Here is a 57671-nt window from a genome sequence, read left to right on the forward strand (position 1 = left end):
TGGTCCACGACGTCACCCGCGGCGAAGACGCCGGGGATCTTCGTACGGGTGCTGGCCGCGACCGCGCCCGGCTCCGGGCCCGGGTCGGCGATGCCCAACCGCCCCGGGCATCAGGCGTGTTCAGGCCGAGGCCTGCTCCGGACCGCGCTCGTAGGCCTGACGGGCCGTCCTCAGGAGCGTGCGCCAGGAGGTGACGGTGGGCCGGCGGCGCAGCAGGGCGCGGCGCTCGCGCTCGGTCATGCCGCCCCAGATCCCGAACTCGATGCGGTTGTCGAGGGCGTCGGCGAGGCATTCGGTGCGCACGGGGCACGCGCCGCAGACCGCCTTCACGCGCTTCTGGGCGGCGCCCGGCACGAACAGCACATCCGGGTCGTCCGTCCGGCAGATGGCTTGGGCTCCCCAGTTCTCGACCCAGACGAAGGACTCCCCGACGGCGCTCGTCGGCTCCGGCTCCTGCACCACGTCAAGCTGCATCCGCGTCTCTCCCTGCTCGACCGCCCCGCCGCGCGATCGCGCGGGGCCGCTCCTCTCGCCTGTTTCCTCAATACGGATCGATTGCGGAAACCGTTCAGCAGTCATGCGGACGAGTCGGCGGAGGCGACCGCGATGCCGGCGAACTCCTCGATCAGCGCGTCGTGTCGAGTGCTGTCCCACGCCAGGCAGACACGGTTGGGGCCGATGTCCTCGATCTCGAGGTGGGCGATGTCGGCACGGGTGTGGTACGTCGCGGTGAACAGCGGCAGGACCACGACCCCGCGCCCGGCCGCGACGCTCTCGAGCTTCTCCTCGACGGAGCGGAAGCGCGGGACGGCCGGCAGGTTCTGCGGATCGGCGAGTTCCGTGGCGATGTCGCGCCATTCGGGGACGGCGTCGGGGTTCTGGACGGCCGTCGAGGATCACCTCGGTCTGGTCGTCCCGGCTCGTCCTGACGACCTCGACGGACAGGTCCGGGTGACTGCCTGCGCGCGGTGCCGCGACGTGGCGCGGCCCGGGGTCTGCGCCGTCGTGACGGCGCAGACCCCGGGCCCTGCGGGAAGACCGCGGGCTCACCCGGTCACGAGGCGAAGTCGGTGGACAGGGCCAGGTCACGCCACGTCTCGATCTCGCGGGCCACACCGGCGAGCTTGTTCTCCACGTCGGCGAGGCTGGCCTTGCCCAGCGGGATCCGGGCGGGCATCTCGTCCGCCCGGGCGATGGTGATGATGGCGGTGGCCGCCTTCACCGGGTCGCCGTCCTGGGCGTGGTTGCTGTCGTCCGCCCAGTCCCGCATGCCGCCCGCGCTCTCCTGGTAGTCCTCGATGACCCGCTCGGTGCGGTGCAGGGAGGAGGAGTCCAGGAAGTCGGTGCGGAAGGGGCCCGGCTCGACGGCGGTCGCCTGGATGCCGAGCGGCGCCAACTCCAGGCGCAAGGCCTCGGTCACCGCCTCGACGGAGAACTTGGTCGCGCAGTACAGGCCCCAGCCGGCCCAGCCGACGAAACCGCCGACGGAACTGAGGTTGATGATCCGTCCCGAACGCCGGGACCGCATGACGGGCAGCACGGCCCGGGTCATGGTCAGCAGCCCGAAGACGTTCGTGTCGAAGACCGCGCGCGCCTCGGCGTCGCTGGTCTCCTCCACCGCGCCGAGCAGGCCCCGGCCCGCGTTGTTGACGAGGATGTCGATGGTGCCGAACCGCGCGACGGCGGCGTCGACGGCGGCCCGCGCCTGCCCCTCGTCGTTCACGTCGAGCGGCACTGCCAGCAGCCGGTCGGCGTGTGCCGCGAGGGAGTCCTCCACGGCACGGGGGTTGCGGGCGGTGGCCACGACATTGTCGCCCTGCTCCAGGGCCTGCCGGGCGATTTCGAGACCGAATCCGCGGGATGCGCCGGTGATGAACCACGTCGTCATGGTGATGGGCTCCTCATGATCACTGGGGGTCGTTCCGTCGACGTGTTTCCAGCGTGTGCGAGGGCCGCGGGGTGGGCCAGAGACGCCTCAACCGTAGGAGACGCCTGCCTGGGAACGGCAGTACCAGGCAGATCCGGTCACCTGGCCACCCGGTTCACCCGTTCACCGGCGCACGGCCGCGGGGCTCGCCGACCACGTGGCCAGGAAGCGCAGCGCGTCGTAGGCGGGTGTGCCGGGCTGCGCGGTGTAGACGAACACGGTCTGGTCCGGATCGTCGCCGACGACGAGGCTCTGGAAGTCCAGGGTCATCGTGCCGGCGACCGGGTGCCGGAAGGTCTTCTCGCCGGCGGCCCGGGTCCGTACCCGGTGGTCCGACCACCAGCGGCGGAAGTCGGCGTCATGGGCGGAGAGTTCGTCGACCAGGGCCCCGAGCCGCGCGTCGTGCGGGTCCCGCGCCGCGCCCATCCGCAGGTAGGCCACGCACTCACGGGCGACCGTGCGCCAGTCGGCGTAGAGATCGCGGAAGGCCGGTTCCAGGAACGCCAGGCGCACCAGATTGCGCTCGGTCTCCGGCAGGGCGGAGAAATCGGTGAGCAGGGCCGCGCCCAGCGGGTTCCAGCCCAGGACGTCCAGCCGGTGGTTCAGCAGGAGGGCCGGGAACTCCTGCAGCCCGTTCAGCAGGGTCTGCGTCTGCGGCCGGATGCGCGTCGGCGCTGAGGTCCGCGGCTCCGCGCCGGCCGCCGCGACCCGCAGCAGGTAGTCCCGCTCGTCGGGCCGCAGCCGCAGGGCCCGCGCCAGGGACTCCAGGACGGCCGTCGAGACGTGCACCGTACGGCCCTGCTCCAGGCGTACCACGTAGTCCACGCTCACGTTCGCGAGCTGTGCGAGCTCCTCCCGCCGGAGCCCCGGCACCCGGCGGTGCCGCCCGTCGTCCGGCAGGCCCACGTCCCCGGGGTTCACCCGGGAACGGCAGGCGCGCAGAAAGTCACCCAGCGTGGTGTTCGAAGCATTCCGCTGACTCATACGTCGATTATCGGCGCCTGCCGGACGGACCGGGTGCGGCCGGGTCCCGCGGGCCCCGGATTCCGTTGAGTCGTGACGTGCCCGGGTCACGAACGCCGTGCGTGCCGCGTGCGCGTGGCGCCGCGCCCGGCGGACCGGGCGCGGCGCTGTCCTAGCGATGGGGCAGGCGTCAGAAGGTCAGGCTCCAGCGGTCGAGGTAGCCGGGGTCGACCGTGAAGATGCCCGGAGTGTCGTCCTGGACGCGCAGCTTCCAGGTGCCGTTGGCGGGCACCGCCGAGGCGTCGACGGTGTATGTGACGTGGAGCTCGCCCTCCCCGGTGTCCCAGTACCAGGGCTTCACGGGGATCTCCGTGCCGTTCTCGCTGACCAGGGTGACGACCTGGCCGCCGATCCACGGGTGGACCAGGTCGATGGTCACCTTGAGGTCGCTGGGCGCGTTGCCCTTGCGGCCGGTCACGATCAGCGGGGACTCGACGGACTTCCAGTTGGGGATGTCGAAGCGGGCCGGGTTGACGAAGAACCGCCCGCCGGAGGCCAGCACGGGCCAGTCGAACCGCACCGTGCGCTTGGCCGTCGGGTCGGCAGTGTTCTTGACGGTGACGGCCGTCTTGAAGGTGCCTGCCTTCTTCGGTGTGCCGCTGATCAGGCCCGTGCGGGCGTCGATGGACAGGCCGTTGGGCAGGCCGTCCGCCGAGTAGGCCAGCCGGCCGGGACTCGAGCCCACCGCCTCGATCTGACGGGTCGTCGGCTGCCCGACGGCGACCGGGCGGGTGGAGGGTGCCACGACGGCGATGTGGTTCACGTAGCGGGCGCCGACGTTGACCGCCGCCCAGGCGTTGCCGACGGCCTCGTAGGTGGCGCTGCCCTGCCCGAACAGGTCGGCGGCCGCCTGGAGGGTGGCGACGCGGGCCCCCGCGTAGTCGGTGCTGCTGGTCATGTACGTGGTCAGGGCCCGGTACCAGACGTCGGCCGCGTTGGCCTGGCCGATGCCGGCGACCGGCAGGCCGTCGTAGGTGGGGCTGTCGTAGGCGACGCCGTTGATCGTCTTCTTCCCGCTGCCCTCGGAGAGGAGGTAGAAGAAGTGGTTCGCCACGCCGGAGCTGAAGTGCGGGTCGAGCTTCCGGGTCTCGGGTGTCCAGTAGTCCTGCGAGGTACCCTTCGCGGAGGCGTCCTTGGAGGGCTGGTCCATGTAGCGCAGGGGCTTGCCGGTGCCGCGGACGTCGGCGAGCTCGCCGATCGTGTAGTCGGGCACGTCGGCCGGGTTGTTCGCGAAGAACTCGACGGCCGTGCCCATGATGTCGCTGGTCGCCTCGTTGAGGCCGCCGGACTCCCCGGAGTAGGTGAGGTTGGCGGTGGCGTAGGTGACGCCGTGGCTCATCTCGTGTGCGGCGATGTCGAGTTCGGTGAGCGGGTGGGCGTTCTCGCGGCCGTCGCCGTACGTCATGCAGAAGCAGCCGTCGTTCCAGAAGGCGTTGGCGTAGCTGTCGCCGTAGTGGACCCGGGAGAAGGCCCCGGCACCGTTGTCGGCGATGCCGTTGCGGCCGAAGCGCTCCTTGTAGAAGTCCCAGGTCTCGCGCTGGCCGTAGGCGGCGTCCACAGCGGCGGTCTGGCGGTCGGCGATCGTCCCGTCGCCCCAGACGTCGTCGTCGTCCGTGACCAGGTTGCCGATGCCGCCGACGCCGGTCAGGTCGTAGGTCTTGTGCCCGCCGCGCTCGGGGTCGGTGAGCTCGTAGCCGCCGCCGTTGTTCACGGTGCCGATCTGCACCTGGCCGCTGTACTGACTGTTGCCGGTACCGGCCTTGATCTGCTCGACGCTCTGGAGCTGCCTGCCGGTCGCCGCGTCCGTCACGACGCTCAGCCGGCTCGGAGTGCCGTCCTCCTGCGTGCCGGTGACGAAGGACTGCCAGGCGAGCGTGGGCTTGCCGTTGCCGAGGAACACGACGAGACGGGGCGCGCCGTCCGCGGCGGGGTCCTGGGTCCGCTCGCTCCTCGCGGCGGAGAGGGCCGACTTCTTCGCCTTCGCGGCGGTGACGGCGGCCTTCGTGGTGGGCACCGTGACCCGCGCGGAGAAGGCCTTGCTGACGGTGCGGGTGCCGCCGCGCTCGTGGACCACGAGGTCACCGCCGACGACAGGGAGGCCGGCGTAGGTGCGCTCGTAGCGCGTGTGCACGGTGCCGTCGGCGTCCTTGATGACGTCCTTGGGTATCAGCGCCTCCTTGCCGCCCAGTTGGAGGGCGCGGGCGGTGGCGGCACGCCCGTCGGACGCGGCTTTGAGCAGCTGCTTGCGCTGCGCGGCGGAAAGGGCGACGGAACGCGCCCCGGGCCGGGACTCCGCCACGATCTTGCCGGGCGCCGAACCGTCCCCGCCGGGCGCGGCGGAGGCACCGGTGGCCGGGAGAACGGGGGCGATGAGGGCGGCCATGGCCACGGCGGCGGCCGCTGCGACGCGGCCGCGTGCGCTGCGCGCACGGCGGGTGGGAGAGGGATTCGGCGGTGAAGTGGCGCCCGTGACAGCGGGATGGTTCGTCACTCGTGGAGCTCCTTGTGCCCGGCCGTGTGAACGGCCGCTGGGGACGGGAACATTGGAGGCCTTTGACGCCTCCGCGAGGTGACGTGCGAGTGATGCTCGCGCGACGTGGTGGATCGTTTCAGCATGTTCGTCCGCTGTCATCACTGCGGAGATCATTGTCCGAAAGTCGGTCAGCCGGCAGCCGTGGGAGCGTTCCCACGCCATGCCGACCACGTGCGGATTTACGGTGCGGCAACAGTGAATTGACGATGCCGAGCGAAAAGATCCAGCCACGGCGGCGGACACGTCACCTCGCCCAGATGATGCGGATCTGAGCGCCTTTTCCCTGATCAGCACGGGGACGCAGGAACAGCCACCCACAACGGGCGACTCAACTCGGCCGCGGCGCCGAAAATTTCGAGCCAGCGCCCCACGGGCCGCCGGGGGGGGCTACGCGTCCTCGGCGGCCGGGACCGCGTAGCCCGGAACGGACGGCCAGCGGACGGTCAGCACCGTGGAGTCCTCCTCCGCCACCCACGAGTGGTCCACGCCCTTGCCCCACACGACGTAGTCCCCCTGCCGCGCGAGCACCACCGAACGGCCCGGGAACTCGAGCCGGAACCGCCCGCTGATGAGGACCTGAAGCGCCGTCCGCTCCTCGCCCCGCACCCACTCCCCGCGTTCGTCGCCGGCCGGATGGACACCCCACTTGATCTCCACAGCGTCACTGTGCCGGGGGTCGCCCGCCTCCTTGAAGTGCCCCAGCAGCCAACCCCGGTCGAGCGGCGCGTCCTCACCGGCATTGCCCACGTAAACGCTGTCGTCCATGGCCTGGACGCTAACACCGCAGCGCGGGCGGACCCGACCGACCACGCACGGCACCCCGTCGGCGGCCCCCGCGAGCGCGGGGCGCGCGACCACCCGAAGGGGCGACGGCCCGCGGCGGGCACGGCGCCCCCACCTCACTCCCCCGTGTCGCCGTCGGCCATCTCGGCGGTCACGGCCCAGCGTTCGTGCCCCCGCCAGGCGCCGTCCAGGAACTGGAATCGCGGCGAGTAGCCCTCGCGCTCGAAGCCCAGCCGCTCGACCAGCCGGATCGACGCGACGTTGGCGGGCTGGATGTTGGCCTCCAGCCGGTGCAGCCCGAGTTCCGTGAAGGCGTATCCCATGACGAGCCGCAGCCCCTCCGTCATGTAGCCGCGCCCGGTGGTCGACGCGTACGCGACGTAACCCAGGGCACCGCTCTGAATGGGGCCCCGGACGATGTTGTTGATGTTCACGCCGCCGACGATCGCGCCCGTCTCGCGCAGACAGATCACGAACCCCTCGTGCGTCGGGCGGTCGAACCTCGCGACGTACTCCCCGAACGCCTCGGTCGTGAACTCCCGGGAGGGCAGCCAAGGCCCGTGCAGCGAGGCGCTCTCCCGGGTGAGGGCGCCGATCTCGTCGTGGTCCTGGACGGCGATCCGCCGGATGGCCACCCGGGGGCCGTGGGCGAGGAAGGTCTGTTCAGCCATCGCGCGATCGTAGTGCGGTCCGGCACCCTCATCGCTCCCTACCGGACGAATGGGGTTCCCTCCTGCGTCACTTGCATGTCGTATTCGTCCCGCTCGGCCACGGCGGTGCCGGGCGGCCGTCGCGGCGGGGCCGCCTGCCGATCACCCGTTTGCCCCAGCAGGTCCGGGCCCTGCGGCCGCTCCGGCCGCAGGCTGGGAGGCATGACCGGAACCGACGGCGCGCGGCGGACCGTGCTCGGCGCGCTGGCTCTGGCTCTGAGCGCCACCGCCTGCACCGGCGACGGCACGCTCTCCGCTGCCGGCAGGTCCTCCGCTTCCCCGAGCGCCTCCGCACCGCGCAGCCGTCCGGCGCCCAAGCCGTTCGCCACGCTGCCCGGCGTCCAGGAGTGCGAGCGACGTCTCGGGGCGCCCTGCTACACGCTGGACATGATCCGCAAGGCGTACGGAATCGACAAGCTCAACGCCCGGGGGCTCAAGGGCAAGGGCCGCACCATCGCCGTCTTCACCGTGACGGCGCCCCCCACCCTCGAGGAGGACCTGGCGGAGTTCAGTGCGGCGATGAGACTCCCGAATCCCCAGCTCGTGATCAGACGTTTCACCAGCGAGAGCGAACGGGCCCCGTTCGACGCCGGCAATCCGCAGATGGTCGCCGGGGCCGTCGAGGCCACACTCGACGTGCAGGTCGCGCACATGATGGCACCCGACGCGAGAATCGTGGTCGCGGAGCTCGGTGTGCCCCGGCGACCGCCCTCGCCCGCACCGCCCGCGCTCGCACCGACCGTGTCGACGTCCCCCGGGCCCCGGCCCGGCGGCCCCTCCCCCGTGCCCCCGGACATCGGCGTGACCGCCGGCCGGGCGGCCGCCACGCTGTTCCCGGTGGTCTTCACGGCATTGCGGCAGGACGTGCCCGACGTCATCTCCGTCAGCTACGCGGCCCAGGAGTACCAGGCCGCGGGCAACACCCGTCAACCGGTCGCCGCGTTCAAGACGGCCGGCAAGACCTTCGCCGGCATCGTGCGGAGTGGAACCACGCTGGTCGCCGCGGCCGGTGACTGGGGCGCCGCGCCGCGGATCGGGAAGGACGACACGCGGGTCAGGTCCGTGAGCTGGCCGGGATCGGACCCCAGCGTCGTCTCGGTGGGCGGCTCCCGCCTGCATCTGGACGCCGACGGCGCGCGCACCGCGGCCGACACCGTCTGGAACGATGCCGGCAGCGGGCTGGGTGCCACGGGAGGCGGCCCCTCGCAGACATTCGAGCGCCCCGCCTACCAGGACGGCGTGCAGAGGACGGTCGGTCGGCGGCGTGGAACGCCGGATCTGTCCATGAGCGCTTCGACGACCGCGGGCGCGCTGATCCGTCAGAGCTTCCTGCCGGCCGGGAAGGGGTGGATCACCGTGGGCGGGAGCAGCGAAGCCGCCCCTTTGTTCGCCGCGGTCGTCGCGCTGGCCAACGAGAAGGCCGGCAGGAGGCTCGGCGACGTCCACGCCGCGCTCTACACGCTGGCCAGGCGGCCGGACGGCGGCATCGTCGACATCACCGAGGGTGACAACGGCCCGGACGGCTTCCGGGCCGCCAAGGGCTACGACCTCGCCTCGGGCCTCGGCACGATCGACGCCGCCGCATTCGTAACCGCGCTCGCCGCCACCGGCTGAGCAGCCTTCTCGCACCCATCCGCCGGGGCACGGCCGTGCGGTGCGTGCAGACCCCGCTACCGCATGGCGATCAGTCGGTGCGCCGCAGTGGATGCCCGTCGGTGCGCACCTCACCGGCCACCGCTCGCGCCCTTCCGCCACCGCGGGCTCGAGGGCGTGGCGGAGCGCCGCGGGCATTGCCGTGATCCACTGGCGCCGACAAGAATCCGTCGCATGACCTCCGCGATACACCACGTCACGATCGACTGCGCCGACGCCTACCGCCTGGGCAGCTTCTGGGCCCTCGTCCTGGACCGCCCCCTTCACGACGACGACAAGCCCGGTGACCCGGAGGCGCTGATCGAGATCGACGGTGGTCCCGGCCTTCTCTTCGTGACCGTTCCGGATCCCAAGAGCGTCAAGAACCGCGTGCACTTGGACGTCCAGCCGCAGGACCGCACCCGGGACGAGGAGGTCGAGCGCCTTCTCCTGCTCGGCGCGACGCAGGTCGACGACCAGCGACGTCCCGACGGCTCGGGCTGGGTGGTCCTCGCCGACCCGGAGGGCAACGAGTTCTGCGTGGAGCGCAGCGCGGCGGAGCGGGCGGGCTGAGGCCCCGGGCACCCCCCGCGCTCCGGAGGATCCCGTGACCGAGTCCCGTCTCGTCGCCACCGTCCCCGCACCGCTGGACCCCGCGGTCGCTGACGCTCCCGAGGTGCTGCACCGGCCCGGACGCCGGGCGCTCGTGCAGCGCGGTGACCGCGAACTGGTCGTTCTCGACCTGGACGCGGCGGTGGCGGGCGGGCGCTGCACGGAGGTGCGATTCCCGGCTCCCTGGACACGTCGCCTCGGTTCGGCGACCGTGTCGCCGTTGGGTGACATGGCGGTGTTCGCGGGTGTCCACGCCGTGCGTGCCGTGGAGGCGACCGGGGAGACACGGTGGGAGGTGCGGCACGCCTGCTGGAGCGCGGCATGCGGCCTGATGCACACGTCGTCCGCCGAGTACGCCGACGACGAGGAGCACCGTTACCCGGACGGCGGTTCGGCCGCGGTGTCCGGGGACGGCAGGCTGGTGTGGGCGCACGTCCGCGGACCGCTGGGCGGCGACGACGAGGTGGGGGCGGAAGACCTGGAGTGGTGGCTCGTCCTGGACGCCGACGACGGCGGCGTCCTGGGACGCGCCGGGACCGGGACGGTGGCCTCCGCCTCGTACCCCGCGCCGCACCCGGACCCGGCGCAGATGGGCCTGGGCATCGCCGAGGGCGAGGAGGGCTCGCCCGTGCTGTGGGGACGGTGGGACGGGCGGCGGCTCGCCGTCGAGCTGATCGGCGACGAGCTGATGCTGCTGTCGGTGAGCCCGTCCGGCCGGCGCCTGCTGACCGTCGGCCTCGGTCAGTGGTCCCTCTCCCTGCGCGCGGCGGAGGACGGCGCGGTCCTCCGGGAACTGGACGCCCAGGGCACTGTGCCGGCGCACCCGGACGCGACGGGCACGGACCGGGTGTACTGGGACGGCGAAGCGGCCTTCCTGGACGAGGACACCGTGGTCGTCGGCACCTCCGAGTGCGACGCCCGTCACGGCCCGGTCCGCCACTGGCTCGTCGGCATGGGCGGAATGACGCTGCGCGGCGAGGTCCGCTACCCCTTCCCCGTCTCCGGGCCGGTCCGCTCGGCGGGGGACGGCACCTGGTACACGGTCTCCGCAGACCGGACGTCCCTGCACCTGTGGCGACTGGCCGGCCGGGGCTGAACCGGCGTGCTCACGCCGTCGTCGCCCGCGCGAACCGGTCGTGGTCGTCGAGGACTTCGGCGATCACCCGCCGGTTGTCCGCGGCCCGGACGGGGTCCGTGGCCAGGGTGTCGGTGAGGACCAGCAGCGACTTCCACAGCGCCCAGCCGCGGGCGCGTGCCCAGGTGCCGTCGTCCTGGCCGGCCGTGCGACGGAACGTCTCACGGCTGTCGCCGGAGAACATGGTCCACGCGATGACCAGGTCGCAGGCGGGGTCGCCGACGCCGGAGGTGCCGAAGTCGATGACGGCGGTGAGTTCGCCGTCGGCGACGAGGAGGTTGCCCGAGGCGATGTCGCCGTGGAACCAGACGGGCGGGCCGTGCCACTCGGCGGCGAGGGCGGCGTCCCAGACGGCGCCGGCGCGGGCGGTGTCGACCTGACCGTCGAGGAAGGCCAGGCAGCGGCGGGTCTCGTCGTCGTAGTGGGCGGGCGACGCGCCCCGGTACCAGCTGTGCCGGCCGGCGGACGGGCCGCCGGTGGGATCGCAGCTCTGGAGAGCGAGGAGGAACTCGGCCACCGAGCCGGCGAATCGCGGGAGGTCCTCGATGCGGTCCAGGGCGGCCGTCTCACCGGGCAGCCAGCCGCGGACGGACCAGGGGAAGGGATAGCCCTCGCCCGGGGCGCCCATGCCGAGGATCGGCGGGACGGCGACGGGGAGCGAGGGCGCGAGGCGGGGCAGCCACTCGTTCTCCTTGGCCACCGCCGGGACGTAGCCCTCGGCTGTGGGCAGACGGACCGTCATGGCGTCGCCGAGGCGGTAGGTGCGGTTGTCCCAGCCGTCGACCTCCACCGGGGTGACGGGCAGCTCGCCCCACTGGGGGAACTGCGCCGCGAGCAGGCGCTTGACCAGGGAGGCGTCGATTCCGGCGCGGCCGTCGGGCGGGGTCGTGACCATCCCGCGATGCTCTCCCGGGGCGTCCACCGGGGGCAACGGATTATCGCGGGGGCCAAGAACGGGGCGGGGTGGGGCGCCGGCGGGCCGGGCCCCGGCGGCTCGCAGTGCGGGGACGACGCTGTCCGTGTGCGGGGGCGGGGCGGGCACAGCGTGACATCGGATGGAGCGAACGCCGGGACCCCGCGGGCCGTGGCCCGCGGGGTCCTCGTGCCGGAGGGGGTCAGGCGGCCGCGGTCGCGCCGGCCTGGGAGAGCTGCTGGATGACCTGGGTCAGGCCCTCGACGACCTCGGAGTCGTCGGCCGGGTGGGTCTCGGCGAAACGGGTCACGGAGCCGGGGATGGAGAGCTTGGCGTCCGCGAGGACCGCGGCACCGGCGATCCCGGCCGCCTTGCGGGCCTCGTCCTGGGCCCACACGCCGCCGTACTGGCCGAAGGCGGTGCCGACCACGGCGACCGGCTTGCCGGACAGCGCGCCGGCGCCGTACGGGCGGGACAGCCAGTCGATGGCGTTCTTCAGGACGGCCGGGATGGTGCCGTTGTACTCGGGCGAGAAGAGCAGGAAGGCGTCGGTGGCGGCGGCGGCGGTGGCGCGCAGGCGGGCGGCGGCCTCGGGCACGGTGCCCTCGACGTCGATGTCCTCGTTGTAGAAGGGGATCTCGGCCAGGCCCTCGTAGAGCGTGATCTCGACGCCCTCCGGAGCGTGCTTGACGGCGGCCTCGGCGAGCTGGCGGTTGTGCGAACCGGCGCGGAGGCTGCCGACGAGGGCGAGGATGCGGACGGACATGAGGGTTCTCCCTGGTAGCTGAAAGCGGACCATGGTCCGGTTACATGTCTACCAGCAAAACGGACCGCGGTCCACTTTCATTCCCGCAGCTACGCTGTGCCCATGACCGAGCCGCCCCGCGCCGTCTCACCCGCGCGCGACGCCTCCGCCGGACCGGCGGACCTCACCCTCACACCGGCGGGCGAGCCGCCGCGGCTGCGCGCCGACGCCGCACGCAACCGCCGGCGTCTTCTGGAAGTCGCGGCCGAACTCGCCGCCGAGCACGGGGCGGCGAACGTGACCATGGAGGCCGTCGCCGCCGCGGCCGAGGTCGGCAAAGGGACGGTCTTCCGGCGCTTCGGCGACCGCACGGGGCTGATGCTCTCGCTGCTCGACCACATCGAGCAGCAGATCCAGGCGGCCTTCCTCACCGGTCCGCCGCCGCTGGGGCCGGACGCCCCGCCCGTCGAACGGCTGCGCGCCTTCGGTCCCGCTGTGATACGCCACGAGCGCGTGCACCGCGACCTTTACATCGCCGCACGCCGGGAGCAGAACCGGCGCTTCAACCCGTCGTACCAGCTCAGGCTCACGCATCTGACACTGCTGCTCCGGCAGGCGGGCGCCCCCGGCGACGTCGAACTGGCCGGGCACACGCTGCTGGGCTACCTCGACACCGTTCTCGTCGACCACCTGCTCACGGCCCGGGGGATGTCCACCGAGCGACTGAACGCCGGCTGGCACGACCTGGTCGACCGCCTCGGCGCACCGCGGTAGGCCGTCACACGGGCGGCCGTGACGGACTTCCGCCCGGGGTCGAGGCGACGGGGAGCAGGGGGAAGGCGATGGCGCGGCCCGTCGACGGCGTGCGGACCGGCACGGCCGTGCCGCCCAGGACACGACCCCACGTCGCGGGGTACGGGCGAATCTCGCGATCGGTGTGCCCGCATCGCTCCCTCTCCACTGCGCGCGGTGGCTGCTGACGGAGTACACACCGATGGACTGCCGGAGCGTGGCACGGTCGTACGCGCCGGACTTCTCGACCTCGCGGCGCCCGTGCTCGCCGCGCGCCCTTCGCGGCCCTGACGGTGTTGGGCCCCGTCTTGTCGTGATCCCGACAACGGGCGGAAAGACGCCTTGGTCCGCCCTCTGTTTCCCGGCTTGTTGAATCGTTTAACTCGCTAGCATACGGCGGAACTTGGATGGATCTAACGCGAAGGATCCCTGTGAGACCGCTCCTTCCGGGCCGAACAGGCCTGCCGATCGTCGCGGGCGTCGCGGCGATGCTGATGGCGATCCCACCGGCATCGGCCGGTGACCACGCCACCGCCTCCACCTCGGCGGACAACGCCGTCGTGGCCAACGGGGCCTCCCCCGGCTCCATCTCACGCACCGTCACCCTCATCACCGGCGACCGGGTCACCGTCACCCCCGGCGGTGACGGCCGTGCCTCCATCACCGTGGAGGGCCCCGGCGGCCACCGCGCCGACGCCCGCATCACCACGCAGCAAGGCGACACCTACGTCTATCCGTTCGCGGCGGAACGTTACGTCGCGGCCGGGCTGCTCGACACCGACCTGTTCAACGTCACCCGGCTGATCGCAGACGGTTACGACGACGCCCGGTCCCACGGCCTGCCCGTCATCCTGACCTACTCCTCCGACGCCCGCCGCAAGCTCGCGGCGCCGTCCCTCCCCGACGGAGCCACCGGCGCACGGGCGCTGACCAGCATCGACAGCACCGCCGTCACACAGGACCACGACCAGGCTGCGGACTTCTGGGCCGGCCTCACCGAGCCGACGTCGGCATCGACGGCAAAGACCACCCAGGCGGCACCGTCACTGTCGGGCGGCATACGCAAGGTGTGGCTCGACGGCAAGGTCGAGGCCGACCTCGCGGACAGCGTCGCGCAGATCGGCGCCCCCAAGGTCTGGGCCGGGGGCGACACAGGCCAGGGCGTCGACGTCGCGGTCCTCGACACCGGGTACGACACCGGCCACCCCGACCTCGACGGCGTCGTCGCCGACTCCCGCAGCTTCGTCCCCGGCGAGGACGTGGCCGACCACCACGGCCACGGCACCCACGTGGCGTCCACCATCGCGGGCAACGGCGCCGCGTGCGCGGGCAAGGAGAAGGGGGTCGCCCCCGGCGTACGACTGCACGTGGGCAAGGTCCTCAGCAACGCGGGCAGCGGATCCGACTCCTGGATCATCAGCGGCATGGAGTGGGCCGCCCGCGACGCCAAGGCGCGCGTGATCAGCATGAGTCTCGGCAGCGACCAGCCCACCGACGGCACCGATCCGATGAGCCAGGCCGTCAACGAACTCAGCGCCGAGACGGGCGCGTTGTTCACCATCGCGGCCGGCAACGCCGGCCCGTACGAGGGCACCGTGGCCGCGCCCGGCGCCGCGGACGCCGCGCTCACCGTCGGCGCCGTCGACTCCTCCGACGCCGTCGCCGACTTCTCCAGCCGCGGCCCCCGCTTCCGGGACGACGCGGCCAAGCCGGAGATCACCGCTCCCGGCGTCGACATCCTGGCGGCCCGCTCGCAGTGGGCGGCCTTCGGAACGGGCTCGTACGCCACCCTCAGCGGCACCTCGATGGCCACCCCGCACGTCGCGGGCGTCGCCGCCCTGGTTGCGGCGAAGCACCCCGACTGGAACGGCGCCCGGATCAAGGACGCCCTGGTCTCCACCGCCGTCGCGACACCGGCGATCCCCGCGGACGCGGGCGGCAACGGCCGGGTGGACGCGGTGGCCGCCACCAGCAGCGCGCTCATGGCCACCGCCACCGCCGACGCCGGGATCCACCCCCCGGGCGGCGCGCCCGGCGGGACCGTGACCCGTACCGTGGAGTGGGCCAACTCCGGTGACACCGCCGTCACCGTCACCCCGCGGGTGGACGCGCCGGACGCGCCCGAGGGCCTGTTCTCCGTGGCGGACCGTCAGCTCACCGTCCCCGCCCACGGCACCGCCTCGACCACCGTGACCACCGCGCTCGACCGGGCCCCGGCCGGATCCCGCTTCACCGGGCACGTCGAGGGCGTCGTCGACGGCAAGGCCGTCACGCGCACCCTGCTCGCGGTCAGTACCCGTGACGAGTACCACCACCTGCGCGTCCACGTCACCGACCGCGCCGGGGACCCGATGGTCGGCCTGGTGATGTACCAGCGCAAGGGCGACGAGTACGCGCAGGCCCTCTACACCGACCTCGACGGCGTGCTCGACACCGTCGTCCCGCCGGGCACGTACACCGTCTGGACCTGGGGCGCCGTCCGCGGCGTCCACGGCGAGTCCTCCTTCGGCCGGGCATTGCTGGCCAGGACCGGCGTCGTGGTCGGCGCCACCGACACCGACACGACGCTGGACGGGACGAAGCTGCGCAGGACCCAGGTCGTCACGCCGAAGACGTCCACGGACAGCGACATCCGCGTGGACTTCTCCCAGTCCTTCAAGGACGGCTCGCCGGCGATCACGGACACCGCGACGGTCGGCGACGGCTTCGACAGCGTGTGGGCGCTGCCCATGCCGAAGGCGGCCGGGGGCGACCTGGCGTACTCGGTGCGCTGGCGCATGCAGCAGCCGCTGCTGGCGCTCTCCTCGGGCTCGCAGGTCTTCGACGACCTGTGGCTCCAGCCCGGTTCCGGCCGCCCGGCCGAAGGCACCAGGACCCTGCCCGCCGTGTTCGCGGGCAACGGCACCGCGGCGGAGTACGCGGCCGCCGGCGCCAAGGGCAAGGTGGCGGTCGTCCGCTTCGTGCCGGACGACGACGACCGGGTCGCCGCTGCGGCCGACGACCAGTTCACCGCTGCCCAGAAGGCGGGCGTCGCACTGCTGGTCGTGGTGAACGACCAGAACGGCCGGCTGCGGGAGCCCGTCCGCCGCACCGACCTGGTCGTCGCGGGCATCTCCCGGACCGAGGGCGAGACCCTGATCGGCCGCATCCGGGACAGCGGCAGCGGTTCGGTGCCGATGCGCGTCGTCGGCCACGCCGAGACGGACTACCTGTACGACCTGGTGCACACCTGGCACGGCACGATCCCGCTGACGCAGACCTACGCGCCCGCCGAGCGCCGCCTGGCCCGCGTCGACGTCGGATTCCGCAACGAACCCGGCACGGAGGTCGACGAGTTCCGCTACGACATCCAGCCCTACCTCGGGGTCAAGGTCGGCGGAACCCGGCTGTCGACGGCGGGCGCCGAGCGCACCGACTGGGTCACCCCGGCCGGTGAGGCGACCTGGATGGAGGAGGCCGCCAACGGCATCCGCTCCATCCAGTTCTCCGGGCTGGTCGGCTACCCGGCCGGGCGCACCACCGACGTCCAGTGGTTCGGGCCCGTCGAGCACCCGCGGATGAACGAGAGCCAGTGGCTGCCCCAGCGCAGAGGTGACGTCCTCGACGTGACCATCCCGGCATGGGGCGACGGCGGCCGCGACCACGCGGGTGTGGTCGGCCCGGGCACCACGTCCCAGGTGAACGAGCTCTACCGGGGCGGCGATCTGGTCACCCGCACCGAGGGCGGCTGGCTGGGCGGAGACGTCCCGGCGGCCCCGGGCCGGTACCGGCTGGTGACGTCGACCGAGCGGACGGAGGGGTACCCGTACTCCACCGCGACCCGCACCGAGTGGGGCTTCGCCTCCGGGACGCCGCGCACGGACGACGCGCAGGAGCTCCCGCTCCTGCAGCTCGACTACGGGATCCGCACCGACGCCGGCGGCGCGGCTCGACGTGACGCCGAACTCACTGTGGGAGCCTGTCAGTTGCCGGGGGCGTCGTCCGGGCCGGTCCGCACCGACGCGGTGGAGGTCTCGTACGACGACGGCCGGACGTGGCACAAGCTCGCGCTGCGCGGTGCGGACGACGGCGCCGCCCGGGTCCGCCTCGACGCGCCGCGGCGGGCCGAGTTCCTGTCGCTGCGCGTGCGCGCCTCGGACAAGCGGGGCAACACGGTGAGGCAGACGGTGATCCGGGCGACCGGCCTGGCCTGATCCGCGTCCGCACACAGCGCGGCCGGTCCCTCCTTACGGGGGGGGCCGGCCCGCGTTGCCGTGCCGGCACGGCGACGTGCCCCTCTCGTTGCTTCGACCCGGCAAGCCGGACGGGTCGTGCGCTGCCGGCAGTGGGCCTGGGCAGCCCTCGGCACGACATGATCGGATGGGCGTGCGGGGGTCGCACGGAGTGAGGAGACACAGTGGGATCGGCGGAGCGGAAGAGGGCACCGGCCGGGATATGGCTGCTGACCGCCGTCGTGGCGCTGGCCATCGGGGTGGCGATGGTCTTCCTGACGCGCAGTGCGCTGGAGCGGGAGCGGGAGTTCCGCGCGGCGCCGCCGTGCGTCTCCGTACCCGTCAAGGCGTCGGACTGCCGCTGGGAGCAGCGGTTCACCGTACGGTCGGCGCACACGCACAGCGGTCAGCGCGGCAAGTCACCCGAGGCGGAGTTGTCGCTGCCGTCCGGCGGAGAGCCGTGGCACGTGACCTTCCGGCAGACCGGTCCGGTGCTGTCGCAGATGGAGCCGGACGACAAGGTCGTCGGCCTGATCTGGCGGGGGCGGGTCGTCGACGTACGGGACGCCGCGGGACGGCGGCAGGAGACGAGCGACGGGCCCCTGGAGTGGCCCGAGGACCGCCTCGGCGGCGCGCTCGCCGGCCTCTCGTTCGGCCTGGTGGGCCTCGTCGGAGCGCTGTGGTCGCTCTTCGCGCCGGGTCCGCGTCATGCGAGCGCGGCGAGCGCGGTGCGGTGGCACGGCGTCGCCATGGGCGTCGCGGCCATCGTGATCCTCTGGGTGCAGGCGGCCAACGAGTGGCCGATGTGGTCGATCCCGGCGGTCTGGGGGCCGCTGGCGCTGCTCCTGCTGGCCTCCGCGGTGGCCTTCGCCCTGGCGGCGCTCCGCGGCGAACCGGACGACGACGCCCCGTCCGCCGCGCGGTCCCCCCGGGCGCCGTAAGACCTGCCGGGCGGGGCCTCCCGGCCGGGGGCCGCAGGTCCCTGATCCGGCCGGCGTCGAAGCCCCGCCCGGAACGGACCGGTGCCGGCCTCCTCGTAACGAAGGTGCCCGCCGCGTGATCCTCGACAAGCCGCCCTACCCCGACCGCGCGGACGGGCTCCCTCACACCGACGAGGCCGAGGAGACGTCGACCGCCGCCTGGCTGCGCCGCGGCGTCGACATCCGCTCGGTCCGCTGCCCGGAGTCCATGGAGCGGCCCGGCCGGCCCGGCCCGGGCCGAGCCGCTCGGCGCACCGGCGCGCGCGGCCGGCGGGGAGGGCTCCACCCCGAGGAGGTCGCGCTGCCGGCCATGCTCCGTTCCGGGCTCAAGGACCAGGCGACCGCCCGTCAGCTGGGGCTGAGCACGAGGACCGCGACACGTCGCATCGCCGCGCTCATGGCACGGCTCGACGCGACGACGCGCTTGCAGGCCGGGGTGGAGGCCGGCGCACGTGGCTGGATCCGATCCATCCTGACGGCACATCGCGCCGGAACCGATCACAAGCGGCCAAGTGCACACGGAGCGGGCCGAGACCGGCCACCATCGGTGCATGAACGCTTCCGCGACCGCCGCACTCACCCCGCTCCCCGACGGGGTCTGGTCCACCCTGTCCGCCGCCCGCGAGGCGTACCGGGCCGCCGTCCCGGCCGCGTACGACGAGGTGCTGACGGAGGTCGCGGAGCGCGCCCGGGACACCGGAAGCCTGGGCAAGACGGACATCGCCGCGCTGGTGGTGTGGAAGCGTCTGCAGGCGAGCACCGCCTGGGTCGTCGAGCTGATGAACCTGCGCGACACGGAGGTCCGGGCCGTCACGGCCGGCGCCGTGTGCGCGGTCCGCGACCCGGAGGCCCCGCGCGGCGCGGCCGCCCGCGAGGGCCGCAGGGCCCTGCTCTCCCTGCCCGGCTGCCGCAACGGCGACGCGCTGGCCTCGGCGCTGCTCACCGCCGCCGCACCGGACCGGATGGCCGTCTACGACCGCCGCGCGCAGTTCGGCCTGGAGCGGCTGGGCTACCAGCTGACGCCGGCGCCGGGCCGTTACGGCCGTTACATGGACCTCCTCGACGACCTCCTCGCCCGCTCCGGCCCCGACGCGGACGGCTGGACAGCCCGCGACGTCGACACGGCCCTGTACTGGCTCGGCCGCCAGGCCACGGCGGCGCCCGGGGACACCGAGGAGGAGTAGGGGGTCCGGTAGCGGGTCGCCGCCTCAGTCCGCCCCCTCGCGTGTTCACCCGGAGCGCCCGCGCCCAACAGCGCACCACCTGGGGAACGTCGATGGGGAACGGCGGGTGCCTCGGCGCCTGGGGTCACGCCGCGCGATGCTGCGCTCCGCTGTCGGTGCCCGGCCCTACGGTGTACCGGGTGATGACCACCTCGTCCATCCTCGGGCAGTTCGACCTGTGCGCGGATCAGTCCACGTTCCCCGACCTGTCGAACGACTGCTACTACCCGGTCGACACCCGGATCCACCTGTTCGGCGACTTCGACTCGCTGGGCGATGGTGGCCGAACTCCTGGGCTATTGCCCGCGCGCCGGCAATCTCATCGACGTCGTGCACCGGTTCGGCAACTGCCTGACCCATGGCGAGCCGGGGTTCGGCGAGTTCCTCGACCGGGTGGGCAACATGGAGGAGATCGTTCTCGGCGACGAGGAGGTCTACGCCGGAGGGGTTCCGGTGATGGTGCGCGGGCAGGCCCTTCCGGTCGCCGCCCCCGCCGGAACACCGCTGGAGGAGGTGTTCCGTCTGCTGGCGCCCGCGCACCGCGTGCTCTTCCTGGCCGACGGCGCCGAACTGCGCGCCGGTGTCCCCGACGACCTGCCGGTGCTGCTGCGGCTGGACGAATGGCACCAGCCGGAGGACCTGGGAGACGTCACGCCCGGAGGATGCGAAGCGTTCCGGATGATGGCCGAGGTCCTGGACTCCGGGGACCCGTCCCGGTACCGGCCGACGCTTCCCCCCAACACCCACTGGGCCCACTGGCCCGACGCCGGAACGCTGTAGTCCGGCCGACGGCGCCGGGCGGGCACGGCGGCCCGGGGCACGGGACGGGTCACCCGGCCTTCCGCACCTCGATCAGCAGGGCCTGCTCGGGGTTGAGCTGCGGCATCGGCACACCGGCCGAGGTCAGCACCGCGCCGGGGAGGGCGACCCAGCCGTCGATCGCCTCGGTGAGCCAGGCCGGGCCGCTCGTCTGGTGGAAGGACGGCAGGCCGATCTCGGTACGCACGCGCACCCGGTAGCGGAGTCCGGGGGCGAGACCGGGCAGTCGTACCCGGCCCGACTGGCCCTCGGGGGAGGTCGCCACGCGAGCCCAGCAGTAGAGCGCGGCCGTGCTGTCGTGGGCGACGACGCCGTGCAGCAGGGTCGCGTCGCCGGGGAGGTCGGCGCGTACGGTGCGGCCGCCGTGCAGCAACGGACGCAGTTCCCGGTACAGCGCCGTCCACGCGGTGAGCCGGGCCAGCTCTTCCGGTGTGCACCGGGTGATGTCCTGTTCGATGCCGGGATGGCCGAACAGCGCGGTGGCCAGGCGGAAGGTGTCGGAGCTGACGCGTGCGGTGGTGTGGCTGGGGGTGGGGCCCACATGGGCGCCGACGAGTTCCGGCGGGAGCAGTTGGCCCGTCCACCGCTGGATGGACTGCCGTTCCACCGGATCGTTGCAGTCGGAGGCCCACACCCGGTCCGTCCTGGCAAGGATGCCCAGGTCGACGCGGCCGCCGCCGCTGGCGCAGCTCTCGATCTCCAGTGCGGGATGGCGCTCCTTGAGGGTGTCCAGCAGCCGGTAGAGGGCCTGGATCTGGGCGTGCGCCACCGGGCTGTCGGCCGGGCCGCGGACGGCCTCGTGCACCTCCCGGTTGTGGTCCCACTTCAGGTAGGCGATGGCGTACTTCTCGATCAGGGCGTCCAGTGCCGTCAGCAGGTGGTCTCCGGCCTCGGGGTGGGAGATGTCCAGGACGTGCTGATGGCGGGCCGAGGGCCCGACACCGCGAGCCGGGGCGAGGATCCAGTCCGGGTGCTCGCGGGCCAGGTCCGAGTCGAGGTTGACCATCTCCGGTTCGACCCACAGGCCGAACTCCATGCCCAGGGACCGCACGTGGTCGGCGAGCGGGGTCAGTCCGGCCGGCCACACGAGCGGGTCGACCGTCCAGTCGCCGAGGCCCGCGTGGTCCGAGCGGCGGCCGCGGAACCAGCCGTCGTCCAGCACGAACCGCTCCACGCCGACCTCGGCGGCGCGGTCGGCGAGCCGCAGCAGGCGGTCCAGGTCGTGGTCGAAGTAGACCGCCTCCCAGCTGTTGAGGATGACCGGGCGGGGGCGGCGCGGGTGGCCGGGGCGGGCCCGCAGCAGGGTGTGGAAGCGGTCGGCGAGCCCGTCGAGCCCGGTGCCGGACCAGGCGTAGTGGCAGACGGGGGTGCGGTGGCTCTCGCCGGGGGCGAGCCGGATCTCGCCGGCGCGCAGCAGTGCCCCGCCGCCGAGCACTGCGGCGTGGGTGCCGGCGCCCTCGGGCAGCTGCTCGACCAGGTAGCGCTGGTCGCCGCTCCAGGCGACGTGCAGGCCCCACACCTCGCCCTCGCGGAATCCGAAGCCGGGTACGCCGACGGCGACGAGGTAGGGCGAGTCCAGGCCGGGCTTGCCGCGGCGGACCTCTCGGGCGTAGGTGCCGAAGCCGAGCGGGCGGCGCTGCGGGGAGCGTTCACGGCTCCACTTGCCGGTGAAGTCGAGGATCTCGCCGGCCCGCCGGGGCAGCGGCAACACCGCGGTGACCTGGGTGAGGTCGTACGGGGCCGGGTCCGCCGTCCGCTGCCGGGTGATCTCGCCGTGCACGGCGAGCACGCCGGACGGCTCCATCCGGTAGGTGACGGTGATGTCGAGGCCCGCGGCGGCCTCGGTGAGGGTGACGGCCAGTTCGCCGCCTTCGGCGTCCTCGCGGAAGGTGGCGCCCGTCGTGGTCAGGCGTGGGGCGGCGGCCCCGCCGTTCAGGTGGCCGTGGTGGGCTGGGGTGCCGGCCCAGCCGTCGGCCTCGGTCGGCCAGATGGTGAAGCGGCGGGGGACGTCGATGGAGTTGTTGAGCACCGCGGGCTCGGCGGTCAGGCTGAGCGCGGCGTGGTCCGCCGCGGACAGCTCGCCGAGGTCCGCTCCCCAGTGGAGGACTCTGGGCACCGGCTCGGAGAGTTCCACGACGAACGAGGTGCCGGCCGCGCGCAGGGCCACGACCCGGGCGGTGGTGTCTGCCATACGGAGTCCTGCCTTTCGGGGGTGCCCCGCCCGCCGGGGAGGGACCGGCCGGAAGGCCGGCGCCGTTCGGCGGGCGGGGTCACGGGTCGCTGTCGGTCGCTCAGTTCTTCGCGAGCAGGGTCTTGCTCTGCTGCTGCATGTCCGCGAAGACGGCGTCGTCCTTCTGTCCGGCGAAGTACGCCTCGAACAGCGGGCTCAGCGCGTCCTGGACGGCGGCGCCGTTGCCGTAGACCGGGGACGGGTAGAGGACCTTGTTCTTCATCATGTCGGTGAAGACCGACAGGTCGACACCCTCGGCGGACAGCGCCTTCGCCGAGGCCTCCATGGAGGCGGGGATGGAGGGGAAGAACGTTCCCGTGCGCGAGGCCTTGGACTGGCAGGCCTCGGATCCCATGTAGGAGACCCACTTCCAGGTCAGGTCGGGGTTCTTGGTGCCGGCCCAGATGTTGTTGCCGTTGGAGTTGCTCATGACGGCGCGGGTCTTGCCGTCGGGGCCGTACGGGGGCGCCGCGATGCCGGTCTTGACGCCGGGGATCTTGGCGAAGGTGGAGGCCGACCAGGACCCGCCCATCTCCATGGCCACCTTGTGGGAGGAGAGCAGGTCGACGTCGCTGACACTGGAGGTGAACTCGCCGATCTTCGGGGCGTATCCCTTCTCCGTCAGGGAGCGGGCCCAGTTCAGCGTCTTCACGAAGCGGGGGTCGTTGTAGTTGAACACCGTGGGCCAGCTGGCCTTGTCGCCCAGCCGCCATCCGGTGCTGGACGCGAACGGGCTCCAACTGGTCTGGCCGATGAAGTCCTTGGCCGCGATCTGGCCGAAGCCGAACGTCTTGACGTGGGCCTTGTCGAAGCCGGGCTGGTCGCCGCGGCGGCCCTTCTCGTCGATCGTGAGGTGGGCGATCATCTTGCCGAAGTCGCCGCCGTCGTCGGGGTTCCACGTCGCGGACTCGACGTCGCTCTTGCTGTAACCGGCCTTGGTCAGGGCGTCCTGGTCGTAGTAGATGCCCGCCGCGGCCCAGTCCAGCGGCAGCGCGTACTGCTTGCCGTCGGTGAACTTCCAGGCGTCCACGCCCACGGAGAAGCGGGACATGTCGAACTTGTCCTTGGCGATGAAGTCGTCCATCGGCATCAGCTGGTGCTGCGTGGCGTACGCCTGGAAGAACTGCACGCTGTTCTGGAAGGCGTCCGGCGCGTTGCCCGCGACGAATCCGGCGGTCAGCTTGGTGAAGTAGTCGTCGACGTTGTACTGCGAGATCTTCACGGTCGTGCCGGGGTTGGCCTTCTCGAAGTCCGCGGCGCAGGTCTTGTACGCGGCGGCCTGCTTGTCGTCCCAGGTCCACCAGTTGACGGTCTTCGAGCCCCCGGCGGAGGAGGCTCCGGAGGAGCAGGCGGACAGCACGGCCGCGAGGGTGAGCGTGGCCCCCAACGCGACGACCTTGCGTATTCTCATGATTCCTTCTTTCGGGACGGTGCCTGGTGTGCGTGGGACGACGTCTTGAGGAGCGCCCGGAAGGCGCTCAGGGCGATGGTCAGGTCCTCGGGGCCGCCGGCGTCATGGCCGTTGAACTCCCACAGCCGCAGCTGCTTGGGCCCGCCGTAGGCGTGGTACGCGGCGATGGTGGTGGCCGGCGGGCAGACCTCGTCGCGCAGCCCGGCGGAGAACCAGGCGGGCGCGGTGGCGCGGCGGGCGAAGGCGAGCCCGTCGAAGTAGCCCAGGGTCGCGAAGGTCTGCTCGACCAGGTCGCGGCGGGCGCCCAGATAGCCGATGAGCTCCGCGTACGGCTGCTCGCCGGTGAGCCGGGTGGCCTGCCGGATGTCGCACAGGAACGGCGCCTGGACGTGCGCGGCCCGCAGGCCCGGTACGAGTCCGGCGACCGCCAGCGCGATTCCGCCGCCCTGGCTGGGCCCGGTGACGGCGACCCGGTCGGGGTCGACGTGCGCCGAGCCGCGCAGGGCCTCGACGGCGCGGACGCCGTCGGTGAAGACGCGGCGGTAGACGTAGGTGTCCTTGTCCTCGATGCCGCGGGTGAGGAAGCCGGGGTGGGAGGGGCCGCTGCCGACCGGGTCGGCGGTGGCGCCGCCGCCCGCCCAGGCGCCGCCTTGGCCGCGCGTGTCGACCAGCAGGTGGGCGTAGCCGGCGGAGGCCCACAGCAGGTCCTCGATGGGGGCGCCGCGCCCGCTGCCGTAGCCGTGGAACTGCACCACCGCGGGCAGGGGCCCGGTACGGTGCCGGGGCAGGCGCAGCCAGCCGTGCACCGGGTGGCCGCCGAATCCCGGGAAGACGGCGTCGAAGACGTCCACGGTCTCCAGGCCGGTGTCGACCGGGGTGAGGTCGAGCCGTGCCTCGTGGCCGCGGGCGCCGTCGAGGGTGTCCTTCCAGAAGGCGTCGAAGTCGCCGGGTTCCCGGTAGGAGCTGCGGTACGCCCACAGCTCGGGCACGTCGTTCTCGGTCAGCACGGCTGTGCCTCCCCCCGCGGTACGAGGTCGGCGCCGAGCGTGACGGCCGTACCGGCGGGGACCCGCAGCTCCGCGGTGCGGTCGCCGTGGCGGATCCGCACCGGTGCGGCGCCGTCCCCGGCGTGCCGGCGCAGCGTCACCGCCGTCAGGGCGCCGTCGCGCCAGGTGAAGTCGGCCGCGAGGCCGCCGCGGCAGCGCAGGTCCGTGGCCTCGCCGTCGGGCCATTGCCCGGGCAGGGCGGGCAGCAGGTGGATCGTGCCGGTGTGGCTCTGCAGCACCATCTCGGTGAGCGCGGCCATGAGGCCGTAGTTGCCGTCGATCTGGAACGGCGGGTGGGTGGAGAAGAGGTTGGGCAGGAGTCCGCCCCATTCCGAGCCGTCGACGGGCGCGTCGGTGTCCGGGTCGCCGGCGAGCGGCCGGGTCGCCTCGCGGAAGAGCGAGCGGGCGGTCGCGGCGTCGTGCAACCGGGCGCGCAGGGCCGTCTTCCAGGCCCAGGACCAGCCCATCGCGCCGGGTCCGCGCCGGTCCAGCAGGGCGGTGGCGGCCGCGGCGAGTTCCGGGGTGGCATCGGGGTCGATCTGGCCGAGCGGGTGGACGGTGACCATCTGGGACAGGTGGCGGTGGTGCGGGTCCTGCTCGGGGAGGTCCTCCGCCCACTCCTGGAGCCATCCGCCCGCGGCGATCCGCGGCGGGTGCAGCTTCGGCAGCGCCTCGGCGATGCGGCCGGTCAGCGGCGTGTCGAGGCCGAGCAGGCCCGCGGCGCCGAGGGTCCGTTCGAGAACGGCCCGGGTCAGCGCCATGTCCATCGCGGAGGAGCGGGTGAGGGAGGCCATGGAGCCGTCGGGGGTGAGGAAGTGGTTCTCCGGCGAGGTGGAGGGGACGGTCTCCAGCCGACCGGCGCCGTCGTCGACCAGCCAGTCGAGCAGGAACTCGGCGCAGCCGCTCAGCAGCGGCCAGGCCCGTTCGCGCAGGAAGCCGATGTCCTGGGTGAACTCCCAGTGGTCCCACAGGTGCTGGGCCAGCCAGGCGCCGCCCATCTGCCAGATCGCCCAGGACGCGGCGCCGTGGCCCATGCCGACGGGCAGGGCCCAGCCCCACATGTCGGTGTTGTGGTGGGCGACCCAGCCGCGGGCGCCGTACAGCCCCGCGGCCACGTCCCTGCCGTGCGCGGCGACGCGGTCCAGGAGGTCGAACAGCGGTTCATGGCAGGGACCGAGACCGGCGGCCTCGGCGCCCCAGTAGTTCATCTGGGTGTTGATGTTGACGGTGTAATTGGACGACCAGGGCGGACGCAGCTCGGCGTTCCAGATGCCCTGGAGGTTGGCCGGCGGCCCGGCGTGCGGACGGGAGGCGGAGGCGAGCAGGTAGCGGCCGAGCTGGAACAGGACGGTGGCGGCGAGGAGTTCGTCGTCGCCGGAGAGGATGTCGCGGGCCACGTCGCAAGTGCCCGAGCGGCGCGGTCCGATGCGCAGGGAGGTGCCGCCGAGCAGTCCGCGCAGGTCGGTCTCGTGGGCCTTGAGCAGGTCCTCGGCGCCGCGTTCCGCGGCCCGGGCCGCGGTGCCGGCGGCGGCTTCGAGGTGCGCGGCGCGGTCGGTCCCGGCGAGCCCCTGCCAGTGGCGCCGCGCGCCGGTGGAGCTCGCGACGACCGCGAGGACGTGGGTCGCGCCGGTGACCAGCACGCCGCCCGCGTCGGCGGTCACCTCCCCGTCGGTGGCGATCCGCAGGGCGAGGGCGCCGAAGGGGTCGTAGCCGTCGACGGGGCCTTCGGCGTACCGCAGCGGCTCCTCGACGTCCGGTTCGTGTGCGGGCGCCCCGTCCACGGGGATCTCCACGCCGAGCACGATGCCGCTGTGATCGGCGGTCCGGTGGACCTCCCTGAGGGGGCTGGTCAGTTCGAGCCGCAGGTCGAGGACCCCGCCGGGCGCGGTGAGGTCGGTGCACAGGGTTCCGGTGGTGGAGTCGGCCCAGGTCCGGCGGCGGACGACGGTCCCGGGGGCCGGCTCGAAGGCGTCCTCGGCGACCCCGTTGTCGAGGTTGAGGGTCCGCCCCCGGTACGTGGCCCGCTCTCCCCCGGGCACGGTCAGCCACAGGTCGGCGTAGGGCAGGTACTCCTGGCTGTACGGGCCCTCGAAGGCCATCAGCAGGTCCTCGGCGCGGTGCGGGTCCCCGGCGCGGAGCGCGGCCCGTACCTCGGCCAGCCGCTGCGGGCCGGCGCCGGCCGCGAGGACGTCGGCGAGGGCCTTCGCCGGTCCGCCGGGGGTTCCGGACCATACGGTGGAGTCGTTGATCTGGATCCGGGCGCGGTGGGTGCCGCCGAAGACCATGGCGCCGAGCCGGCCGTTGCCGACCGGGGCGGCCTCGTTCCAGTCCGCCGCGGGCGCGGGCCAGCCGAGCAGCAGGTCAGTGGAGTTCATGGGAGTGCCGTTCAGGTGTGCGGGCGCGGTCACTTGAGCCCGGAGAAGCCGATGGAGTTGACGATCCGCTTGCCGAAGGCGAGGAACAGCAGCAGCATCGGCAGAGCCGCGATGAGGGAGGCGGCCATCAGCCCGGCCCAGTCGGGGGCCGCTTGCGGTGAGGACTGTTTGAACACGCCCAGCGCGAGCGTCAGCGGCTGCACGTTCTGGTCGTTGGTGACCAGTAGCGGCCACATGTAGTCGTTCCAGGCGTTGACGAACATCAGCAGCGACACGGTGGCTATCGGCGCCGCCGACATGGGCAGGATGATCCGGAGGAAGATCCGCACCGGTCCCGCGCCGTCGATGATCGCGGCCTCCTCGATCTCGCTGCTCAGGCCGAGCATGAACTGCCGCAGGAAGAAGAGCGTGAACGCCTGGAACAGCCCGCCGGGGAGGATGAGGCCCGCGAAGGTGTTGGTCAGGCCGACGTCCTTGATGAAGACGAAGTTCGGCAGCAGCGTGAAGACGCTCGGCACCATCAGCGCGCTGATCAGTACGGAGAACACCACGTTCCGGCCGCGCCAGTGCAGCCGTGCGAAGGCGTAGGCGGCGCAGGCGGAGAACAGCACGATGAGCGCGGTCTGCACCGACGCGTAGATCACCGAGTTGCGCAGGTAGAGCGCGATGTCGAGGGAGGCGCCGGAGCCGCCCTGGGCCTGGGCCTCGGCGATGGAGGCAAGGCCCAGCGCCCGCTTGAAGGCGCCGAAGGTGAAGCCGACGGGCAGCGGCGAGGAGGGGTCGGTGGCCAGCTGGTAGTTGTTGGACAGCGCGGTCCGCAGGATCCAGTAGAAGGGGAAGACGGTGACCACGGAGAAGAGGCCGAGGTAGGTCCAGGCCACGATCCGGCCGGGCGTGGTCTTGCGGGTGCGGCGCCGCCGTACGGTCGTGGTGGTGGGCGCGAGGGTGACCGCCATCGGGGCCTCCTTCAGTTCAGGTCGGATTCGTCGGCCCGGGCGAGCCGCAGCTGGGTGAAGGTGACCGTGATGAGCAGGACGAACAGGGCCAGCGACATGGTCGCCGCGTAACCGAAGTCGAACTGGCGGAAGGCCTTGTCGTAGATGTACATCTGCAGCACGTTCGAGGCGTTCGCCGGTCCGCCTCTGGTGGTCACCGCCACGATGTCGAAGACCTGGAAGGCGTTGATCACCGTCAGGACGACCACCATCACCAGGATCGGCCGCAGCAGCGGCACGGTGAGGCGGCGGAACATCTGGAACTCGCTCGCGCCGTCGACCCGTCCGGCCTCGTAGATGGTGGACGGGATGGTCTGCAGTCCGGCGAAGATCAGCAGGGCGTAGTAGCCCATCCACTTCCAGACGCTGATCGCGGCGAGCGAGGGGATGGCCCACGGGCCGCTGCCGAAGAACAGGACGGAGTGCCCGAAGAGGTGGTCGAGCACGATGTTGATGACGCCGAGGTGCGGGTCGAGCATCCACTGCCAGACCAGCGCGGCGATCACGTTGGAGATCAGGAAGGGCATCAGCATCACGCCGCGCAGCACCGAGGAGGTGGTGACGCGGTGCAGGACCACGGCCGTCACCAGGGAGATCAAGGTGCCGAAGACGACCGAGAGGACCACGAAGTACAAGGTGACGAGCAGGGAGTGCCAGAAGACCCCGTCGCCGGCCATCTCGCGGAAGTTGGCCGGTCCCACCCAGTGCGGCGGGGTGAGGACGTGGAAGTCGGTGAAGGCGAGGTAGATGCCGCGGAAGGTCGGATAGGCGTAGAAGATCGCGAACCCGACCACGGCGGGCAGGATGAGCAGCAGTGCGATCGGCAGGTCCTTGCGCCGGGCCGCCTGCGATCTGGTGGCGGCCACGCGCTTGGTCCTGTTGGTCCCGCCGGTCTTGCTGGTCCTGCTGGTCCTGCTGGACTTGCCGGGCCTTCCGGCGGCCTTGACGAGGCCGCGGATCCCGCTGGATGAGGCGGCCGTGGTGGCCCCCGCGCCGGCTGCGCCGGACGGTGGTGTCACCGGCGTCGTGTGGTTGCCCTGCGATGTGACCACCACGGCACTCTCCTTTGCGCGCTTCGGTTCGGACGGGTGGGACGGACGGTGGTGCGGTCGTCCGCCCGCGTCAGACGGTGATCCGGTCGACGTCGGACACGTAGTCGGACGGGTTGCCGAAGCTGATCGTGTTCTCGCCGGCCTTCAGCTCGACGGGCACCGTGATCGACCGCGGCCGGCCCCAGTTGTTGTCGTTGCCGCCGGGCAGCGGGAGCTGGAACGACGTCCCGTTCGCCGTGACGATCACCGTGCGGCCGGAGGAACCGTCGGTGTAGTCCAGCTTCATCAGGTAGGTGCCGTCCCTCGGTGCCGTGACCTTGTTGATCGCCACCGATGCGTTGCCTCCGAGGTTGCCGACCTTCTTGCCGCCGGAGCAGGCCGAGCAGTCGTTGACGCTGGCGTTGCCGGTGCGGGTGTTGCCGGACGCCTCGGCCTCGTAGGCCACGGGTCCGTCGGCGGCCGGGGTGGTGACCGGGACGGCCTTGCTCGCCGCGGACCGGCCGCCGCGGGAGTCGTGGGCGACCACGGTGAACGAGTAACCGGTACCGGCCTGCAGCCCGGTGACGGTGGTGGAGGTGCCGCTCGCCGTGGCGACCTTGGTGCCGTTCGCGTACACGTCGTAGCCGGTGGTGGCCGTGCCGGTGTTCACGGGCTGCCAGGCCAGCGAGACGCTGGTCGCGGTGGAGGCGGTGCCGTGCACGCCCAGCGGGACGCCCGGCTCGCCGGTGACGGCCGCCGGCGTGACGCGCAGCAGGCGCGAGCCGTGCGGCGGCAGGTTGTCGGTGAAGCCGCCGGCGGTCCTGCCGAGGTTCTTGTGGCTCCACAGGTCGCGGACCGCGGCCTTCCCGCTGATGCCGAGGTCGCTCCAGTCGGCGGTGACGTCGGCGTAGCCCTTGCCGAGGTTGAACAGCGCCACGGTGTAGCTGCCGTCGGTGTTGCGGGCGTACCAGACCTGCTCGGGGTTGCCCTGGCTGACCGGCCTGGCGGGGTTGCCGGCCTGGTCGACCGCGATGACCTCGTCGTTGGTGAGCAGCGACAGGCCGTACGGGTCGAGATGGGTGAGGTCGTCGCCGATGTACAGCGGGGCGCTCTCGATGGCCCAGAGCGTCATGTGGCTCTGCCGCTCGACCTCGTTGAGGCCGTCCAGGGGTCCGGCGCCGACGTCGAGGGAGTCCAGGTTGTTCCAGTGGCCCGGTCCGGCGTCGTCGATCCACGGGACGACGTCGTTCCACCGCTGCTTGACGGAGTTGTTCCAGGTGACCAGGGTGTCGCAGTAGCACTCGACGTCGGTGTCGATGCGCCAGCCGTTGGAGTTCTGCTTCCAGACGTCGGCCTTGTCGTGGCTGAGCGACCAGGACAGGATGAACTGGATGGGGCGGCCGGTCCGCTCCAGCGCGCTGTGCCAGGCCTGGATGTCGGGGACGTTGTCGTGCGCCTCGTCGCCCTGGTTGGAGCCCGGGCCGACACCGTCGATCTTGAGGAAGTCCACGCCCCAGTCGGCCAGTTCCTGCGCGACCGAGTCGATGTACTTCGTGGTGCACGGGCTGGAGAAGTTCAGCTGGTAGGAGACGTTGTCCCAGCCGCTGGTCTTGCGCAGGTCGGGATAGACGATGTCCTTGGTGGTGCAGCCCGGCGCGTCCAGGATGGGGCTCTTGCCGTCGTTGTACGCGTCGATGTAGAGGCCGACCGCCATGTAGATGCCGAACTTCAGGCCCTTGGCGTGCAGTTTGTCGCCGAGGTACTTCATGCCGTGCGGGAACTTGACGGGGTCCGCGGCCGGGCGGGCGTACTCGTCGACGACGTTCTTCTGCGTGTTCGGGTTGACGTTCCAGCCCGCGTCCACGTTGACGTACTCGTAGCCGTGCGACTTCAGCTTCGAGGCCAGGATGTCCGCCTGCTGGAGGACGTGCGACTCGGTGAGCCAGGGACCGCCGTAGCCGGGGAAGTTGGTGGACTCCAGGCTCCAGCTGCTCCAGCCCATGTAGGGCTTGGCGGCCACCACGGGGGCGGCGCTGGTGCCGGTGACGTCCGCGGGCGCCGCAGGCGCCGCGGCGGCGGGTACGGCGAGGGCCGTCGCGAGCGCGGCGACGACGAGGGCGGGCAGGGCGGCCCTGCGCATGCCGCCGCGCGTTCGTGACACGGGCCATTCCAGACGTGCGGGTACAGCTGAACGAGCCATGGGGGCACTCCATCTCGGCGCGACGGCGTCCGGCGGGGACCTGTGGCACGGCCGGGCCGGTGCTCGGTCGTCCGCTTCGAGTCGACGGGGGTGTTCGAGAGGCAGGGGTGTCCCTCGGTGGCGGTCGTCCCGGAACACCACCGAGGGCGGACTTGCTGCGACCGGGGGGAGGCTCCGGTCGCGCTCCTCGGTCGGGAACGGTTCGTCCGCTCCGGCGAGGAGTGCGGCGAATGTAGCTAGGCTTTCCTTCCAGCGTCAACATAATCGGCGGCAAAAATCCGATGTCTGCCCGCCATGACTACGGGGATCAGCGAAAAAGCGCGGCGGGTCAGCCACCCCGTACGCCGAAAGATGGGATCAGTTGGCCCCTTCCTTACTTTCCATTGGAAAGGTATGGTCCCGGGCATGAGCCTCGCCGACCAGCCCCCCGCCGCCGTCCTGGTCTTCCAGACCCTGCTCGTCCACGGTCCCCTCACCCGGGCCGAGATCGGGCGGCGCACCGGGCTGTCACCGGGCGCGGTGACCAAGGCCGCCACTCCCCTGCTGGCGGACGGCTGGATCACCGAACTCGGCAGGCCGGCCGGTGAGCGGGTCAGCGGCCGTCCGGCGACGCCGATCGCCGTCCGTGCCGGGCGCGCGCGGTTCGTCGGCGTGAAGGTGACCGGCGACGAGCTGATCGGGGTCCTGACCGACCTGACGGCCCGGCCGCTGGCCTCCCGGCGCGCCGCCCTGGACTCCCGCGACGTCGGGACCGTGGTGCTGGCGATCGCCCGGCTCATCGGCCAACTGCGCGCCGCGGCGGGAGCGGAGGAGGACAACGCCGTCCACAGCGTCGGCGTCACGATCTCCGGCGACGTGGACGGGCAGACCGGCACCGTGCAGTACTCGCCGTTCCTCAACTGGCGCCGGGTGCCGCTCGCCCAGCTGGTCGAGTCGGCCACCGCCATCCCGACCGTGATCGAGAACGACGTGCGCGCGCTGACCGTCGCCGAACAGTGGTTCGGCGCCGGAGTGGGGCTGTCCTCCTTCGCCCTGGTCACGGTCGGCGCCGGCATCGGCTGCGGGCTGTCCATCGGCGGCCGGGTGGTGTCGGGAGCCCACGGTGTGTCCGGCGAGGTCGGGCACCTCCCGGTGGGCGGCACCGACCGCACCTGCACCTGCGGCAACACCGGGTGCGTGGAGACCGTGGCCTCCACCCACGCCATCACCGAGCAGGCGCGGCAGGCCACGGGCGATCCCGGGTTGACCATGGAGGAGGCGGTACGGCTGGCCCACGCCGACAACGCCGCCGTCCGCGCGGTCTTCTCACGCGCCGGGCACGTCATGGGACTGGCCATGGCCTCGGTCGCCAATCTCATCGGCCCGGAACGCATCATCATCTCCGGCGAGGGCGTCGCCTCCTACGACCTGTTCGCCGACCAGATCCGGCAGACCTTCGCCGACCACGCCTTCGGAGCCGCGGCCGACTGCGACCTCGTCGTCCGTCCGCTGCCGTTCGAGGAGTGGGCGCGCGGCGGTGCGGCGGTCGCCGCGCAGCGGGTCTTCGCCCCCGCGAAGTGACCGCGCGGGGCCGCGGGCACGCCCGGCCCCCGCGTACTGCCGTCCCGCATCGCCGTCACCGCATCGCCGTCACCGCATCGCCCCGCCGCGAGAACTCCCCCGGAAGGCAGTCCGTCCGCATGAGCGGGATCACAGCCCGGCGCGGCGCGCGGACCCGGTCGGAGGGTTCCTGCGGGGGCTCCTGACCGGGGACGGGGTTCTCGCACCCGGTGGGCTCCGGGTCACCGACACCGCCGGCGGCGTCACGTTGCTGCCCGGCTGCTGCAACGGGCTGGAGACGTGGCGCGACGTCGTCGACGGCGCCGGTCGGGCGGACTTCGGGCACAATCCCTCACCGTTCGCCGAACGTCACGGCGACGTCGCCCGGTTGACCGTCGACGCGGAATCGGACGACAGCCCCGTGTTCGAGGCCGGGGTCGCCGAACTGCGGCGCGGGCTCGCCGACGCGGAGCGTGATCTGGCCGGCTTCCTCCGTGCGGCCGCCGACTGGGCCGCGCGGTGCCTGCCCGATCACGCCTCCGCGGTCGTCGCCGCTCTCGCCCTCGGCGTCGGCATGCCGCCGCCCGGGTCGTAGACGAAGTCCGCGCCACCGCGTCAGGCCGACGCCGGCGAGGACGACCAGCATGCCGGCCACGACCCGCGCGCCGACCGTCTCGCCGAGGGCGAGCGCGCCGAGCCCCACCGAGACGACGGGGAGGAGATAGCCCACGGTGGCCGCGTCGGTCGGGCCCTCGGCGGCGATGATGCGGACCGTCAGAAGGAAGGTCACACCCGTGCAGAGCAACCCCAGCGCGGCCACGGCGACGAGGGACCGCACGCTCGGGTGGATCCCCTCTGAACCCGTGACCAGCAGGCCGGGCGCGCTGAGCGCGGTCGCCGCCGTGAGCTGCGCGGCCGCAAGGGGCAGCGTCCCCGTCCCCGTACCGATGAGCCTGCGCCCCATGTGGGCGAAGGCCAGCGCGTAGCTCGCGGCCGCCCCCAGCAGCGCCAGGGCGCCCCAGCCGGCCAGGCCGGAGCGGTGCCACGGGGCGTAGATCAGCAGGACGCTGGCGAAGCCGACGAGGAGGCCGCCCAGCCGGGGGCCGCGGATGCCGCGTTCCGTGCCCGGAGCGAGACCGATGAGCAGTGACCACAGCGGCGTGGTGGCGTTGAGGACGCCCGCCACACCCGAGTCCACGCTCTGCTCTCCGACGCTGAAGAGCAGGAACGGCAGGGCGTTGCACAGCAGGGCGGCCACCGTGATGCGCGCCCAGACCGCGCGCCCCCGCGGCAGGCGCTCGCCCGAGCGGAGGCAGAGGGCGAGCAGCAGGGCCGCACCGGACGCGCAGCGTACGAAGGTGACCCAGGCCGGCGGCAGTCCCTCCAGTGCGATCTTGATCCACAGGAAGGTCGACCCCCACAACAGGGCCAGGACGCCCATCCGTCCCAGCGCCCGCACACCCCCGCCTCCGCCACTCAACACCGCCGGACTCCCTCGGTCGCGTCCCGTCGTGCCTGCGATCGACGCTCCCGCAGCCGTCCTGGTCGCACAAGCGATGATTCATGCAGCCACCGTTAAGCTGAGCTACATGCTCGACGTCCGGCGCATGCAGATCCTCCGGTCGGTGGTCACCAGCGGGTCGGTCACCGCGGCCGCCGCCCACCTCGGTTACACGCCCTCGGCCGTCAGCCAGCAGATCGGGGTGCTGGAGAAGCAGGCCGGCATCCCGCTGCTCGAACGGGTCGGGCGCGGTGTCCGGCCGACGCCCGCGGGTCTGCTGCTCACCGAGTACGCCGCCCGCATCGGCAAGGAGCTCGCGGAGGTCGAGACGGCGCTGGGCGATCTGCGCGAAGGCCGCACGGGCCGGCTCACCGTGCGCTACTTCCCCACGGCGGGGGCCGGCCTGGTGGCCCCGGCGGTCGCGCGGCTGCGCCGCGAGCACCCGGGGGTGCGGATCGACCTGGGCCTGGTCGATCCCGGTGATCCGCTGCCGGAGGTGGAGAAGGGCCACGCGGACCTGGCGATCGTGGTGCGGCCGCACGGGCGCGGCCGGGAGGGCCTGCGGCTGGTCCACCTTCGGGACGACCCGTACCGGGCGGTCCTTCCCAAGGGCCACCGCCTCGCCGCGAAGCGGGTGCTCGACCTGACCGACCTGGCGGGCGAACCGTGGGTGGGCAGCGAGTCGCCGGACGGCTCGTGCCTGGAGCTGGTCCTGGAGGCGTGCGCCGCGGCCGGGTTCAGCCCGGACGTCGTGGTGCAGAGCGAGGACTACGCCACCGCGCAGGGGTTCGTGGCCGCCGGGCTCGGCGTGAGCCTGCTGCCCTCGGCCGCCCTGGCGCACCATCACCCCGGGGTCGTCGTACGCAAGGTGCGCGGACCCGAGCCGGTCCGGGCGATCCACGCCGCCGTGCGGGAGACGTCCCTGCCGCAGCCGGCCCTGCGGGGGCTGCTCGACGCCCTCCGCGAGGTGGCGCGCGGCTGAGGCGGCCCGGCGTCAACGCCGGGCCAACACGGTCCGCCCCGACCTCCCTTGAGCCATCGTCAGGCAACGCCCTGCGGATAGCCGATGCCCGCGATGTCCTCGGCCAGGTCCTCGAGCGAGACCTCCGCGTTCAGTGCCGACACGAGTTCCGGGGTGAGCGGACGCAGCGCGTACACATGGCGGACGGCGTCCAGGTCGACCGGGACCTCGTAGTAGTCCTCGGCGAAACTCCGGAAGGCCTCCGGGGAACGGTCGGTCAGCAGGCGGAACAGGTACGTAGCGCCGTCGGCGTCACGACGGTCCGGGGGAAGGTCGACCTTGCCGTGCCGCCACGCGTCGTCACCGGCGTCGCGCCACAGGCAGGCGGTCACCACCGGCACGCCGTTCTCGTCGCAGAACGCCGGCTCCCCCACGTACGGCAGGAAGGCCTCGGGGACCTCGTCCACCACGCCGGGCCACGGCTCGTCGTCCCCCGAGCCGTAGGGGCTCACGGGCGACTCGTGGTCAAAACCCCGTACGTAGGCTCCGGCTGCGCAGAACACGATCGCGTACTCGTCGCCCGAGCCGTTGCGCATGGAGGCCATCTCCTCGCCCTCGTCCCACGCGGCGTCGAAGGAGTGGTGGCGGAACTCCCACTCCGGGCTGAGGATCGCGTCGAGCATCGCCAGGGCGCGGCAGTGGTCGCGCAGTTCGGCGATGGAGGGAAGGCGGGGGGCCACGTCATGAACGGTCACGCGCACATCCAAGCCCATGCCTCCGGCAGACCCCGACCCGGGGGCCGGCGGAGCACGCGGAAAATCGCTGCGCCGCGCACCGCCCTGACTGCTATGCATGGTCGCCGACACCACTCCGAAAGGCGGACATGCGCACACGCACCCTGCATCCCGACGAGTCCGAGATCGACGCAGCGCTGGTACGCCGGCTGCTCCGCGCGCAGTTCCCGCGCTGGGCCGATCTCCCGCTCACCGCCACGGAATCGGCCGGCACCTCCAACCTCATGTACCGCCTCGGCGCGGACATGGTCGTACGGCTGCCCCGGGCAGCGGGTGCCGCGCGCGACGTGGAGAAGGAGCACCGGTGGCTGCCGCGGCTCGCCCCGCTCCTCCCCGCGTCCGTCCCCCTGCCCCTCGGCATGGGCGCTCCCGCCGACGGCTTCCCCTGGCCGTGGTCGGTGTACCGATGGCTGGAGGGCGAGAACCCGTCCGCGGGCCGCGTCGCCGAACCCGGGCGGCTCGCCCTCGACATGGCGGAGTTCGTCTCCGCCCTGCACCGGATCGACCCCGCGGACGCGCCGCCCGCGTACCGCAGCGAGCCCCTCGCGGCGCGCGACTCCGCGACGCGCTCCGCGATCGACGCGCTGCGCGCGGAGGTGGACGCGGCGGCCGCCACGGCGGTGTGGGAGGCCGCGCTGCTGGCTCCGGAGTGGCACGGGGCGCCGGTGTGGGTGCACGCGGATCTGCAACCCGGCAATGTGCTCGTCGCGGGGGGACGGCTCGGCGCGGTCATCGACTTCGGGTGCATGGGCCTGGGCGATCCCGCCGTCGACACGATCGCCGCGTGGTACGTACTGCCCGCCGGGGCGCGCGATGACTTCCGCAACGCCCTGGGGGCCGACGAGGCGACCTGGGCGCGCGGGCGCGGCTGGGCGCTGTCGATCGCGCTCATGGAGTTGCGCCACTACCGGGACACCCACGAGCGGATGGCGGCGATCGCGCGGCACGTGCTGGGCGAGCTCCTCGCCGACCCGGACCGGTGACCCCGGGAGGGTGCGCATCCTAGCGGGGCCGGCCGGCCCGTTCCCGCGCATCGCCAATCAGCCCATCGGACCTGTCACGTTCAGTAGCTTCTCCGTCACCAACCGGGTCGGCGCGCGGACGCGCGGGCGCCGACGAGTGAGCAGTGACGGCAAGGAGCGATCGCCGATGGCGAATGTGGAGACCTCCCTCAAGGAGACGATGACATCGATCGAGGGCAGCGTGGGGGCCGCCCTCGTCGACTACACCAGCGGCATGGCGCTGGGCACGATCGGCGGGGGCAAGGACCTCGACCTGAACGTGGCGGCCGCGGGCAACACCGACGTGGTCCGCGCCAAGACCCGCACCATGAAGGAGCTGGGTCTCAAGGAGGAGATCGAGGACGTCCTGATCACCATGGACACGCAGTACCACCTCATCCGGCTGCTCAAGAGCCGTGACGGCAACGGCCTGTTCCTCTACCTCATCCTCGACCGGCGCAACGCCAATCTCGCGATGGCCCGCCATCGGCTCAGGCGCATCGAGGCCGATCTGGAGCTGTAGCCGCCGAACCGCCGTTCCGGGCCCCGTGCGCCCACGAATTGAAGAATCCTTCAATTCGGCACATCCTGATCAGGGCAAGCACCGAGGTGCACGGGCCCCGGAAGGGGAAGGATTGGACCACAGCATCGCGCCGGCGGCAGCGGCCCGCGGCCGCCGGCGCCGCGAAGGGCCGTCGAATCCGGGCAGGAGCGATCACACGATGCAGGTACCCCTGTACCAGGCCAAGGCGGAGTTCTTCCGCATGCTCGGGCACCCCGTGCGCATCAGGGTCCTGGAGCTACTGCAGAACGGCCCGGTACCGGTGCGGGACCTGCTCAACGAGATCGAGATCGAGCCCTCCAACCTGTCCCAGCAGCTGGCGGTGCTGCGCCGTTCCGGCATCGTGGTGTCGATCCGCGAGGGCTCCACGGTCAGCTACGCGCTCGCCGGCGGTGACGTCGCCGAACTGCTGCGGGCGGCCCGCCGTATCCTCACCGAACTCCTCGCGGGCCAGACCGAACTGCTCGCCGAACTCCGCCAGGCCGACACCCCGCCCGCCCACGCGGAGGACCCCGTCTCCCACCCGGCCGGCTGAGCGGACCGCCGTCACCTGGGCCAGAATGGTCGGGAGGTGACCGCGATGACGCCTTGGCGGGTTCGTGACCTGGAGGAAGGCGACCTGGACCAGGTGGTGCGCATCTGGGAGGAGTCGCGCGACACGACCGCGGATCCCGCGGTGAGCCTCGCGGAGGTGGTCAGCGCACTCCGGGTGCGGACCCCTGCTGTCGTGGCCACGGTGGGCGACCGGGTCGTGGGCGCCGCCGTGTCCTTGATGGCCCAGGAACGGGCCTGGGTGCTGCGGCTGGCCATCGCCCGGCAATGGAGACACCACGGCATCGGCTCGGCGCTGCTGGCCGCCCTGGAGGACAGCCTGAGCCAGGCGGGGGTACGCCGGATCGGAGCGCTGCTGCCGGCGGGCGAGGTCGGCGAGCAGGCCTTCAAGAACTCCGGGTACTCGTACCGCCCGGGGCTGAGCTACTTCGAGAAGCTGCTGTCCGCCGACTCGGCGGAGGCGACGCTGCTCGACCAGCTCGGCGGCGCGGTGCCAGGGGACGGGCTGTGGGACGGCATCGCGGGCATGACCGCGGAGAAGGCGCTGATCGAGCGGCGCCTGGTGCTCCCGCTGGAGAACCCGGAGGTGGCGGAGCGCTATCACCTGGTGCCACCGCGTGCGGTGGTCCTCTTCGGTCCGCCGGGCACGGGCAAGACCACGTTCGCCAAGGCCGTGGCCTCCCGGCTGCGCTGGCCGTTCATCGAGGTGATCCCCTACCAGCTGGCCGAGGACGCGCACGGGGTGGCGGACGGGCTGCGGCGGCTCTTCGCCCGGGTCGAGCACCTGGAGCAGGTGGTGCTCTTCTTCGACGAGGCGGAGGAGATCGCGTCGGAGCGGCAGGACCCGTCCACCCAGGCCCACCGGGTGACCAATGAGCTGCTCAAGCTCATCCCGCAGTTCCGGCGCGGCGAGCGCCGGCTGCTGATCTGCGCGACCAATGCGGTGCGCTCGCTGGATCCGGCCTTTCTGCGGCCGGGCCGCTTCGACTTCCTGATCCCGGTGGGCCCACCGGAACCCGAGGCCCGCCGGGCGATCTGGATCCGGTACATCGGGCCGGACCGGCTGGCGGGCATCGACCTGGACGCGCTGGTCGAGGCCAGTGACCGCTTCACACCCGCGGACATCGAGTACGCGGCGCAGGCCGCCGCGCAGACCGCCTTCGAGCGGCATCTGGCGGCGGACCCGCGCACCACGGGGGACCTGACGCACCGGACCGACGACTATCTGGGGGCGATCGCCGGCACCCGCACCACGCTCACCACCGAGGACATCCGCGCCTTCGACCACGATCTGCGGGCCGCCGCCCGCGTGTGAGGGGCGGCGGAGGGCCGGGGTGCGACGGGCGGCCGCTCCGCGTCACGTTCGTGGCCGAAACCGGCGGACATCCCCGATGCGCGGGCGGCGGCCCCCGTTCGGGCCCTATGGTGATCGTGGGTCGGCAGATACGCGCTCCCCCGTCCGTGTCTGCCGGCCCGCCTTGCCTTCCTCCCCTCCTCCCCGAGTCTCGCCCGCGCCCCAGGTGATCACGTCGTGCTGCGACGCGGGAACACCGCCCTCACCGCCCGAGGCCGAGGAAGGTGACGGAACGACCCGGCGCGAGGCTCACCTTCCGGGTCGTCCCGGCGTACGAGACGGGGGTGGCGCCTCCGGTAGTCGCCCATCCAGTCGGGGTCGTCGCCGTCCTGCCACAGGCCCTGGAGGTTCAGCGGGAGGCTGCCGCGGGAGTGCGAGACCATCGGATAGCGTCCGAACTGGAGTCGGGCGGCCTCCAATCAGCAGACGGACGACAGGTCGTGGTCCGGGATCTCGACCGTCAGCCGGCCGAGGAGGGTGAACGAGCCGAAGTTCTCCCGCGCGTAGGGGAACCGGCCGTCCTGGAGGAATCCGCGCCGGCTGGTGGGACGGTGCGGCGGTTCGGCGGGCCGGAGGTCCGCAGTGGGCTCCCTTTCCGCTGGGGCGGGGGATGGCCTGTGCTGAGGGACTCTGGGGCTGCGGAGCTGTGGAGTTGTGGGGGGAAGGGGCGCGGGGCCCGGTGGGTGTGCCGGGCCCCGCGCCGTGTCAGGACACCTTGGGCACGTCGATCCGGTCGATGTCCGGGGCGTACCAGGAACCGCTGTCGAAGGTGATCGTGTTGGCGCCCGCCTTGAGCGTGACGGGGACGCTGACCGTCTCGACGGTGCCCCAGTCGCCCGTGGAGGGGAACTTGTGGCTGGTGGCGCCGTTGCCGTTGGCGGAGACCTCCGCCGTACGGGCGTCGCCGCTGACGTAGGCCACCTTGATCATGTAGGTGCCCGCCTTGTCCACCACGACGTCGTTGAAGCCGAGCGAGCCGCCGAGGTAGAGGTTGCCGACCTTGCGGCCGCCGGAGCAGGCACCGCAGTCGGCGAGGGAGGCGTTGCCCGCGAGGGTGTTGCCCGTGGCCTCCGCCTCGTAGGCGGTCATCGGCAGGACGGGACCGTGCGGGGTGACGGTGAACAGGCGCGAGCCGTGCGCGGGCAGGGCCTGGGTGACCTTGTCCTTGTACGAGCCGAGGTTCTCGTGGTTCCACAGGTCGCGGACGGCGGCGCGGCCGGAGAAGCCGAGCGACGTCCAGTCGGCGGTGACGGCGGCGGGGGCGTCGCCGAGGTTGAACAGCGCCACGGTGTAGCCGCCGTCGGCGTTCTTCGCGGCCCACACCTGCTGGTCGTCCGCGGGGGTGACCGGGCGGGCGGGCGGGGCGCTGGACTGGTTGAGCGCGATGACCTCGCGGTTGGTCAGCAGCGACAGGCCGTAGTCGTCCAGCCGGGTGAGGTCGTCACCGGTGTACAGCGGGGACTTGGCGATGGCCCACAGCGTCATGTAGCTCTGCCGCTCGGCCTTGGTGAGGCCGTCCATCCCGCCGTTGCCGACGTCGAGGGAGTCCAGGTCGTTCCATCCGCCGGGGCCGCCGTGGCGGCTCCAGGCCGCGGCGTCGTCGAAGCGGTCGTCGACGGAGTTCTCCCAGCTGACGAGCGTGTTGCAGTAGCACTCGACGTCGGTGTCGATCCGCCAGCCGTTGGAGTGCTTCTTCCAGTCGGCGATGTGGCCGATGTCGAGGGACCAGGAGAGCTCGAGGTGGATGGGGCGCCCGGTGGCGGCGATCGCCTTCTGCCAGGCCGCGATGTCGGCGACGTTGTCGTAGTTGTCGCCGCTCTTGAAGGAGCCGGGGCCGACACCGTCGATCTTGAGGAAGTCGTAGCCCCAGTCGGCGAGCATCGCGGCCTGCGAGTCGACGTACTTCTGCGCGCAGGGGCGCGAGAAGTCGATCTTGTACGAGCTGTCCCAGCCGTTGGTGGTGCGCAGGTCCGGGTAGACGATGTCGGCGGTGGTGCAGTCGGTGGTGTTCCAGATCGGCAGCCTGCCGTCGCCGTAGCCCTCCTTCTCCAGGCCGACGGGCAGGTAGATCCCGGCCTTCAGGCCCTTGGCGTGGATGTGGTCGGCGACCGCCTTCATGCCGTGCGGGAAGCGCTCGGGGTCGGGGGTCTGCCGGCCGTACGCGTCGAACTCGGGCTTCCAGGACTGGTCGCGCCACCAGCCGGCGTCCAGGTTGACGTAGCTGTAGCCGTACTTCTTGAGCTTGGCGGCCATGGCGTCGGCCTGCTTGAGGACGTTCTTCTCGGTGAGGTAGCTGTAGTCGCCGGTGGGGTTGAGCCCCGGGTACTTCGAGGACTGCATGCTCCAGCTGGACCAGCCCATGTAGGGCTTGGCGGCGACCGGCTGCGCGGTTGCGGCGGCGGTCGCGAGGGGGGACGGGCCGGCCGCCTGCGCGGCCGGGACGGCGATCGGCACACCGGCGGTGAGGGCGAGGACGAGCAGCGTCCTGGCGGCGGTTCCGGGCAGGGCGGAGCGCGAGGGTGACCGCATGAGTCGGGCCTCCTGGAGGTGGGGGGTACGGCGGACGCGGTGCGGGTGCGGGTGCGGTGACGGGATCTCCCGGGCGCCGGGCGTCAGCCCTTGCCCGAGCCGATCGTCAGACCGCTGATGAACTGCCGTTGGAGCGCGAAGTACACCAGCAGCGTGGGGATCGCGGTCATCAGGGCGCCGGCGGCGATGAGGTTGGGGTTGGTGAAGTACTGGCCCTGGAGGTTGGCCAGGGCGGAGGTGATCGGGCGCTTGTCACCCGTCTCGATCAGGGCGAGCGGCCAGAAGAAGTCGTTGTAGATCCAGATCGACTCCAGGGTGGCCAGCGCGGCGAAGGCCGGCCGGCACAGCGGCAGGATGATCTGGAAGAACTGCCGCCACACGGGGGCCCCGTCGACGAGGGCGGCCTCGGAGATCTCCTTCGGGATCGTCTTCATGTAGTTGCTGAGCACGAAGGTGCAGAAGCCGCACTGGTAGGCGATGTGGATTGCGATGATGCCCCAGGTCGAGTTGTAGAGCAGCAGCGAGTCGCTCATCCACGCGGGCAGCGGGATCAGCAGGTAGAGCCGGTACAGCGGCGTGATGAGGACCTGGGCGGGCAGCAGGTTGCCTGCGGTGAAGAGCATCAGCAGCGCGATGTTCCACCGGAAGTCGAAGCGGGAGACGAAGAAGGCGACCGCCGCGGAGAACAGCAGCGTGCCCAGGACGGAGGGGACGGTGATGAGGACCGAGTTCCAGAAGAAGTGCGGCATGCCGGACTGGTTCCAGGCGGCGGTGTAGTTCTGCAGGCTGATGCCGCGCGGCCAGGACAGGTAGCCGTGCTTGCTGGTGTCGGCGTAGGGGCGCAGTGAGGTGTAGACGGCCCACAGCAGCGGCAGCAGCCACAGCAGCGCGACCGTGGCGAGCAGCAGGTGGCGGCCGGTCTGCCGCGGGGGCCGGGAGACGGCGGTGCCGCGCGGCGGCTCACGGCGGGGGCGGGCAGCCGGCGTGACGGGCGGGGTGGCGGTCGTGGTCACCGGTCCTCCTTGCGGAAGTTCTGTACGAGGAAGGTCCCGATGGCGGCCAGGGAGACGACGAGCAGGACGACCGCGAGGGCGGAGCCGTAACCGATGTGGCTGGACTCGCCGATGATGTTGTCGGTGATCAGCAGCGACAGCAGTTCCATGCCGGGTTTGCTGCCGACGCCGCCGCCGAGGACGTAGACGACGTCGAAGGCCCGCAGGGACTCCATCACGGTGACGACCAGGATGATGACGTTGACCGGTTTGAGGGCGGGGAAGACCACCTTCAGGAAGGTCTGTCGGCCGTTGGCCCCGTCGAGCGCCGCGGCCTCCTTCAGGGCCGGGTCGAAGCTCTTCAGCCCGGCCAGGTAGAGGATCATGATGTAGCCGGTGTGCCGCCACGCGGAGGCGACGAGAACGGCCCACAGGTTGAGGTCGGGATCGCCCAGCCAGTCGATGTGGTGGCCGGGCGCCGCCGCGTTGAGAATCCCGTCCAGCAGCCCGGTGTCCGGGTTGTAGATGATCTCCCAGATGAGTCCGACCACGGCCAGGGACAGCACCATGGGGAGGAAGATCGCCGTCTGGTAGATCCGGGTGAAGCGGAGCTTCCGGTCGAGCTGGTAGGCGAGGAAGATCCCGAACGGGGTGGGCAGCAGCGCCGTGAACAGCAGCCAGATGACGTTGTGCCGGACCGCCGGCCAGAACGGCGGGTAGTTGGTGAGGATCTGGCGGTAGTTGTCGAGCCCGACCCAGTGGATGTCGGACAGGCGGATGCCGTCCCAGCTGGTGAAGGACAGGCCCATGGAGGCCAGGGCGGGCAGCCAGACGAAGACGAGGAGGGCCAGCAGCGGCACGCCGATGACGGCCGCCAGGAAGACCCGGTCGCCCGGGCCGAGCCGGCGGGGGCGCCGCGGCGCCCCGGCGGGTGCGGCGCCGGGAGCGTTGCCGGGAGCGGGGACGGGGGGTGCGGAGGGGGACGCGGAGGGCACGGTGAACCTTCCCGGTCCGGGTCAGGCGGTGAAGAAGCGCGAGCGCTGGGACTCGATCCGCTTCAGCAGGTCCGAGCCGTCGTCCGGGTGGCCGAGCCACTGGGTGAGGCCGGGCAGCACGACCGTGGAGATGAAGCCGGGGTCGCTGTCGCGGTCGGCGAACTGGGTGATGTGCTTGGCGGAGGCGATGAGCTCGGCGGACTTCTTCTGGAGCGGGTTGTAGGAGCCCGTGTCGGCCTTCGCGTGGACGGCCACGTTGCTGGGGTCGACGCCCATGTAGAGGTTCTCGGCCTGGGCGCTGCCGAGGAACTCCAGGAGCTTCTTGGCGCCCTTCTCGTTCTTGGGGCGGCGGCTGAGCATGAAGCCGTCCGTGGGCGCCTCGACGGCGTCCTGGCCGTTGGCCGGGTCGATCTCGGGGAAGGGGAAGAAGTCGATGTCGCCGCGTAGCGCCTCGTCGGAGACCTGCTGCCCCAGGAAGAGGCCGATGACGGCCATGCCGGACTTCTTGTCCAGCAGCGACTGCGCGGCGTCCTGCCACGAGCGGCCGGCCGCGCCCTGCTGGTAGTACGGGCTGATCTCACGCCACAGGTCCAGAGCGGTGGCGGCGCGCTTGTCGGTCCAGGAGACCTCGCCGCGCATGAGGGACATGTGGAACTCGTAGCCGTTGGCCCGCAGGTTGAGGTAGTCGAAGGCGCCCAGGATGCTCCAGGCGTCGCCGCCGCCGTAGCCGGAGGCGATCGGCGAGAGGCCGTCCCTCTTCATCCGCTTGGCGAGGGCGGTGAACTCCGACCAGGTGCGGGGGACGCTGTAACCGCGCTCCTGGAAGAGGCTTTTGCGGTAGAAGACGCCCCAGGGGTAGTTGTACAGCGGGACGAAGTAGAACTTGCCGTCCTGGCCGCGGGAGAGCTGCTTGGTGGCCTCGCTGAAGCCGCCGCCTATCTTCTCCCACACGTCGTCGACAGGGGTGGCCAGGCCCTTCTTGGCGAAGTACTGCATGCGGTAGCCGGCGAACCAGGTGAACACGTCGTCCGGAGTGCCCTGCAGGTAGCTGGAGATGCTCTTCTGGAAGCTGTCGTGGTCGACGGTGTTGGTCTTGACCGTCAGTCCGCTGTCCTTGGTGAAGGCCTTCGTCACCGCCGCGTAGGCGGACTTGGGGGTGGCGTCGGCTCCGTTGGATCCGAAGGACACCGTCTTCGGGTCGGCCGCCGCTCCCCCGCCGCAGGCGGTGAGGACGGGTGCGGCCAGCGCCGCGGCTCCGAGCCCGAACAGCCCGTTCACCACGGTACGGCGGCTGGGCCGCTGGAAGGTCGGCACGGTGCGGCTCTGCAGCGTCATCGCTACTCCTAGAACGTGTCTGATCTGATGAAGGACTGGATCGCGGTGGCCGCGGCCCCGCGCGCCCACTCCTCGAAGGGCAGCGGACGCGTCCGCAGGTCGCACTGCCCGGCGGTGCCGAAGGCGGAGGCGGCGAAGGCCTCGCAGATCTGGTCGGCGAACAGGTCGTAGGCCACCAGGCCCTCGCCCGAGATGATCACGCGCTCCGGGCCGAAGAGGTTGGCCACCGAGCCGATGGCCCGGCCGATCGCCTCGCCCGCCCGTGCGTACACCTCCCTGGCCCCCGGGTCGCCCCGGTGGGCCAGGCGCAGCGCCTCCGCGGCGTCGGCGACGGGGATCCCGGTCGTCTCGCGGACCGCGCGGACGATCGCGGGATCGGCGGCGATCGCCTCCACGCACCCGCGGTTGCCGCAGTGGCACAGCGGTCCCGCCGGGTCGATGGACAGGTGCCCGATCTCGCCGGCCACCCCGTACGCGCCCGAGACCACCCGCCCGTGCACGACGAGACCGCAGCCGATGCCCGCGCCGACCGTCACCACGGCGAAGTCGGACAGGCCCACTCCGGCGCCGAACCACTGCTCGGCGACGGTGAGCGCCCGGACGTCGTTGTCGACGGTGACCGGCAGCCCCGTCGTCATCCCGGCCAGTTCGGCCAGCGGGACGTCCCGCCAGTCGAGGAACGGCGAGTAGCGCACCACGCCGCCGGCCCGGTCCACGTCACCGGAGACCGCGATGCCCAGGCCGCTGACGGGGACGCCGAAACCGTCCGCCTCCGCCAGCAGTTCGTGCACGAGCGCCGCCGCCGACTCCAGGACGGCCTTGGGATCGGTGGCGGGCAAGGGCACATGGCGGGAGGTGCGGATCCGGCAGCACAGGTCGGTCAGGACGCCGATGATCTCGTCCCCGGTGATCTTGAGACCGATGAACAGCGCCCGGCCGCCGTCCACGCGCACGGGGTTGGCCGGCCGTCCCAGCGACGGCCGGGCCTCCTCGTCCACGTCCTCGACGAGATAGCCGGCCTCGATGAGCGGCCGCACCGCCTTGGTCACCGCGGCCGCGGACAGCCCGGCACGCTTGGCGATCTCGGTGCGGGTGAGCGGGCCGTGGGACAGGACGGTGGTGAAGATCTGGGAGGCGGCCGGGGTGTGGGCCGGGAACGCCTCGCCGGGTGGGATCGAGCGCATGGCCGGGAACCTAGGTTGGTTCTTTTCTGTTGTCAATAAAAGAAGCAAGGTTCCTCGGAAGTGGGCCGTATGAGTCACCATCAACTTGAAAAGACCGGAGTAGATGAGGTGTTGACATCCAATCCAAGGTGAGGATTGGCTGCCCACTGTCTCCTGGCGCCATTCGAACGTGAGGACCCATGCCCGTGATCTCCCATGCCCCGGACACCGGGATCTGGCTGCTGTGCACCCCGCGCACGTCGTACGCCCTGCGCATCGACGCGACCGGAGCGCCCTGCCATGTCGCCTGGGGTCCGCGGCTGACCCTGGAGGGGGCCGGGGAGCTCGCCACTCCCCCGGGGCCGGACGCCAGCAGTTTCGAGGGCCGGACGCCGGTGGGCGAGGAACTCCCCGTCGACGGCGGGGCGCGCTTCGGCCCGCCCTCGCTCCAGGTCCGGTTCGCCGACGGGACCCGGGCCTTCGAGTGGGAGCCGGCCGGGCATCAGGTCCGGGAACCCGCGTCCGGCATGAGCGAGCTGTCACTGCGCTTCCGCGACCGCCTCTACCCGCTGGAGATCGAGCTCGTCTACCGCGTCCACGACGACAGCGACGTCATCGAGCGCCGCACCGTGCTGCGCAACGCGGGCGACCAGAACCTCACCGTGCTCCGTGCCGACTCCGCCGCCTGGACCCTGCCGTCCCTGCCGGACTACCGGCTCAGCCATGTCACCGGCCAGTGGTCGGCGGAGAGCCAGCTGCGCCGGGACCGGCTTCCGTACGGCGAGACCGTACTGACCAGCCGCCGCGGCATCACCAGCCATCACGCCAACCCCTGGGTGATGCTCGACGCGGGCGACGCCACCGAGACCCACGGCCGGGTGTGGAGCGCCGCCCTGGCCTGGAGCGGCAGTTGGCGCATCACCGCGCAGCGCACCCCCGACGGGCGCGCCGGCTTCACCGGGGGCGCCGGACACGACGGTACGAGCCTGCCGCTCGCCCCCGGCGAGGAGTTCACCACACCGGCGTTCGCCGGCCTGTGCACCGACGGGGGGTTCGGCGCCGCCAGCCGCGCCTGGCACGCCCACGCCCTCGCCCATGTCCTGCCGTACCCGGGCGAGACGGCGCCGGTGCTCTACAACTCGTGGGAGGCCACGGGCTTCGACGTCGACGAGCCCGGCCAGATGGCGCTCGCCGCCCGCGCCGCCGCGCTCGGCGTGGAGCTGTACGTCGTCGACGACGGGTGGTTCGGCGCGCGCCGCCACGACCGGGCGGGGCTGGGCGACTGGACCCCGGCCGCGGAACGCTTCCCGTCCGGGCTCGCCCCCCTGGCCGACGAGGTGCACCGGCTCGGGATGCGCTTCGGTCTGTGGGTGGAGCCCGAGATGGTCAACCCGGACAGCGACCTCTACCGCGAACACCCCGACTGGGTGCTGCACGTCCCGCAGCGGACCCGGACCGAGCTGCGCAACCAGCTGGTCCTCAACTTCGCACGGCAGGACGTCGCCGACTGGGCCCACGACTGGCTCACCCGCCTCGTCGCCAAGAACGGTGTCGACTTCCTCAAGTGGGACATGAACCGCGCCTTCAGCGAGGCCGGGTGGCCCGGCCGCGACGACGGCGCCGACCGTCTGTGGACGCGGTACGTGCACAACCTCTACGGAGTCATCGACCGGCTCCGCGCCGACCACCCGGACCTGCGGATCGAGTCGTGCAGCGGCGGCGGCGGCCGGGTCGACCTCGGCATCCTCTCCCGCACCGACCAGGCGTGGCCCTCGGACAACACCGACGCCGCGGACCGGGTGGCGATCCAGCACGGCTACGGCCAGATCTACCCGCCGCGCACCATGGCCGCCTGGGTGACCGACGTGCCGAACCAGCTCACGCACCGCACGGTGCCGCTGCGCTTCCGCTTCCACGTCGCGATGGCCGGCCTGCTCGGCATCGGCGGGGACCTCACCCGCTGGTCCGAGGAGGAACTCGCCGCCGGGGCCGCCCTGGTGGCCGAGTACAAGCGGGTCCGCCATCTCGTCCAGCACGGCGCGCTGCACCGGCTCCGCGGCCCCGGGGACGACGGGCCCACCGTGGTGCAGTACGCCGCCCACGACGGGAGCGAGGCGCTGCTGCTGGCCTGGCAGCGGGTCCAGCGGCACGGCAGCCCGCGGGGGCCGGTGCGGCTCGGCGGCCTCGCGGCGGGCGCCCGCTACCGCGACACGCTCACCGGAGCCGTGCACCACGCGGCCGTACTGGGCGAGTACGGCCTGTCCCTCGATCTGCCGCCCGGGGACTGGGCCAGCACGGCGGTGCACCTCGTCCGGGTCCCCGACGGGAGCGGTGGCTGACCGCGGCGCCCGTGCGTCCACACGACGGCGGACGGCCGAACGCCCGTGTACCGCGATCGCGCATCTGGGCAACTGCGCAAACCCGCAACGGCCGGATCTTGTCCGGGATGACGCGTCACCGACAAGGTGAGCTCCGTCCGCCAGTCCCGAAGACGTCGCTGGCCCTCTACACGATCCTCACCCGATCCTCGAAGGGCGTTGCATGTCCATTCGCTTCAGACGAGCGCGGTTGACGGCGCTCGCCGCCCTCCTGTTCACCGTCGCCGCACCTCCCCTCGCCCATGCCGCCGATCCGGACGCACCGGCCTCGCGGGCCGCGGCGCCCACGGCGCACTCCCTCACCCTCGCCGACGGCTCGGTGGTGCGCTGGTCCGACGACGGCACCGGCACGCTGACCCGCAAGGACGGCACCACCAGGGCCTTTCCCGTCCCCGGGACCAAGGGCCGCAGCGCGTTCGGCGAGCCCCTGACGCCCTCCGCCGAGATCCTCCAGCGCCGCGCCGACGCCTCCGCGATGACCCCCTTCAGCGTGGGCGGCGCATCCGGGGGCGCCCACTCCGCGGTCCGGCCCCGGACCATGAACTCCGGAGCCGTCCCGCTCCCGGAGTCGGTCCGCGCGGCCGTCGACGGCCTCGGCGCCCGCAGCGGGGCGCGCACCGCCGCCCCCTCCGCCGCCGCCGATCTGCCCGGCAACCAGGGTCTGACGACGTCGTTCCAGTCGTACCTGAACGCGGGCGGTGTCAACGCGGTCGGCGCCTTCCAGGACACCGCGAAGTACCTCCACAAGCTGCCCGGCGAGGGCCAGGTCATCACGAACGTGTCGCTGGGCGACCTCACCGACCAGGGCATGGCCGACGCGGGCGACGACTACGTGCGCGCCTACGGGCCCACCACCGTGGTCCGGGACGGCCGCCGCTACCTGGACTACCCCTCGCTGCCGCTCATACCGACCTACACCAGCGACAACAAGGGCCGCCTCGACCCGGCCGGCGCCATCGAGGGCCAGGACCCCAACCTGGCCGAAGTGCTGCTCGACTTCTCGATGATGGCCCCGCTGCCCCACGACCGGCAGCGTCCGGAGGCCACCGGAAGCGGCGCCACGGACCTGCTGGGCATCGCGCCCGGCGCGCAGTACCGGCTCGTCGTCCCCGAGGAGCCCTCGGCCGAGGGCATCGCGACCGCACTCCGGGCCGCGGCCGCCCAGAAGCCCCGCCCGGACGTCATCACCGCCAGTCTCGGCTTCGGCACCGACGGCTCGATCGGCTTCCCCTCGCGATGGCTGGAGGACGACCCGGCGATCAGGGACACACTCCGCTCCATCGTCGACTCCGGGATCGTCGTGGTCGTGTCCTCCAACGACGGGACCCGCCTGGGACTTCCGGTGTCGGTGGGCCCGGACGGCGGCAGCACTCCCACCGACCGGACGTCGAGCACCCGCGCACAGACCTCGATCGACGACGTCGCGCCCACCACCACTCCCACCCTGGTCCGTGACACCGGGGTGATCGCCGCGGGCGGCACCACCGTCGACGACACCCTGAGCTCGGACGACGTGCGCACCGCCGTCTACCCGACGACCCGCTACAACGGGTCCGCCGGATACTCCTCGGGCTTCGGGACCCGGATCGACCTGGCCGCACCGGGCGACAACCTGCCCTCGCTGATCCATACGCCGGACGGCACGGGCGTGGTGCTCAACGGCGGCACCTCGGCCTCCGCCCCGATGATCGCCGCCGCCGCGGCCAATGTGCTCGCGGCAGCCGATGCGACCGGGCAGAAGCTCACCCCGCGTCAGGTCCGGGACCTCCTGGTCGCCACCGGCCGCCCGATCGCCCAGCCCCCGCAGGCCGACCGGGAACTGCGCATGGGCCCCCAGCTGGACGTGACCGCGGCCGTGGAGAGGGTGCTCGCCGAGCGGCACCACATCGCGCCCGCCGCGGTGCGTCTGTCGGTCGCCGAGCGTCAGCTGCTGTCGGTCACCCCGACCACCTCCTTCGTCGAGGCCACCGACCCGTCCGCCATCGACCTGGCGGGCCCGGCCGACGCCTGGGGCAACCCGTCCGGGCAGAACTCGATCGCGCCCATCACCTTCGGACTCGACCTCACCGGCCGGCACGGGAAGCTGACGTACCGTCTGCGCGTCGGCGACCACGGCACGATCCCGTCCGCGGGCCCCAGCCTGCGCGTCCTGCCCCGCGAGCTGCTGGCCGCCGCCGGCCTGCCCCTCGCCTCCGGCGAACCGCGCGCCGTGCAGGTGACGTTCGAGGCGCTCGACAGGGGCAGGACGGTCGCCTCCGCCGGCAGCCGGCTCACCTTCGGCGCGGCCGACGGCACCTACGTACAGCCGCAGGCCCCGACCGCGCCCGGCTCGTCGCCGCTGGGCGAGCCCGTCACCGTGCACTACGACCTCACCGGCCTGCGCGACAGGACCAACCCGGAACTGGTGCTGTCCTCGGTCGGGCACTGGACGCCCTTCACCACCAGCGACAAGTGGCGTGCCCAGTGGCGCACCCCGCTCACCGGCACCAAGGGCACGGTGACCATCCCCGCCTCCGCGTTCCGGCCCGGCGGGGCCGGACTCTACGGCATCGGTGTCACGCTCTACGACGGCCAGGTCTTCGGGGACTTCCGCGCGCTGCGGATCGGGCCCGGCGCGGACCGGCGACCGCAGGCACCGCTCCTGGGCAACGGGAGCAGCGCCAAGGCGCACTCCATGGAACTGACCCTGGCCGAACCCAAGTTGACGGTCTCCTGGGACGCCACGCCGGTGAAGCACGCCGACGGAGCGGCCGTCGAGTTCCTCACCCCCGCGCCGACCCTGTACGGGGCGCTCAACACCGCCACCAACCAGAACGGCAGCGGCCGTGACGACAACGGGGTCGACCACGCCTCCACCCTCTTCCGGCCCCTGCCATCGGTGAAGGGCAAGGCCGTGCTCGACCTCAAGGCCCTCGGCCTGCCCACCGGACTGCAGTATCCGGTCCGGGTCTTCGCCACTCGGGCGGGCAAGCCCGTCGGCCAGGCGTCACCCACGTCGTTCGTGCAGTACCTCGACGGTGACACGGTCTCCGGGACACTGGAGAACTTCGAGGTCAGCCAGGGAACGGCACTGCTGGCCACCGACGACTTCGCGCAGGGCGACGACGGCTGGATCCGTCTGCAGGGCTCGGCCACCACCGCGTACTCCCTGGGCAAGGGACGCCTGGGCCCGACGGTCTCGCAGGAGACCGGCACCTCGATGATGCAGGAAGTACTCGGGGCCGACCCCGTCACGGGCCACACCCTCATCGCCCACCGGCCCTTCGACGGCGGCGCGCTCCCCGAGGTCGACCTGCGCGACACCGCCACGGGCGAACGGGTGCGGCTGAGCACGCTGGACCCGGGCGACGGCTCGACGTCCGTCTACTTCCAGGGCGGAGCCGTCGACACGGTCCGGCACCGGGCGGCCGTGATGACCTTCGACGGCGTGTCGGGCGTGGCGAGCATGTGGACCGTCGACATGGCCACCGGCCGGGTCTCCGCACCGCTCCCGGTCAACAAGGACAACCCGGGGCGGAGCTTCAGCAACGTCTCCGTCGACGCCTCGACGGGCACGTTCTTCGCGGCCACCACCGGCACCATGGGGCCCTGCCTGTCCGGGCGCGTCCCCTACTGGGCCGTGGCCGTCGATCCCGGCACCCGGGTGGTGTCCCCGCTGACCACCATGCCGGCCTGCACCGCCGGGCTGCTGCCCGACGGCAAGGGCGACCGGCTGTACGTCGCCGCGGGGCCGGCCACCCCGAGCTACACCAGCGGCGAGTTCCCGACCAGCACATGGCGTTCGGCGGACCAGAAGACCCTCGCCACCGGCGGGGCAAGTGACCTGGGCGCCCGGGGGGTCATGTGGCCGGCCCTCGACACGAAGCACCATCTCGCCCTCGTCGCCGACCTGTACGAGGAGGCGACCACGGGCGACAACAACGCCCTCAGTGAGATCACCGTCCTGGACCCGGACTCCGGCAAGGTCCTGGCGCGGCATCCCGTCGCCAACCTCGTGAACTCCACCCTCTCCACGTCCAACTTCGACTTCACCAGCCGCCGCGGTCTGTTCCTCGATCCCGAGACCCGCACGGCCTACCTGGTGAACCCCTGGGCCAACGGCCTGGAGCGGTTCCACTACTGATCCGGCGGGAGGCCGGGTCCGCCGACCCCTCGGTCGGCGGACCCGGCCTCCGTCGCGACCACACGGGCGCGCGGCGATTCCGGGCCGGCCGGGCCAGGGACTGTTTCAAGTCCGATCACTTGATGGGCCGGACGTGCTGGACTCAGCCACCCTGGCAGGACAGGGCTTCACCCACATCAGCGTGGGACGCCGCACCGTTACCGGGTAGCCACACCGAAGGATCGGCAACGGCGGCGACGGACTCTCCCCCACGCCCGAGGACCGCGACCCGGCAGTGCCCTGCCCGCCTCAGCCTCCTGGGCTGCGTCATCTCCGCCTTCGCCCTTCCCCGGCCCTCCTTCGCCGCAGGAGGCGCCCTGCTCGTCGTGGGCGCGGCCGTCTACGGCATCTGCGTCGCATGCGCCGGATCGGGCGCCTCAGCCGGGCCGACGTTCAGGAACAGGCCCCGGGGCTGCAGGACGGAACGGGTGTCGAAGCAGGGTGTGGTGCCCGCGGCCCGGCTGAACCGGTGACGCCCGGCGACGGTCGCCGTGACGACGGCCATCGCGACCGTACCGAAGTGAGCGCCCAGGCAGGTCCGGGGTCCGCCGCCGAAAGGCATGAAGGCGTACTTGGGCGGTCGGTCGGCCGGGGAACGGTCGATCCAGCGATCGGGCAGGAACGCGGCCGGCTGGCCGTAGTGGCGCGGGTCCCGGTGGAGCACGAAGGGACTGATCGCGACCCGCTGACCGGACCGCAGCGGGTAGCCCGCCAGTTCGGTGGGCCGGCTGACCGTCCTCCTCAACAGCCAGAGCGGGGGATAGAGCCGGAGCGTCTCCTTCACGACGGCCTCGGTGACGATCAGCCTGGGCAGGTCGGCGGCGGTCGGGAGCCGTCCCGCCGTTTCCCGGCTGGCCTCGTCCACCACGCGTCGGCGCACGTCCGGAAACCGGTCGAGGAGGAGGAAGAGCCAGGCCAGCGCGGCAGCGGTGGTCTCATGGGCGGCGAAGAGATTGGCGACGAGGATGCCGAGCACGCCCTCGTGCGTGATCGCGCCTTCGTCACGGGCCGCGACGAGGAGGTCGGCCACCGTTCCACGGCTGTCTTCCCGCCAGGCTTCGCGCCGGCCGACGAGCCGGGACACCTCGCGGGCCAGGTCACGGCCGGCACGCTGCAGGCGGCGTTTGCGGGACGGCAGCCGGCAGCCGGGCAGGCGGGCCTCCTGCAGCCGGGACACCAGGGCGGGAACGCGGCCAGTCTCCGGTCCGAGGCAGAACTCGGCGACGAGGTGCGCGCTGAGCTCCTCCAGCGCCGGAATCGCCTCGATCCTGCCGCGCGACCGCCAGGTCGCCGCGTGCGCGGCCGCCGTCGCGGCCAGCCGGTCTCCGGCGGAGCGCAGACCGCCGCGGTTCAGCCCGTGTCCCGCGACGCGGCGGGCGCGCATCCACCGGGCCAGGTCCTCCGACTCGTGACTGCCGTCGATCTCCTGTCCCAGGAGGTCTTCTGTGATGGTGTAGGTGGTGTTGGTGTGCTTGAGCACCTCCTCTACCAGGGCCGGGGAGTTGATCAGGTAGAGATCGTCGTCCAACCGGACCAGGTCCCCGTACTGCCGCTGGTGGAGCAGGAAGCCAAGCCGGTCCCGCGCGAACGCGAGCCTGCTGCCGGACCCGCGGGGCCCCCGGGGCCGGGCGGTACGGGGGCCGTCGTCACGGGTCACCGTCCCGAGCCGAAGGTGGTGATGTAGTACGGCTGGAAGGGGTCCTGGGAACCGCCGACGTTCCACATATGCGTCCAAGAGTGGTTCTGCTGGACAAACGCTCCCGAGGGATCGTCGAGGGACGGGGACGCGGCGGCGGACGCGGCGAAGGCCGATCCGGCGCCGAGCAGCGCCGCGACGGCGGAAACGGCCGAGACGGCTGCGAGAATCGTCTTCCGCGGGCGGGGCAAGGCGTTCATGGTTCGTCTCCCTTCCGGCTCCCAGGCGGCCGGTCCGCCTGGCGGGGTCCCTCCATTGAGCCGGTTCCAGCACCGCGGGTCATGTCACGTAAATTCGTGACACGACGCGGTACGCCGGGCGCGGTGGGGCATGCGTCAGCTCGACCTCGCCTACGCCGGACCGCTGCTCCCGACCCCACGCCGGCGCTCCGCGTTGGGAAGCCGGCGTGGCCGCGCAGGGCGCCGGCGACGTGCTCATCCCACTTGAACGGGAAGAAGCGCGGCAGTGACGGAAGGTCGTGCCAGGAGGTCTTCCCATGAAGTGCAGCAACGGCGTTCCCCGCCCCGCAAGCCGGAATCAACCCCCGGCAGGTCTCCCGCACACATCCAGCCCGGCCGTCTCCCCGGCCCATTCCCCCATCACCACAAGAAGGAGTCTGGCCCCACCGCTCACGCGGCGGGGCCAGAGTCCAAGATCTTGATGAGTCTTCTAGGGCTTGATCCCCACTCCGGTCCAGAGGCTGACCTGGGCGTCCGTGGGCTGCGGCACCGTGGCGACGCTGTCGGCACTGGGCCGCCAGCGGTGGCCGACCGTGACGCCGGGGTCGAGGAGGTCGAGTCCGTCGAAGAACCGGGCGACGTCCTTCTGGGAGCGGAACTGAACCGGTGTCCCTGCCCCGGTGTAGATCTCGGTGACCTTCTCCCAGGTGGGCGGGTCGAAGTCGGGCGTGCAGTGGCTCAGTGCCAGCGCGCTGCCGGACGGAAGGGCGTCCAGCAGGCGGGCCACGATGCCGTAGGGGTCCTGTGCGTCGGTGACGAAGTGCATGAGCGCGTTCATGGACAGGGCCACGGGCCGGTCGAGGTCCAGGACCTCGGCCAGCTCGGGGGCGTTCAGCAGCGACTCGGGGTCGTTGATGTCCGCCTCGATGTACGTGGTGCGGCCCTGCGGCGTGCTGCGCATCAGGCGCTCGGCGTACTTCAGGACGAGCGGGTCGTTGTCGGCGTAGACGACCCTGGCCTCGGGGACGACGGCCTGGGCCACCTGGTGGAGGTTGGGCTCGGTGGGGATGCCGGTGCCGATGTCGAGCCACTGCCGGATGCCGTGCTCCTGGGCCAGGACGCGGGTGGCCCGGTGCATGAAGGCCCGGTTCTCCCGCGCACAGGTGAAGATGCCCGGGCAGACCGATGCGACGGTCTCGGCCGCCTGCTTGTCGATCTCGAAGTGGTCCTTGCCCCCGAGGTAGTAGTCGTACATGCGGGCGGAGTGCGGCCTGCTGGTGTCGATGTCCCGCGCGGCGTGGGAGTTGGTCATCCTGTCCCCTTCGTGGTTGTGCCTGGTGGTGCCGGGCAGGTCGCGGCTCGGGCCGGGCCGGCTCGAATCCCTCTCGCCCGTTGCCTGGTTCAGCCGGCCGCCAGATGATCGGCGAGGCCCTTCTTCACCCCCGCGATGAACGCGGTGATCTCCTCCGGTGTGTAGATCAGCGCGGGACCGGTGGGGTCGGTCGACTGCCGGACGGCCACACGGCCGTCGGCGAGTTGCTTGGTCTCCACGCACTGGCCGCCGTTGGGGCCGCTCCACGGACGCTCCCAGCCCTGCTCGCCGAGGTTCGACGCGGGCATCCCGTTGTAGACACGGTCGTCGGTCATGGTCATGAGTACTCCTTGCGCATGCGATTCAGGAGCCCCCTGCTGTCCGCGGACGAGGTGAGCAGGGACATCCGGTTGTGCGCCTCGAGATGGGCCGCGACGTCGGAGCGCTGGTCGAGGTACATGGACGCGGAGAGGATCTCGCTGTAGACGACGTCCGGCAGCTCCGGCTCCTCGAAGCGGAAGTAGGTGAAGGGGGCGCACGCCCCGACATGGGCACCGGCCGAGAACGGCACGATGTCGAGGCTGACGTGCTCCAGTTCCGAGACCTCCAGGAGCCGGTCGATCTGCTCCCGCATCACTTCGGGACCGCCGACCGCCCGGTGCAGCACGGCCTCCTCCATCACCACCCACAGCGTGGGGGCGTCCGGCCCCTCCAGCAGGACCTGGCGGCGCAGTCGCAGAGCGACCCGCCGCTCGAGGTCCTCCTCGACGTCGTTCGGGAAGCCCGCGCGCAGGACGGCGCGCGCGTAACCGTGCGTCTGCAACAGCCCGGTGACGTAGTGGGGTTCGTAGGTACGCAGGGTCTTGGCGCCGCTCTCCAGGCTCACGTACGCGGTGAACCAGCCCGGCAGCACGTCTCGGTACGCGTGCCACCAGCCGGGCTCGTTGGCCCGCTCGGCCATGGCGATGAACTCGTCGATCTCCGGCCGCTCGACCCCGTAGGTCTCCAGCAGTTTCTCGACGTAGAGGATCTTGAGGCCGACCTCAGCCTTCTCCAGCCGGCGGATGGTCAGGGACGTCACGCGCAGGGCCTTCGCGGCGTCCTCCAGCGACACTCCCGCGCCCCGTCGCAACTCCTGCAGCCGTTTGCCCAGGATCATGCGAAGAACGGTGGGCGCACTGGTGCCGGTGCCCGAACGAGCCTCGCTCACTGCCCTACCTCCTGATGAACAGTCATCATGACGAGTCTGACAGCGACTTGATGAAGAAGCCAGCCGGATATCGCCTTCCTGAAATTATCAGAGAGGCGCTTGCAGCCTGAACGGGCCCGCGAGCATAGTT

Annotated in this window: 44 protein-coding genes and 1 pseudogene; 16 read left to right on the forward strand and 29 right to left on the reverse strand. The window is 72.1% G+C overall.

The features are described 5' to 3' along the window. Nucleotides 1-120: 120 nt before the first annotated feature. The 7 genes from ACWDAS_RS14635 to ACWDAS_RS14665 form a co-directional block, all read right to left on the reverse strand. Entirely contained in the window at nucleotides 121-474 is a 354-nt protein-coding gene (locus tag ACWDAS_RS14635; RefSeq protein WP_450389826.1) for a WhiB family transcriptional regulator, read from the reverse strand. A gap of 101 nt (nucleotides 475-575) precedes the next feature. Continuing rightward, a complete protein-coding gene (locus tag ACWDAS_RS14640) occupies nucleotides 576-749 on the reverse strand; it encodes a hypothetical protein (protein WP_450389829.1) in 174 nt (57 codons plus the stop codon). Between the two features lie 305 nt (nucleotides 750-1054). Next, nucleotides 1055-1888: an oxidoreductase gene (locus ACWDAS_RS14645; protein WP_450389831.1), complete on the reverse strand. Its 834-nt coding sequence runs from the start codon at nucleotides 1886-1888 to the stop codon at nucleotides 1055-1057. 162 nt (nucleotides 1889-2050) lie between these two features. Then, nucleotides 2051-2911 (reverse strand): helix-turn-helix transcriptional regulator, encoded by an 861-nt coding sequence (locus ACWDAS_RS14650; protein WP_450389833.1) that lies wholly within the window; start codon nucleotides 2909-2911, stop codon nucleotides 2051-2053. A gap of 169 nt (nucleotides 2912-3080) precedes the next feature. Continuing rightward, on the reverse strand, nucleotides 3081-5441 hold the full coding sequence (locus tag ACWDAS_RS14655) for a M4 family metallopeptidase (RefSeq protein ID WP_450389836.1): 2361 nt from the start codon (nucleotides 5439-5441) through the stop codon (nucleotides 3081-3083). 429 nt (nucleotides 5442-5870) lie between these two features. Continuing rightward, on the reverse strand, nucleotides 5871-6248 hold the full coding sequence (locus ACWDAS_RS14660; RefSeq protein ID WP_450389839.1) for a signal peptidase I: 378 nt from the start codon (nucleotides 6246-6248) through the stop codon (nucleotides 5871-5873). A 134-nt stretch (nucleotides 6249-6382) separates the two neighbouring features. Continuing rightward, a complete protein-coding gene (locus ACWDAS_RS14665) occupies nucleotides 6383-6937 on the reverse strand; it encodes a GNAT family N-acetyltransferase (RefSeq protein ID WP_450389842.1) in 555 nt (184 codons plus the stop codon). A 201-nt stretch (nucleotides 6938-7138) separates the two neighbouring features. Here ACWDAS_RS14665 and ACWDAS_RS14670 point away from each other — a divergent pair, with 201 nt between their 5' ends. The 3 genes from ACWDAS_RS14670 to ACWDAS_RS14680 all read left to right on the forward strand — a co-directional run bounded on the left by ACWDAS_RS14670 (nucleotide 7139) and on the right by ACWDAS_RS14680 (nucleotide 10316). Continuing rightward, the gene (locus ACWDAS_RS14670) at nucleotides 7139-8590 is read left to right on the forward strand and encodes a S53 family peptidase (RefSeq protein ID WP_450389845.1); all 1452 of its coding nucleotides are present in this window, start codon (nucleotides 7139-7141) and stop codon (nucleotides 8588-8590) included. Nucleotides 8591-8803: 213 nt separating this feature from the next. Further along, entirely contained in the window at nucleotides 8804-9181 is a 378-nt protein-coding gene (locus ACWDAS_RS14675) for a VOC family protein (RefSeq protein ID WP_450389848.1), read from the forward strand. 34 nt (nucleotides 9182-9215) lie between these two features. Further along, a complete protein-coding gene (locus tag ACWDAS_RS14680) occupies nucleotides 9216-10316 on the forward strand; it encodes a hypothetical protein (RefSeq protein WP_450389851.1) in 1101 nt (366 codons plus the stop codon). Between the two features lie 10 nt (nucleotides 10317-10326). Here ACWDAS_RS14680 and ACWDAS_RS14685 read toward each other — a convergent pair whose 3' ends face one another. Both ACWDAS_RS14685 and ACWDAS_RS14690 read right to left on the reverse strand, forming a co-directional pair. Then, nucleotides 10327-11250, reverse strand: coding sequence for an aminoglycoside phosphotransferase family protein (locus ACWDAS_RS14685; RefSeq protein WP_450389853.1), 924 nt, complete (start codon nucleotides 11248-11250; stop codon nucleotides 10327-10329). A 220-nt stretch (nucleotides 11251-11470) separates the two neighbouring features. Then, a complete protein-coding gene (locus ACWDAS_RS14690; RefSeq protein ID WP_450389856.1) occupies nucleotides 11471-12034 on the reverse strand; it encodes an NAD(P)H-dependent oxidoreductase in 564 nt (187 codons plus the stop codon). A gap of 102 nt (nucleotides 12035-12136) precedes the next feature. Between ACWDAS_RS14690 and ACWDAS_RS14695 the strand changes: the two genes are divergently transcribed. The 5 genes from ACWDAS_RS14695 (at nucleotide 12137) to ACWDAS_RS14715 (ending at nucleotide 19999) form a co-directional block, all read left to right on the forward strand. Continuing rightward, nucleotides 12137-12787: a TetR/AcrR family transcriptional regulator gene (locus ACWDAS_RS14695; protein WP_450389858.1), complete on the forward strand. Its 651-nt coding sequence runs from the start codon at nucleotides 12137-12139 to the stop codon at nucleotides 12785-12787. A 449-nt stretch (nucleotides 12788-13236) separates the two neighbouring features. Next, nucleotides 13237-16998, forward strand: a complete 3762-nt coding sequence (locus ACWDAS_RS14700; protein WP_450389861.1) for a S8 family serine peptidase — start codon at nucleotides 13237-13239, stop codon at nucleotides 16996-16998. A 203-nt stretch (nucleotides 16999-17201) separates the two neighbouring features. Beyond that, nucleotides 17202-17957, forward strand: a complete 756-nt coding sequence (locus ACWDAS_RS14705) for a hypothetical protein (protein ID WP_450389863.1) — start codon at nucleotides 17202-17204, stop codon at nucleotides 17955-17957. A gap of 590 nt (nucleotides 17958-18547) precedes the next feature. Further along, on the forward strand, nucleotides 18548-19180 hold the full coding sequence (locus ACWDAS_RS14710; protein ID WP_450389865.1) for a hypothetical protein: 633 nt from the start codon (nucleotides 18548-18550) through the stop codon (nucleotides 19178-19180). 225 nt (nucleotides 19181-19405) lie between these two features. Then, a complete protein-coding gene (locus tag ACWDAS_RS14715) occupies nucleotides 19406-19999 on the forward strand; it encodes a DUF7003 family protein (RefSeq protein WP_450390080.1) in 594 nt (197 codons plus the stop codon). Nucleotides 20000-20048: 49 nt separating this feature from the next. Here ACWDAS_RS14715 and ACWDAS_RS14720 read toward each other — a convergent pair whose 3' ends face one another. The 7 genes from ACWDAS_RS14720 to ACWDAS_RS14750 all read right to left on the reverse strand — a co-directional run bounded on the left by ACWDAS_RS14720 (nucleotide 20049) and on the right by ACWDAS_RS14750 (nucleotide 31266). Then, nucleotides 20049-22229, reverse strand: coding sequence for an alpha-galactosidase (locus tag ACWDAS_RS14720; protein ID WP_450389868.1), 2181 nt, complete (start codon nucleotides 22227-22229; stop codon nucleotides 20049-20051). A gap of 100 nt (nucleotides 22230-22329) precedes the next feature. After that, a complete protein-coding gene (locus ACWDAS_RS14725; protein WP_450389871.1) occupies nucleotides 22330-23679 on the reverse strand; it encodes an ABC transporter substrate-binding protein in 1350 nt (449 codons plus the stop codon). Continuing rightward, the gene (locus ACWDAS_RS14730; protein ID WP_450389874.1) at nucleotides 23676-24686 is read right to left on the reverse strand and encodes an acetylxylan esterase; all 1011 of its coding nucleotides are present in this window, start codon (nucleotides 24684-24686) and stop codon (nucleotides 23676-23678) included. The genes ACWDAS_RS14725 and ACWDAS_RS14730 overlap by 4 nt, the downstream gene beginning before the upstream one ends. Continuing rightward, nucleotides 24680-27100: a glycosyl hydrolase family 95 catalytic domain-containing protein gene (locus ACWDAS_RS14735; RefSeq protein WP_450389877.1), complete on the reverse strand. Its 2421-nt coding sequence runs from the start codon at nucleotides 27098-27100 to the stop codon at nucleotides 24680-24682. The genes ACWDAS_RS14730 and ACWDAS_RS14735 overlap by 7 nt, the downstream gene beginning before the upstream one ends. A 29-nt stretch (nucleotides 27101-27129) precedes the next feature. Then, nucleotides 27130-28056: a carbohydrate ABC transporter permease gene (locus ACWDAS_RS14740; RefSeq protein ID WP_450389879.1), complete on the reverse strand. Its 927-nt coding sequence runs from the start codon at nucleotides 28054-28056 to the stop codon at nucleotides 27130-27132. A gap of 11 nt (nucleotides 28057-28067) precedes the next feature. After that, a complete protein-coding gene (locus ACWDAS_RS14745; protein ID WP_450389881.1) occupies nucleotides 28068-29150 on the reverse strand; it encodes a carbohydrate ABC transporter permease in 1083 nt (360 codons plus the stop codon). Nucleotides 29151-29217: 67 nt separating this feature from the next. Further along, nucleotides 29218-31266 carry a fibronectin type III domain-containing protein gene (locus ACWDAS_RS14750; RefSeq protein ID WP_450390082.1) on the reverse strand — a complete coding sequence of 683 codons (2049 nt, stop codon included), beginning with the start codon at nucleotides 31264-31266 and terminating at the stop codon, nucleotides 29218-29220. A 465-nt stretch (nucleotides 31267-31731) separates the two neighbouring features. Here ACWDAS_RS14750 and ACWDAS_RS14755 point away from each other — a divergent pair, with 465 nt between their 5' ends. Further along, complete coding sequence (locus ACWDAS_RS14755; protein WP_450389884.1) at nucleotides 31732-32886, forward strand: ROK family protein; 1155 nt, start codon at nucleotides 31732-31734, stop codon at nucleotides 32884-32886. Nucleotides 32887-33217: 331 nt separating this feature from the next. Here ACWDAS_RS14755 and ACWDAS_RS14760 read toward each other — a convergent pair whose 3' ends face one another. Then, nucleotides 33218-34348 (reverse strand): DMT family transporter, encoded by a 1131-nt coding sequence (locus ACWDAS_RS14760; RefSeq protein WP_450389886.1) that lies wholly within the window; start codon nucleotides 34346-34348, stop codon nucleotides 33218-33220. 106 nt (nucleotides 34349-34454) lie between these two features. On the opposite strand from ACWDAS_RS14760, the gene ACWDAS_RS14765 reads away from it, so the two are divergent. Further along, the gene (locus tag ACWDAS_RS14765; RefSeq protein ID WP_450389888.1) at nucleotides 34455-35348 is read left to right on the forward strand and encodes a LysR family transcriptional regulator; all 894 of its coding nucleotides are present in this window, start codon (nucleotides 34455-34457) and stop codon (nucleotides 35346-35348) included. A 59-nt stretch (nucleotides 35349-35407) separates the two neighbouring features. Here the strand turns inward: ACWDAS_RS14765 and ACWDAS_RS14770 are convergent, their stop codons facing one another. Further along, entirely contained in the window at nucleotides 35408-36100 is a 693-nt protein-coding gene (locus ACWDAS_RS14770; protein WP_450389891.1) for a hypothetical protein, read from the reverse strand. A 110-nt stretch (nucleotides 36101-36210) separates the two neighbouring features. Between ACWDAS_RS14770 and ACWDAS_RS14775 the strand changes: the two genes are divergently transcribed. From ACWDAS_RS14775 to ACWDAS_RS14790, 4 genes are all read left to right on the forward strand, one after another. Further along, nucleotides 36211-37104: an aminoglycoside phosphotransferase family protein gene (locus ACWDAS_RS14775; RefSeq protein ID WP_450389894.1), complete on the forward strand. Its 894-nt coding sequence runs from the start codon at nucleotides 36211-36213 to the stop codon at nucleotides 37102-37104. 166 nt (nucleotides 37105-37270) lie between these two features. Beyond that, entirely contained in the window at nucleotides 37271-37645 is a 375-nt protein-coding gene (locus ACWDAS_RS14780) for a hypothetical protein (protein ID WP_450389897.1), read from the forward strand. A 199-nt stretch (nucleotides 37646-37844) separates the two neighbouring features. Continuing rightward, nucleotides 37845-38219 carry an ArsR/SmtB family transcription factor gene (locus ACWDAS_RS14785; protein WP_450389899.1) on the forward strand — a complete coding sequence of 125 codons (375 nt, stop codon included), beginning with the start codon at nucleotides 37845-37847 and terminating at the stop codon, nucleotides 38217-38219. A 15-nt stretch (nucleotides 38220-38234) separates the two neighbouring features. Then, nucleotides 38235-39551, forward strand: coding sequence for an ATP-binding protein (locus ACWDAS_RS14790; protein ID WP_450390084.1), 1317 nt, complete (start codon nucleotides 38235-38237; stop codon nucleotides 39549-39551). 335 nt (nucleotides 39552-39886) lie between these two features. Here the strand turns inward: ACWDAS_RS14790 and ACWDAS_RS14795 are convergent. The 6 genes and pseudogenes from ACWDAS_RS14795 to ACWDAS_RS14820 form a co-directional block, all read right to left on the reverse strand. Next, nucleotides 39887-40009 (reverse strand): annotated as a pseudogene (locus ACWDAS_RS14795) (glycosyl hydrolase family 95 catalytic domain-containing protein); the annotation flags it as partial. 286 nt (nucleotides 40010-40295) lie between these two features. Then, a complete protein-coding gene (locus ACWDAS_RS14800; RefSeq protein ID WP_450389902.1) occupies nucleotides 40296-42119 on the reverse strand; it encodes an alpha-galactosidase D in 1824 nt (607 codons plus the stop codon). Nucleotides 42120-42202: 83 nt separating this feature from the next. After that, nucleotides 42203-43132: a carbohydrate ABC transporter permease gene (locus ACWDAS_RS14805; protein ID WP_450389904.1), complete on the reverse strand. Its 930-nt coding sequence runs from the start codon at nucleotides 43130-43132 to the stop codon at nucleotides 42203-42205. Further along, nucleotides 43129-44106: a carbohydrate ABC transporter permease gene (locus ACWDAS_RS14810; protein ID WP_450389906.1), complete on the reverse strand. Its 978-nt coding sequence runs from the start codon at nucleotides 44104-44106 to the stop codon at nucleotides 43129-43131. Before ACWDAS_RS14810 ends, ACWDAS_RS14805 begins: the two co-directional genes overlap by 4 nt. A gap of 21 nt (nucleotides 44107-44127) precedes the next feature. Beyond that, a complete protein-coding gene (locus ACWDAS_RS14815) occupies nucleotides 44128-45441 on the reverse strand; it encodes an ABC transporter substrate-binding protein (RefSeq protein ID WP_450389908.1) in 1314 nt (437 codons plus the stop codon). A gap of 8 nt (nucleotides 45442-45449) precedes the next feature. Continuing rightward, the gene (locus tag ACWDAS_RS14820) at nucleotides 45450-46625 is read right to left on the reverse strand and encodes an ROK family transcriptional regulator (protein ID WP_450389910.1); all 1176 of its coding nucleotides are present in this window, start codon (nucleotides 46623-46625) and stop codon (nucleotides 45450-45452) included. Nucleotides 46626-46804: 179 nt separating this feature from the next. Here ACWDAS_RS14820 and ACWDAS_RS14825 point away from each other — a divergent pair, with 179 nt between their 5' ends. Further along, entirely contained in the window at nucleotides 46805-48943 is a 2139-nt protein-coding gene (locus tag ACWDAS_RS14825; RefSeq protein WP_450389913.1) for an alpha-galactosidase, read from the forward strand. 202 nt (nucleotides 48944-49145) lie between these two features. Continuing rightward, nucleotides 49146-53105 carry a S8 family serine peptidase gene (locus ACWDAS_RS14830; RefSeq protein WP_450389915.1) on the forward strand — a complete coding sequence of 1320 codons (3960 nt, stop codon included), beginning with the start codon at nucleotides 49146-49148 and terminating at the stop codon, nucleotides 53103-53105. A 379-nt stretch (nucleotides 53106-53484) separates the two neighbouring features. Here the strand turns inward: ACWDAS_RS14830 and ACWDAS_RS14835 are convergent, their stop codons facing one another. The 5 genes from ACWDAS_RS14835 to ACWDAS_RS14855 all read right to left on the reverse strand — a co-directional run bounded on the left by ACWDAS_RS14835 (nucleotide 53485) and on the right by ACWDAS_RS14855 (nucleotide 57541). Next, nucleotides 53485-54801, reverse strand: a complete 1317-nt coding sequence (locus ACWDAS_RS14835) for a cytochrome P450 (protein ID WP_450389917.1) — start codon at nucleotides 54799-54801, stop codon at nucleotides 53485-53487. Then, nucleotides 54798-55040 carry a hypothetical protein gene (locus ACWDAS_RS14840; RefSeq protein WP_450389920.1) on the reverse strand — a complete coding sequence of 81 codons (243 nt, stop codon included), beginning with the start codon at nucleotides 55038-55040 and terminating at the stop codon, nucleotides 54798-54800. Before ACWDAS_RS14840 ends, ACWDAS_RS14835 begins: the two co-directional genes overlap by 4 nt. A gap of 469 nt (nucleotides 55041-55509) precedes the next feature. Next, nucleotides 55510-56331: an SAM-dependent methyltransferase gene (locus ACWDAS_RS14845; protein WP_450389923.1), complete on the reverse strand. Its 822-nt coding sequence runs from the start codon at nucleotides 56329-56331 to the stop codon at nucleotides 55510-55512. 89 nt (nucleotides 56332-56420) lie between these two features. Continuing rightward, entirely contained in the window at nucleotides 56421-56672 is a 252-nt protein-coding gene (locus ACWDAS_RS14850) for a DUF397 domain-containing protein (protein ID WP_450389925.1), read from the reverse strand. Further along, a complete protein-coding gene (locus ACWDAS_RS14855; RefSeq protein WP_450389928.1) occupies nucleotides 56669-57541 on the reverse strand; it encodes a helix-turn-helix domain-containing protein in 873 nt (290 codons plus the stop codon). The genes ACWDAS_RS14850 and ACWDAS_RS14855 overlap by 4 nt, the downstream gene beginning before the upstream one ends. Nucleotides 57542-57671: the final 130 nt, after the last annotated feature.

It is taken from the genome of Streptomyces sp. NPDC001070, assembly GCF_053598835.1.

Coding starts and splice junctions, on each gene's coding strand:
- ACWDAS_RS14635 (WP_450389826.1), bottom strand. CDS start 474: ATGCAGCTTGACGTGGTGCAGGAGCCGGAGCCGACGAGCGCCGTCGGG.
- ACWDAS_RS14645 (WP_450389831.1), bottom strand. CDS start 1,888: ATGACGACGTGGTTCATCACCGGCGCATCCCGCGGATTCGGTCTCGAA.
- ACWDAS_RS14650 (WP_450389833.1), bottom strand. CDS start 2,911: ATGAGTCAGCGGAATGCTTCGAACACCACGCTGGGTGACTTTCTGCGC.
- ACWDAS_RS14660 (WP_450389839.1), bottom strand. CDS start 6,248: ATGGACGACAGCGTTTACGTGGGCAATGCCGGTGAGGACGCGCCGCTC.
- ACWDAS_RS14665 (WP_450389842.1), bottom strand. CDS start 6,937: ATGGCTGAACAGACCTTCCTCGCCCACGGCCCCCGGGTGGCCATCCGG.
- ACWDAS_RS14670 (WP_450389845.1), top strand. CDS start 7,139: ATGACCGGAACCGACGGCGCGCGGCGGACCGTGCTCGGCGCGCTGGCT.
- ACWDAS_RS14675 (WP_450389848.1), top strand. CDS start 8,804: ATGACCTCCGCGATACACCACGTCACGATCGACTGCGCCGACGCCTAC.
- ACWDAS_RS14685 (WP_450389853.1), bottom strand. CDS start 11,250: ATGGTCACGACCCCGCCCGACGGCCGCGCCGGAATCGACGCCTCCCTG.
- ACWDAS_RS14690 (WP_450389856.1), bottom strand. CDS start 12,034: ATGTCCGTCCGCATCCTCGCCCTCGTCGGCAGCCTCCGCGCCGGTTCG.
- ACWDAS_RS14695 (WP_450389858.1), top strand. CDS start 12,137: ATGACCGAGCCGCCCCGCGCCGTCTCACCCGCGCGCGACGCCTCCGCC.
- ACWDAS_RS14710 (WP_450389865.1), top strand. CDS start 18,548: ATGAACGCTTCCGCGACCGCCGCACTCACCCCGCTCCCCGACGGGGTC.
- ACWDAS_RS14720 (WP_450389868.1), bottom strand. CDS start 22,229: ATGGCAGACACCACCGCCCGGGTCGTGGCCCTGCGCGCGGCCGGCACC.
- ACWDAS_RS14725 (WP_450389871.1), bottom strand. CDS start 23,679: ATGAGAATACGCAAGGTCGTCGCGTTGGGGGCCACGCTCACCCTCGCG.
- ACWDAS_RS14735 (WP_450389877.1), bottom strand. CDS start 27,100: ATGAACTCCACTGACCTGCTGCTCGGCTGGCCCGCGCCCGCGGCGGAC.
- ACWDAS_RS14740 (WP_450389879.1), bottom strand. CDS start 28,056: ATGGCGGTCACCCTCGCGCCCACCACCACGACCGTACGGCGGCGCCGC.
- ACWDAS_RS14750 (WP_450390082.1), bottom strand. CDS start 31,266: ATGCGCAGGGCCGCCCTGCCCGCCCTCGTCGTCGCCGCGCTCGCGACG.
- ACWDAS_RS14755 (WP_450389884.1), top strand. CDS start 31,732: ATGAGCCTCGCCGACCAGCCCCCCGCCGCCGTCCTGGTCTTCCAGACC.
- ACWDAS_RS14765 (WP_450389888.1), top strand. CDS start 34,455: ATGCTCGACGTCCGGCGCATGCAGATCCTCCGGTCGGTGGTCACCAGC.
- ACWDAS_RS14770 (WP_450389891.1), bottom strand. CDS start 36,100: ATGGGCTTGGATGTGCGCGTGACCGTTCATGACGTGGCCCCCCGCCTT.
- ACWDAS_RS14775 (WP_450389894.1), top strand. CDS start 36,211: ATGCGCACACGCACCCTGCATCCCGACGAGTCCGAGATCGACGCAGCG.
- ACWDAS_RS14780 (WP_450389897.1), top strand. CDS start 37,271: ATGGCGAATGTGGAGACCTCCCTCAAGGAGACGATGACATCGATCGAG.
- ACWDAS_RS14785 (WP_450389899.1), top strand. CDS start 37,845: ATGCAGGTACCCCTGTACCAGGCCAAGGCGGAGTTCTTCCGCATGCTC.
- ACWDAS_RS14800 (WP_450389902.1), bottom strand. CDS start 42,119: ATGCGGTCACCCTCGCGCTCCGCCCTGCCCGGAACCGCCGCCAGGACG.
- ACWDAS_RS14815 (WP_450389908.1), bottom strand. CDS start 45,441: ATGACGCTGCAGAGCCGCACCGTGCCGACCTTCCAGCGGCCCAGCCGC.
- ACWDAS_RS14820 (WP_450389910.1), bottom strand. CDS start 46,625: ATGCGCTCGATCCCACCCGGCGAGGCGTTCCCGGCCCACACCCCGGCC.
- ACWDAS_RS14825 (WP_450389913.1), top strand. CDS start 46,805: ATGCCCGTGATCTCCCATGCCCCGGACACCGGGATCTGGCTGCTGTGC.
- ACWDAS_RS14830 (WP_450389915.1), top strand. CDS start 49,146: ATGTCCATTCGCTTCAGACGAGCGCGGTTGACGGCGCTCGCCGCCCTC.
- ACWDAS_RS14840 (WP_450389920.1), bottom strand. CDS start 55,040: ATGAACGCCTTGCCCCGCCCGCGGAAGACGATTCTCGCAGCCGTCTCG.
- ACWDAS_RS14845 (WP_450389923.1), bottom strand. CDS start 56,331: ATGACCAACTCCCACGCCGCGCGGGACATCGACACCAGCAGGCCGCAC.
- ACWDAS_RS14850 (WP_450389925.1), bottom strand. CDS start 56,672: ATGACCATGACCGACGACCGTGTCTACAACGGGATGCCCGCGTCGAAC.